Source organism: Candidatus Thiopontia autotrophica (assembly GCA_014384675.1).
Lineage (GTDB): Bacteria > Pseudomonadota > Gammaproteobacteria.
In genome coordinates this window covers 1-56,084 of sequence record JACNFK010000017.1, presented here as the reverse complement: position 1 = coordinate 56,084, position 56,084 = coordinate 1, and the positions used below count along the sequence as shown (strand labels likewise).

General features: G+C 49.3%; 58 protein-coding genes and 2 tRNA genes. 36 read left to right on the top strand and 24 right to left on the bottom strand.

The annotated features are described in order from the left end of the window. Positions 1 to 62: 62 nt before the first annotated feature. Positions 63 to 314 carry a hypothetical protein gene (locus H8D24_02195; GenBank protein MBC8519208.1) on the top strand — a complete coding sequence of 84 codons (252 nt, stop codon included), beginning with the start codon at positions 63 to 65 and terminating at the stop codon, positions 312 to 314. Between the two features lie 81 nt (positions 315 to 395). On the opposite strand, the gene recG is transcribed toward H8D24_02195, so the two are convergent. From recG to H8D24_02165, 6 genes are read right to left on the bottom strand one after another with little or no spacing between them, the layout of a single operon-like run. After that, positions 396 to 2,447 (bottom strand): ATP-dependent DNA helicase RecG, encoded by a 2,052-nt coding sequence (gene recG, locus H8D24_02190; GenBank protein ID MBC8519207.1) that lies wholly within the window; start codon positions 2,445 to 2,447, stop codon positions 396 to 398. Between the two features lie 9 nt (positions 2,448 to 2,456). Then, the gene (locus H8D24_02185; GenBank protein MBC8519206.1) at positions 2,457 to 2,849 is read right to left on the bottom strand and encodes a RidA family protein; all 393 of its coding nucleotides are present in this window, start codon (positions 2,847 to 2,849) and stop codon (positions 2,457 to 2,459) included. Between the two features lie 18 nt (positions 2,850 to 2,867). Then, positions 2,868 to 5,075: a bifunctional (p)ppGpp synthetase/guanosine-3',5'-bis(diphosphate) 3'-pyrophosphohydrolase gene (locus tag H8D24_02180; GenBank protein MBC8519205.1), complete on the bottom strand. Its 2,208-nt coding sequence runs from the start codon at positions 5,073 to 5,075 to the stop codon at positions 2,868 to 2,870. A gap of 21 nt (positions 5,076 to 5,096) precedes the next feature. Next, the gene (rpoZ, locus tag H8D24_02175) at positions 5,097 to 5,417 is read right to left on the bottom strand and encodes a DNA-directed RNA polymerase subunit omega (protein MBC8519204.1); all 321 of its coding nucleotides are present in this window, start codon (positions 5,415 to 5,417) and stop codon (positions 5,097 to 5,099) included. Between the two features lie 54 nt (positions 5,418 to 5,471). Then, entirely contained in the window at positions 5,472 to 6,095 is a 624-nt protein-coding gene (gmk, locus tag H8D24_02170; protein MBC8519203.1) for a guanylate kinase, read from the bottom strand. Beyond that, positions 6,088 to 6,954 (bottom strand): YicC family protein, encoded by an 867-nt coding sequence (locus H8D24_02165; protein ID MBC8519202.1) that lies wholly within the window; start codon positions 6,952 to 6,954, stop codon positions 6,088 to 6,090. Before H8D24_02165 ends, gmk begins: the two co-directional genes overlap by 8 nt. Positions 6,955 to 7,026: 72 nt before the next feature. Between H8D24_02165 and rph the strand changes: the two genes are divergently transcribed. The 4 genes from rph to H8D24_02145 are packed head-to-tail and all read left to right on the top strand — an operon-like array spanning position 7,027 to position 10,627. Further along, positions 7,027 to 7,740, top strand: a complete 714-nt coding sequence (rph, locus tag H8D24_02160; protein ID MBC8519201.1) for a ribonuclease PH — start codon at positions 7,027 to 7,029, stop codon at positions 7,738 to 7,740. Then, a complete protein-coding gene (locus H8D24_02155) occupies positions 7,737 to 8,327 on the top strand; it encodes an XTP/dITP diphosphatase (protein MBC8519200.1) in 591 nt (196 codons plus the stop codon). The genes rph and H8D24_02155 overlap by 4 nt, the downstream gene beginning before the upstream one ends. Then, positions 8,315 to 9,496, top strand: a complete 1,182-nt coding sequence (hemW, locus tag H8D24_02150; protein MBC8519199.1) for a radical SAM family heme chaperone HemW — start codon at positions 8,315 to 8,317, stop codon at positions 9,494 to 9,496. Before H8D24_02155 ends, hemW begins: the two co-directional genes overlap by 13 nt. Before the next feature lie 3 nt (positions 9,497 to 9,499). After that, positions 9,500 to 10,627 carry a hypothetical protein gene (locus H8D24_02145; GenBank protein ID MBC8519198.1) on the top strand — a complete coding sequence of 376 codons (1,128 nt, stop codon included), beginning with the start codon at positions 9,500 to 9,502 and terminating at the stop codon, positions 10,625 to 10,627. 24 nt (positions 10,628 to 10,651) lie between these two features. Here the strand turns inward: H8D24_02145 and nhaD are convergent, their stop codons facing one another. After that, on the bottom strand, positions 10,652 to 12,094 hold the full coding sequence (nhaD, locus tag H8D24_02140) for a sodium:proton antiporter NhaD (protein MBC8519197.1): 1,443 nt from the start codon (positions 12,092 to 12,094) through the stop codon (positions 10,652 to 10,654). 51 nt (positions 12,095 to 12,145) lie between these two features. Next, positions 12,146 to 13,528, bottom strand: a complete 1,383-nt coding sequence (locus H8D24_02135) for an efflux transporter outer membrane subunit (protein MBC8519196.1) — start codon at positions 13,526 to 13,528, stop codon at positions 12,146 to 12,148. Between the two features lie 313 nt (positions 13,529 to 13,841). Here H8D24_02135 and H8D24_02130 point away from each other — a divergent pair, with 313 nt between their 5' ends. Both H8D24_02130 and H8D24_02125 read left to right on the top strand, forming a co-directional pair. Continuing rightward, positions 13,842 to 15,665, top strand: a complete 1,824-nt coding sequence (locus H8D24_02130; protein MBC8519195.1) for a SulP family inorganic anion transporter — start codon at positions 13,842 to 13,844, stop codon at positions 15,663 to 15,665. Beyond that, entirely contained in the window at positions 15,662 to 15,988 is a 327-nt protein-coding gene (locus H8D24_02125) for a thioredoxin fold domain-containing protein (GenBank protein ID MBC8519194.1), read from the top strand. The genes H8D24_02130 and H8D24_02125 overlap by 4 nt, the downstream gene beginning before the upstream one ends. Before the next feature lie 30 nt (positions 15,989 to 16,018). Here H8D24_02125 and H8D24_02120 read toward each other — a convergent pair whose 3' ends face one another. The 5 genes from H8D24_02120 to thiS form a co-directional block, all read right to left on the bottom strand. Next, positions 16,019 to 17,155, bottom strand: a complete 1,137-nt coding sequence (locus tag H8D24_02120) for an FAD-dependent oxidoreductase (GenBank protein ID MBC8519193.1) — start codon at positions 17,153 to 17,155, stop codon at positions 16,019 to 16,021. A gap of 9 nt (positions 17,156 to 17,164) precedes the next feature. After that, positions 17,165 to 17,761, bottom strand: a complete 597-nt coding sequence (locus H8D24_02115; protein MBC8519192.1) for a TlpA family protein disulfide reductase — start codon at positions 17,759 to 17,761, stop codon at positions 17,165 to 17,167. Positions 17,762 to 17,801: 40 nt separating this feature from the next. Next, the gene (gene trmB / locus H8D24_02110) at positions 17,802 to 18,434 is read right to left on the bottom strand and encodes a tRNA (guanosine(46)-N7)-methyltransferase TrmB (GenBank protein MBC8519191.1); all 633 of its coding nucleotides are present in this window, start codon (positions 18,432 to 18,434) and stop codon (positions 17,802 to 17,804) included. A 71-nt stretch (positions 18,435 to 18,505) separates the two neighbouring features. Further along, positions 18,506 to 19,291 (bottom strand): thiazole synthase, encoded by a 786-nt coding sequence (locus tag H8D24_02105; GenBank protein MBC8519190.1) that lies wholly within the window; start codon positions 19,289 to 19,291, stop codon positions 18,506 to 18,508. A 41-nt stretch (positions 19,292 to 19,332) separates the two neighbouring features. Further along, positions 19,333 to 19,533, bottom strand: coding sequence for a sulfur carrier protein ThiS (thiS, locus tag H8D24_02100; GenBank protein ID MBC8519189.1), 201 nt, complete (start codon positions 19,531 to 19,533; stop codon positions 19,333 to 19,335). Positions 19,534 to 19,608: 75 nt separating this feature from the next. On the opposite strand from thiS, the gene H8D24_02095 reads away from it, so the two are divergent. The 4 genes from H8D24_02095 to H8D24_02080 all read left to right on the top strand — a co-directional run bounded on the left by H8D24_02095 (position 19,609) and on the right by H8D24_02080 (position 22,547). Continuing rightward, the gene (locus H8D24_02095) at positions 19,609 to 20,565 is read left to right on the top strand and encodes a diguanylate cyclase (protein ID MBC8519188.1); all 957 of its coding nucleotides are present in this window, start codon (positions 19,609 to 19,611) and stop codon (positions 20,563 to 20,565) included. Between the two features lie 88 nt (positions 20,566 to 20,653). After that, a tRNA-Phe gene (locus tag H8D24_02090) sits at positions 20,654 to 20,729 on the top strand. Between the two features lie 101 nt (positions 20,730 to 20,830). Beyond that, entirely contained in the window at positions 20,831 to 22,222 is a 1,392-nt protein-coding gene (locus H8D24_02085) for a cation:proton antiporter (GenBank protein MBC8519187.1), read from the top strand. Between the two features lie 109 nt (positions 22,223 to 22,331). Further along, a complete protein-coding gene (locus tag H8D24_02080) occupies positions 22,332 to 22,547 on the top strand; it encodes a hypothetical protein (protein MBC8519186.1) in 216 nt (71 codons plus the stop codon). Between the two features lie 81 nt (positions 22,548 to 22,628). Here the strand turns inward: H8D24_02080 and cysQ are convergent, their stop codons facing one another. Beyond that, the gene (cysQ, locus tag H8D24_02075) at positions 22,629 to 23,429 is read right to left on the bottom strand and encodes a 3'(2'),5'-bisphosphate nucleotidase CysQ (protein MBC8519185.1); all 801 of its coding nucleotides are present in this window, start codon (positions 23,427 to 23,429) and stop codon (positions 22,629 to 22,631) included. Beyond that, positions 23,429 to 23,974: an ADP compounds hydrolase NudE gene (gene nudE, locus H8D24_02070; GenBank protein ID MBC8519184.1), complete on the bottom strand. Its 546-nt coding sequence runs from the start codon at positions 23,972 to 23,974 to the stop codon at positions 23,429 to 23,431. Before nudE ends, cysQ begins: the two co-directional genes overlap by 1 nt. Before the next feature lie 20 nt (positions 23,975 to 23,994). On the opposite strand from nudE, the gene yrfG reads away from it, so the two are divergent. After that, positions 23,995 to 24,651, top strand: a complete 657-nt coding sequence (gene yrfG / locus H8D24_02065) for a GMP/IMP nucleotidase (GenBank protein MBC8519183.1) — start codon at positions 23,995 to 23,997, stop codon at positions 24,649 to 24,651. A gap of 5 nt (positions 24,652 to 24,656) precedes the next feature. Here yrfG and rhlB read toward each other — a convergent pair whose 3' ends face one another. Further along, a complete protein-coding gene (gene rhlB, locus H8D24_02060) occupies positions 24,657 to 26,003 on the bottom strand; it encodes an ATP-dependent RNA helicase RhlB (protein ID MBC8519182.1) in 1,347 nt (448 codons plus the stop codon). A gap of 200 nt (positions 26,004 to 26,203) precedes the next feature. Here rhlB and trxA point away from each other — a divergent pair, with 200 nt between their 5' ends. From trxA to H8D24_02025, 7 genes are all read left to right on the top strand, one after another. Further along, complete coding sequence (gene trxA, locus H8D24_02055; GenBank protein ID MBC8519181.1) at positions 26,204 to 26,530, top strand: thioredoxin TrxA; 327 nt, start codon at positions 26,204 to 26,206, stop codon at positions 26,528 to 26,530. A 152-nt stretch (positions 26,531 to 26,682) separates the two neighbouring features. Continuing rightward, positions 26,683 to 27,939, top strand: coding sequence for a transcription termination factor Rho (gene rho, locus H8D24_02050; protein ID MBC8519180.1), 1,257 nt, complete (start codon positions 26,683 to 26,685; stop codon positions 27,937 to 27,939). 92 nt (positions 27,940 to 28,031) lie between these two features. Further along, complete coding sequence (rpmE, locus tag H8D24_02045) at positions 28,032 to 28,238, top strand: 50S ribosomal protein L31 (GenBank protein ID MBC8519179.1); 207 nt, start codon at positions 28,032 to 28,034, stop codon at positions 28,236 to 28,238. Between the two features lie 144 nt (positions 28,239 to 28,382). Beyond that, on the top strand, positions 28,383 to 29,447 hold the full coding sequence (hemE, locus tag H8D24_02040) for a uroporphyrinogen decarboxylase (protein ID MBC8519178.1): 1,065 nt from the start codon (positions 28,383 to 28,385) through the stop codon (positions 29,445 to 29,447). A gap of 147 nt (positions 29,448 to 29,594) precedes the next feature. Then, on the top strand, positions 29,595 to 29,951 hold the full coding sequence (locus H8D24_02035; protein ID MBC8519177.1) for a helix-turn-helix transcriptional regulator: 357 nt from the start codon (positions 29,595 to 29,597) through the stop codon (positions 29,949 to 29,951). Between the two features lie 104 nt (positions 29,952 to 30,055). After that, complete coding sequence (arsJ, locus tag H8D24_02030; protein ID MBC8519176.1) at positions 30,056 to 31,267, top strand: organoarsenical effux MFS transporter ArsJ; 1,212 nt, start codon at positions 30,056 to 30,058, stop codon at positions 31,265 to 31,267. Between the two features lie 4 nt (positions 31,268 to 31,271). Then, a complete protein-coding gene (locus H8D24_02025; GenBank protein MBC8519175.1) occupies positions 31,272 to 31,466 on the top strand; it encodes a hypothetical protein in 195 nt (64 codons plus the stop codon). Between the two features lie 30 nt (positions 31,467 to 31,496). Here the strand turns inward: H8D24_02025 and adk are convergent, their stop codons facing one another. The 4 genes from adk to H8D24_02005 form a co-directional block, all read right to left on the bottom strand. After that, a complete protein-coding gene (adk, locus tag H8D24_02020) occupies positions 31,497 to 32,132 on the bottom strand; it encodes an adenylate kinase (protein ID MBC8519174.1) in 636 nt (211 codons plus the stop codon). Positions 32,133 to 32,306: 174 nt separating this feature from the next. Beyond that, positions 32,307 to 33,200, bottom strand: a complete 894-nt coding sequence (locus H8D24_02015; protein ID MBC8519173.1) for a fructosamine kinase family protein — start codon at positions 33,198 to 33,200, stop codon at positions 32,307 to 32,309. Between the two features lie 221 nt (positions 33,201 to 33,421). Beyond that, complete coding sequence (locus H8D24_02010; GenBank protein ID MBC8519172.1) at positions 33,422 to 34,357, bottom strand: homoserine kinase; 936 nt, start codon at positions 34,355 to 34,357, stop codon at positions 33,422 to 33,424. Then, the gene (locus tag H8D24_02005) at positions 34,357 to 34,701 is read right to left on the bottom strand and encodes a hypothetical protein (GenBank protein MBC8519171.1); all 345 of its coding nucleotides are present in this window, start codon (positions 34,699 to 34,701) and stop codon (positions 34,357 to 34,359) included. The genes H8D24_02010 and H8D24_02005 overlap by 1 nt, the downstream gene beginning before the upstream one ends. Before the next feature lie 132 nt (positions 34,702 to 34,833). On the opposite strand from H8D24_02005, the gene polA reads away from it, so the two are divergent. Beyond that, entirely contained in the window at positions 34,834 to 37,542 is a 2,709-nt protein-coding gene (gene polA / locus H8D24_02000; GenBank protein ID MBC8519170.1) for a DNA polymerase I, read from the top strand. A gap of 23 nt (positions 37,543 to 37,565) precedes the next feature. Here the strand turns inward: polA and H8D24_01995 are convergent, their stop codons facing one another. Continuing rightward, a complete protein-coding gene (locus H8D24_01995; protein ID MBC8519169.1) occupies positions 37,566 to 38,156 on the bottom strand; it encodes a YihA family ribosome biogenesis GTP-binding protein in 591 nt (196 codons plus the stop codon). A gap of 234 nt (positions 38,157 to 38,390) precedes the next feature. Here H8D24_01995 and H8D24_01990 point away from each other — a divergent pair, with 234 nt between their 5' ends. The 5 genes from H8D24_01990 to H8D24_01970 all read left to right on the top strand — a co-directional run bounded on the left by H8D24_01990 (position 38,391) and on the right by H8D24_01970 (position 42,054). Next, positions 38,391 to 39,446 (top strand): c-type cytochrome, encoded by a 1,056-nt coding sequence (locus tag H8D24_01990; GenBank protein ID MBC8519168.1) that lies wholly within the window; start codon positions 38,391 to 38,393, stop codon positions 39,444 to 39,446. A gap of 125 nt (positions 39,447 to 39,571) precedes the next feature. Then, the gene (locus tag H8D24_01985; protein MBC8519167.1) at positions 39,572 to 40,216 is read left to right on the top strand and encodes a thiol:disulfide interchange protein DsbA/DsbL; all 645 of its coding nucleotides are present in this window, start codon (positions 39,572 to 39,574) and stop codon (positions 40,214 to 40,216) included. A 7-nt stretch (positions 40,217 to 40,223) separates the two neighbouring features. Beyond that, positions 40,224 to 41,213, top strand: coding sequence for a bifunctional biotin--[acetyl-CoA-carboxylase] ligase/biotin operon repressor BirA (gene birA, locus H8D24_01980; GenBank protein ID MBC8519166.1), 990 nt, complete (start codon positions 40,224 to 40,226; stop codon positions 41,211 to 41,213). Beyond that, a complete protein-coding gene (locus tag H8D24_01975; protein ID MBC8519165.1) occupies positions 41,210 to 41,965 on the top strand; it encodes a type III pantothenate kinase in 756 nt (251 codons plus the stop codon). Before birA ends, H8D24_01975 begins: the two co-directional genes overlap by 4 nt. Before the next feature lie 13 nt (positions 41,966 to 41,978). Then, positions 41,979 to 42,054 (top strand) — tRNA-Thr (locus H8D24_01970). 89 nt (positions 42,055 to 42,143) lie between these two features. On the opposite strand, the gene H8D24_01965 is transcribed toward H8D24_01970, so the two are convergent. After that, a complete protein-coding gene (locus H8D24_01965) occupies positions 42,144 to 42,800 on the bottom strand; it encodes an alpha/beta fold hydrolase (GenBank protein ID MBC8519164.1) in 657 nt (218 codons plus the stop codon). Positions 42,801 to 42,805: 5 nt separating this feature from the next. Here H8D24_01965 and H8D24_01960 point away from each other — a divergent pair, with 5 nt between their 5' ends. From H8D24_01960 to H8D24_01910, 11 genes are all read left to right on the top strand, one after another. Further along, positions 42,806 to 43,186, top strand: a complete 381-nt coding sequence (locus H8D24_01960; protein MBC8519163.1) for a hypothetical protein — start codon at positions 42,806 to 42,808, stop codon at positions 43,184 to 43,186. Positions 43,187 to 43,194: 8 nt separating this feature from the next. Then, positions 43,195 to 44,451 carry a diaminopimelate decarboxylase gene (lysA, locus tag H8D24_01955; protein ID MBC8519162.1) on the top strand — a complete coding sequence of 419 codons (1,257 nt, stop codon included), beginning with the start codon at positions 43,195 to 43,197 and terminating at the stop codon, positions 44,449 to 44,451. A gap of 12 nt (positions 44,452 to 44,463) precedes the next feature. Further along, positions 44,464 to 45,294 (top strand): diaminopimelate epimerase, encoded by an 831-nt coding sequence (gene dapF / locus H8D24_01950; protein ID MBC8519161.1) that lies wholly within the window; start codon positions 44,464 to 44,466, stop codon positions 45,292 to 45,294. Beyond that, positions 45,291 to 45,962, top strand: a complete 672-nt coding sequence (locus H8D24_01945) for a DUF484 family protein (protein MBC8519160.1) — start codon at positions 45,291 to 45,293, stop codon at positions 45,960 to 45,962. The genes dapF and H8D24_01945 overlap by 4 nt, the downstream gene beginning before the upstream one ends. A gap of 16 nt (positions 45,963 to 45,978) precedes the next feature. Beyond that, positions 45,979 to 46,893, top strand: coding sequence for a tyrosine recombinase XerC (gene xerC, locus H8D24_01940; GenBank protein MBC8519159.1), 915 nt, complete (start codon positions 45,979 to 45,981; stop codon positions 46,891 to 46,893). A 70-nt stretch (positions 46,894 to 46,963) separates the two neighbouring features. Next, entirely contained in the window at positions 46,964 to 47,509 is a 546-nt protein-coding gene (hslV, locus tag H8D24_01935; GenBank protein ID MBC8519158.1) for an ATP-dependent protease subunit HslV, read from the top strand. Positions 47,510 to 47,514: 5 nt separating this feature from the next. Next, on the top strand, positions 47,515 to 48,849 hold the full coding sequence (gene hslU / locus H8D24_01930; protein MBC8519157.1) for an ATP-dependent protease ATPase subunit HslU: 1,335 nt from the start codon (positions 47,515 to 47,517) through the stop codon (positions 48,847 to 48,849). Between the two features lie 85 nt (positions 48,850 to 48,934). After that, positions 48,935 to 49,324 carry a DUF971 domain-containing protein gene (locus tag H8D24_01925; protein ID MBC8519156.1) on the top strand — a complete coding sequence of 130 codons (390 nt, stop codon included), beginning with the start codon at positions 48,935 to 48,937 and terminating at the stop codon, positions 49,322 to 49,324. Between the two features lie 13 nt (positions 49,325 to 49,337). Continuing rightward, the gene (gene ubiE, locus H8D24_01920) at positions 49,338 to 50,084 is read left to right on the top strand and encodes a bifunctional demethylmenaquinone methyltransferase/2-methoxy-6-polyprenyl-1,4-benzoquinol methylase UbiE (GenBank protein MBC8519155.1); all 747 of its coding nucleotides are present in this window, start codon (positions 49,338 to 49,340) and stop codon (positions 50,082 to 50,084) included. A 3-nt stretch (positions 50,085 to 50,087) separates the two neighbouring features. Further along, positions 50,088 to 51,743 (top strand): ubiquinone biosynthesis regulatory protein kinase UbiB, encoded by a 1,656-nt coding sequence (gene ubiB, locus H8D24_01915; GenBank protein ID MBC8519154.1) that lies wholly within the window; start codon positions 50,088 to 50,090, stop codon positions 51,741 to 51,743. After that, positions 51,743 to 52,174: a YcgN family cysteine cluster protein gene (locus H8D24_01910; GenBank protein MBC8519153.1), complete on the top strand. Its 432-nt coding sequence runs from the start codon at positions 51,743 to 51,745 to the stop codon at positions 52,172 to 52,174. Before ubiB ends, H8D24_01910 begins: the two co-directional genes overlap by 1 nt. On the opposite strand, the gene H8D24_01905 is transcribed toward H8D24_01910, so the two are convergent. Both H8D24_01905 and H8D24_01900 read right to left on the bottom strand, forming a co-directional pair. Further along, positions 52,171 to 53,826, bottom strand: a complete 1,656-nt coding sequence (locus H8D24_01905) for a Na/Pi cotransporter family protein (protein ID MBC8519152.1) — start codon at positions 53,824 to 53,826, stop codon at positions 52,171 to 52,173. The genes H8D24_01910 and H8D24_01905 overlap by 4 nt on opposite strands. Before the next feature lie 9 nt (positions 53,827 to 53,835). Then, positions 53,836 to 56,022: a primosomal protein N' gene (locus H8D24_01900; GenBank protein ID MBC8519151.1), complete on the bottom strand. Its 2,187-nt coding sequence runs from the start codon at positions 56,020 to 56,022 to the stop codon at positions 53,836 to 53,838. Positions 56,023 to 56,084 lie beyond the last annotated feature (62 nt).

Genomic DNA, 56,084 nt, shown 5'->3' with positions numbered 1-56,084 from the left:
GTTAGGCAAAGCGAACGTACGATTATAATAGACACAAGATTCACGATAATTGAGGAGAAATCATGATTGACGCAAATAAACACAACTTGCTCTATTTTGAAAGTAATTCTATGAAAGAGTTATACAATACCATGGAGGAATGGCAACAAATGAATAGCAAACGTCTTCTCTCAACCAATATCCAACAAGATAATGGAAAATTCTGCTGTATTGCTTTAAGCAATCCTACAGAAGTTATCATTTGCAGTGGTTCAGGTGGCAGCCAGGCAGATGTCTCTGGAGGAAACTTGAACGTCAGCGATTGGTCGCGATAGCCTAACAAGGCAAATTCACACGGACAGCAAAAAGCGCCGCTCGTTCCTCGCTCTCCCTTTTACCGCCGGTGATTTGCGACGTTAACCAGTCGAGCGATACCGCTCTGCATCAGGAATCCAGCGTTTAATCAGTCTGGTTATCTTGTCCTGAGGGCTGTTTTGTAGCATCTGCCTGGCAATATCTTCTACCATTGGAATCAGGTGTTGATCACGTACCAGGTCAGCCATGCGTAGTTGAGGTGTTCCGGTTTGTCGTCGTCCCAGAAGCTCTCCGGGCCCACGCATCTCCAGGTCTTTGCGCGCGATCTCAAACCCATCACTGCTTTCCCGAATTGTCTGTAGTCGCTCTGTCGCAATTTTACTAAGGGGTGCTCGGTACATTAACAGACAGCTGCTGGCGATGGCCCCACGTCCTACTCTTCCTCTGAGTTGGTGGAGTTGGGATAGGCCTAGCCGTTCAGCATTCTCGATAATCATCAAGCTGGCATTGGGCACATCTACCCCAACCTCGATAACGGTTGTTGCTACCAAAATATGCACATCTCCTTTATGGAAGTTACCCATAACCTTATCTTTTTCAGCTGGCGGCATGCGCCCATGTACCAGCCCAACTGAAAGGTCGGGGAATCGCTGCTGTATCTCTTTGGCGCTTTCCGAAGCTGCCTGGCACTGTAATACCTCTGACTCCTCTATAAGCGGGCACACCCAGTAGGCCTGACGGCCCTGTTTGCAGTTTGCATGTACCCGTTCCAGCACCTCGTCTCGACGGAATTCAGGAATGGTGACAGTTTTAATGGGAGTACGTCCGGGCGGGAGCTCATCAATAACAGTGCTGTCAAGATCCGCGTAGAAGGTCATGGCCAGGGTGCGGGGGATTGGAGTTGCGGTCATGATTAGCTGATGAGGACTGGTGATCTCATCAACACCTTTCTGTTGCAGGGCCTGTCTCTGCCCAACCCCAAAGCGATGCTGCTCATCAATGATGATTAGTGCAAGGTTTCTGAATTGAATAGTTTTCTGGAACAGTGCATGTGTTCCCACAACAATTGAGGTTTTGCCACTAATCACTTTGTCAGTAACCTCAGCTCTATCCTTTGTGTTCATGCTGCCCGAGAGAAATCCTGTAGATATATCCAGTGGCTCTAACAGGCTACAGATGTTGTTGTGGTGTTGTCTTGCCAATAGCTCTGTTGGTGCCATCAGAGCGGTCTGAAATCCGGATTCGGTTACATGCAGTGCGGCACAGATGGCCACAATGGTTTTTCCAGAGCCTACGTCTCCCTGGAGTAGCCGCTGCATGGGATGCGGTTGTTGCAAGTCCAGAAAAATTTCACTGATTGCACGTTGCTGTGCATTTGTCAGAGAGAATGGAAGCTGTTCTATAAAACTATCCACCACTCTTCTCTCTGTTGATAGCGCGAAGGCATGATCTTGTCTGTAATGGCCACGTAGCTGTTGAAGACTTAAGTGGTGGGCAAGAAGCTCTTCAAAGGCAATGCGTTCACGGCATAGCGGCAGTGCCGCAAGAGTCTCTGCGGTGGGCCGATGTAGCGTCTGCAGAGCCACCTGCAGCGATGGCATATGTTGTAGAGGTGAAATATCCGGTAGTAGCTCTACAACCAACGGGAGAGCTCGTACAAGTGCCTGCGTCGTTATGGAGAGCAGGGTACGTTGTCGAACCCCATCGGTTGCCGGGTATATGGGGGTCAGGTTTTTTTCAAGTTCAGGGGCAGGCCTGTCTGGGTGAATAATCCTGTATTCCGGATGAACCATTTCAAGCCCGGATGGGCCCCGGCGTATCTCTCCAAAACAGCGAACAGAAGTACCCTCTTTCAGGGCTATCTGTTGTTGTTTGTTGAAATGGAAAAGACGAATGGTAAGAGTGCTGTTCTGGCCTGCAATTGTGCAGAGCAGGGAGCGGCGTTTGCCAAAACGTACGGCACACCCCTGAATGACCCCCTCAATTAATCTCTCATCACCTGGTTGCAGTGAAGAGATTGGGGCTATTTTGGTTTTGTCCTGATAGCGAAGAGGAAGATGGAACAGTAGATCTGCTACTTCACGTATCTGTAGCTTCTCTAATCTTTTCGAGAGTTGAGGACCAACCCCCTTTAGTGTGGAGACGGCAGGCAATGTAGGTTGCTAGCTCAGCACCATTACTCCGTCCATCTCTACCCCGGCAGCTTTTGGAAGCGCCGCAACCCCAACAGCTGCACGTGCAGGGTAGGGAGTATTGAAGTAGCGTGCCATTACCTCGTTAACTAGTGGGAAATGGCTCAGGTCGGTGAGAAAGATATTAAGTTTAACGATATCGGCTAGTGAGCCTCCAGCAGCCTCTGCAACAGCGGTGAGATTGTCAAATACGCGGACAATTTGTGCCTCCATATCTCCCTCAACCATTGCCATAGTCTCTGGTATCAGTGGAATCTGTCCTGATAGGTAGACGGTCTCTCCTGTACGCACTGCCTGTGAATAGGTGCCGATAGCCTGTGGTGCCTGGTCGGTTTGAATTGTCTGTGGTTTGTTGTTTGTCATGGTCTATTTTCTCGAGTTTTATCCATTGATTCTCTGAATGGTGGTAACCGGCTGCAATTTTTTGATCTTGCGGATAATTGAAGCGAGATGCTTTCTGTCGGTTACACGAATAATAAAGGTGATGGCATTGGTTCGTCCGTCCTGATCATCCAATGTGACATTATCGATATTAGAGCCCATCTCCGAGATGGTTGCCGCAACAGTGGCCAGTACCCCAGGTTTGTTGGTGACATCAACCCTGATTACTGCAGGCAGATCCCGTTCACTTTTCTTGGACCACTCCACGGTTACCCACTGCTCAGGGTGGCTCTGCAGATTGGATACATTTTTACAGTCGTTACGGTGAATAACCAGCCCCTTGCCGGCGCTGATGTGACCAATAATAGGATCACCAGGGATAGGGCGACAACATTTTGCAAAGTGAACCACCATCCCCTCTGTTCCCCGGATCATCAGGGGGCGTTGGTCATCATGGTTTTTGCCTCTTCTTTTGAGAAGAGGGGAGAACCTTGAGAGAGGATTCCACAGCGCAGCCATCCTGCCTTTCTGCTTCGGATGTTTTGTGTCGCTTTGGGGCTCTTTGGTTTTGTACTGCACCAGGTTTCCAGCCACTAGATCAGCCATTCTCTGACCCATGCCAATTTCGTTATAGAGCGCATCCGTGTCTTCGAGCTGCAGCTTCTCCAGTAGAGAGGTGATCTCCATCTTCTTGAAACGCTTCCTGGATATATTGTGTCTGGAGAGTGCCTTGAGTAACAGTTTTTCACCTAGCCTTACAGCCTCATCCTGCTGCAGGTTTTTAAGATAGTGGCGTATGTTGCTGCGCGCTTTGCCAGTAGTTACAAACTGTAGCCAACCAGGATTTGGTCTGGCATCGGGTGATGTAGTGATCTCGACAGTCTGTCCGTTGAAGAGTTGGCTACTAAGAGGCACTGTCTTGTGATTTACTACGGCAGCTATTGCATGGTTTCCAACTTCTGTATGAATTCGGTAGGCGAAATCAAGGGTTGTTGCACCACGAGGAAACGCCATGATCTTTCCCTTGGGGGTAAACACGTAGACCTCATCAGGGAAAAGGTCAATTTTGACGCTCTCAAGAAATTCTATGGAGTCACCGGTATTTTTTTGCAGATCCAAAAGGTCCTGCAGCCACTGCCGGGCCCGTTTCTCGGTGTTAGTGATATTGGATGTATCACTCTCTTTGTACTCCCAGTGGGCAGCAATACCCTCCTCGGATATGGTGTGCATTTCCTGGGTACGAATCTGAATCTCTACCGGGATACCGTGTGGCCCAAACAGTACGGTGTGGAGTGACTGGTAGCCATTAGCCTTTGGAATTGCGATGTAATCCTTGAACTTGCCAGGAACCGGTTTATAAATGCTGTGGACAATGCCAAGCACCTGATAGCACTCCTCTACTGATGAGACAACTATTCTAAATGCGTAGACATCAAAGATTTTACTGAAGGGGAGGCGCTGATCCTTCATCTTTTTATATAGACTGTAGAGATGTTTCTCTCGTCCAGCTATCTCAGCATCCAGATTAGTATCTAGCAGGCGTTGGCGAATTGTGGTCTCGATGGTATCAAGCACCTCCTTGCGATTACCGCGAGCCTGACTTACTGCTTTGTCAAGAACACGCGCCCGCATGGGGTAGAGGTTTGAGAATCCGAGATTCTTTAGTTCGGTAGCAACCTTGTTCATTCCCAGTCTATGAGCGATGGGAACGTGAATCTCCAGAGTCTCCTGGGCAATACGGCGGCGCTTGTATGCTTTCATTCCATCAAGAGTCCGCATATTGTGGAGGCGGTCAGCAAGCTTTATCAGGATAACCCTGATGTCTCTGGTCATCGCCAGCATCATCTTGCGGAAATTTTCTGCCTGCGCATGTTGCGGGCTCTCCATCTGCATGCGGGTCAGTTTACTGACTCCATCCACTAGTGCCGTGATCTCTTCACCAAACTTTTCAGTCAGCTCTTTTCGGGAGTGGTTGGTATCTTCCAGTACATCATGTAGTAGCGCTGCGATGATGGTGGTATGGTCAATTCGCATCTCTGCCAAAATGCGAGCAACCTCAATGGGGTGATATATGTAAGGTTCACCACTTACGCGGTGTTGTCCGTCGTGGGCCTCTGCAGAGAAGAGATAGGCCTCATAGATTTCATTAACCTGCTTCTGATCAAGATAGCTCTCCAGGAGGGAGACAAGATCACTGATCAGAAACATGATAGAAGAGAAGTGTAAGCGTTAAGCCGCCTCGTCTTTGGCAACTGCAACTGTTGCGACATCGGTATCAGCAGAAGCCTCCTCCTCGTCAGCCTCACTCGTCTCTTCTGCGGCAGCCTCATCAGCAGCGACGGCAGCTTCTTTGATCTGGTCAAGGATGTCACGATTAATGAGACCTTCAGCTATTTCCCGCAGGGCAATTACAGTTGGTTTGTCATTATCAACCGGCACCATAGGTTCTCCACCCATAGCGATCTGACGTGCACGCTCTGCGGCAATCAGGGTCATATCAAAGCGGTTGTCAATTTTGTCCAGGCAGTCTTCTACGGTAATGCGTGCCATCAGTAATTACTCCAGTCAGTGTTCAGCTCGAAAAGGGCGGTAATTCTATATAAATCAACTGGATTCTTCCAGCAGACTTTGCAGTAACAGGCCATTTCTCTCTGATTGTGCATCGATTAGTAGCCGTTGTGCAAGAAAAATGGCCTTAAGCTCAACTTTTGCCTGATCAAACTCATCATTGATGATCAAAAAGTCATATTCATCGTAATGAGACATTTCACTGACAGCATCACTCATCCGTCGAGAAATGACCTCTTCACTGTCTTGTCCTCGTCCCTGTAGACGTTCTTGCAGGGCATGTTGCGATGGAGGCAGGATGAAAATGCCGACAGCTTCTTTCATTCTGTCACGTACCTGTCTTGCGCCTTGCCAATCGATCTCCAGGATTACATCCAGCCCTTGTTGTAGTGTGTCACGAACCCAAATTTCAGAGGTGCCGTAGTAGTTGTCAAAAACCTCTGCATGTTCCAGAAAATGCTCTTTCTCTATGCCCATACGGAAATCTTCAACAGATGTGAAGTTGTAGTGAATGCCATTCTCCTCACCAGGACGGGGTGCGCGAGTAGTATGTGATATAGAAAGTAAAACCCCATCGATCTCACTGAGCACCGCCTGTAACAGGCTTGATTTACCGGCTCCAGAGGGGGCTGAGATTATATATAGGGTTCCATTACTCAATGTTCTGTACCTGCTCTCTCATCTGTTCGATCAGCACCTTCATCTCGACAGAGATTCTAGTGGTCTCGATATGGGCTGATTTGGATCCGAGGGTATTGGCCTCTCGGTGGAGCTCCTGCATCAGGAAGTCGAGACGACGACCAACTGCACCGCCTTTTTTCAGGATGCGCTCTACCTCATCCAGATGTGTTGTAAGTCGATCCATCTCTTCATCAATATCAAGTTTTTGTGCCTGAAGAGCCATCTCCTGTTCCAGGCGAGTTTCGTCGGCCTGTTCCAAAAATTCCTCCAGGCGTTCGCGTAGTTTTTGCCGAACACTTTCCATCACCTTTGGCATCTCAACTTTTGCCTGCTCCACCAGGGGGCGCATGGCATCACAACGTTGCTGGATCATATCCTGAAGGCGTTCTCCCTCACGTTGACGTGTCTCTATAAGTTCATTGACAGTTTTCGAGAATAGATCCAGAGCCTGCTGCTGTACAAGTGAAGAGTCAATATCTTCTGACTGTATTACACCGGGCCATGAGAGGATCTCCATAGGATCTATGCGTGCTGCATTATCCATATGGTGTGCTACTCTCTTTGCGGCATCTGCAACCTGTTTGGCAAGCTCCTCATTGACCTCTACGCCACTAGCTGCATGGTTGGCTGGAGCATAACGGAGACCACACTCAACTTTGCCACGCCCCAACTTCTTGCGGCCCAGTTCACGCACCTTGTTTTCAATGGCGCGCAGATCTTCTGGCAGTCTGAGGAAAAGTTCAAGATAACGGTGGTTTACAGCACGAATCTCCCATGCCAGGCTGCCCCATTCAGCCTGAATATCTTTTCGCGCAAAGGCGGTCATGCTCTGAATCATTTTTGAACCCTGCTTCCGATTACCGGATAATGTGTCGTTTCAATAGATGGAAAGTATACAAGGAGTTTACCCATGCGACCCAGTAAAAGAGAGCCTAATCAGATGCGTGAGATCAAGATCACCCGCAATTACACCAAGCATGCCGAGGGCTCGGTGTTGGTGGAGTTTGGTGAGACCAAGGTAATCTGTACCGCCTCGGTTGAGGATAGAGTTCCACGCTGGCTAAAAGGTAAAGGCAAGGGGTGGGTAACTGCGGAGTACGGTATGCTGCCACGCTCGACTGGTAGCCGTATGGGGCGCGAAGCGGCACGGGGCAAGCAGGGTGGCCGCACCATGGAGATTCAGCGCCTGATCGGACGCTCACTGCGAGCAGCAGTTGACCTTAAGATGCTGGGTGAACAGATGATTACGGTTGACTGTGATGTGATCCAGGCTGATGGAGGTACCCGCACAGCATCCATTACAGGTGGTTTTGTGGCGCTCTCTGATGCGATCCAACACCTGATGGAGGTGGGAGCTGTTGAGCAGAACCCCATTACAACACCAATTGCATCAGTATCGGTTGGGGTTTACCAGGGCACACCTGTTCTTGATCTCGATTATGCTGAGGACTCCAACGCTGAAACAGATATGAATGTGGTAATGAACAGTAAAGGGCAGTTCATCGAGGTACAGGGGACGGCAGAGGAGGCCCCCTTCAGCATGGATGAGATGCAGCAGATGTTGGCGCTGGCACAGCAGGGGATTGGTGAGTTGATTGCCCATCAACAAGAGTCTCTGGCGTGAAAAAAATCATATTGGCAACCGGCAACAAGGGAAAGGTGAAAGAGCTGGGTGAGCTGCTTGCCAACTTTGAGATGGAGGTGATACCGCAGACAGAGTTCGGTGTAGTAGAGGCAGAGGAGACCGGCCTTACCTTCGTCGAGAACGCTATTCTCAAGGCGCGCAATGCGGCAGCCCATACCGGATTGCCTGCTATTGCCGATGATTCCGGTCTGGAGGTGGACTATCTCAAGGGGGCACCGGGCATCTACTCTGCCCGTTATGCCGGAACCGACGGCAATGATCCAGCTAACAACCAGAAACTGTTGAGGGCGCTGGATGGGGTGCCGGAGGGGCAGCGTAGTGCACGTTTTCAGTGTCTGATGGTCTACATGGAACATGCAGAGGATCCAACCCCACTAATTGCCCAGGGGAGCTGGGAGGGGCGTATTCTGACTGCCCCTCAGGGCGAGAATGGTTTTGGCTATGACCCGATCTTTTTTGTTCCGGAGCAGGGGTGCAGCTCGGCAGAGCTTCCTGCAGAGGTGAAAAACAGGCTGAGCCACCGTGGGCAGGCGCTGAAGAGGCTGGTCAAGTTATTACAGAGCTAAACTTTACTGCGGTCATTCCGCTCTCGCTCTACATCCACCTGCCGTGGTGTCTACAGAAGTGCCCCTATTGTGATTTCAATTCACATGCGTCTGGAGATGCCCTGCCGTTTGATCACTACGTAGATGCGTTGTTGCTAGATCTGGAGTGGGAGCTTCCCAGGGTTTGGGGGCGACCGGTACGCTCAATTTTTATTGGAGGAGGAACCCCCAGCCTTTTTCCTGCTGAAGAGATAGAGCGTCTGTTGTCTGGAATCCGTGCCCGTCTGCCGTTTGGCCCGGAGCCCGAGGTTACACTGGAGGCTAACCCAGGAGCAGTGGAGCAAGAGCGTTTTGCTGGATATCGGCAGGCAGGGGTAAATCGACTTTCCATTGGGGTCCAGAGTTTTGATGATGGGAGGCTTGAGGCAATTGGTCGAATTCATGATGGAGAGGATGCTGCTACCGCAGTTGAGATGGCAAGGGGGGCTGGATTTGAGAATATCAATCTGGACCTGATGTTTGGGTTGCCGCAACAGAGTAGAGCGGAGGCGATGGGAGATCTGCAGCAGGCTGTGGCGCTGGGCGTGGAGCACCTCTCCTGGTATCAGCTCACCATGGAGCCAAACACCCCATTCGGTCACCAGCCACCACCACTCCCTGATGATGAGGAGCTCTGGGAGATGCAGCTGGAGGGGCAGCAGCTGTTACAGGAGGAGGGGCTTGAACAGTATGAGATCTCGGCCTATGCGAGAGAGCAGAGCGAGTGTCGCCACAACCTCAACTACTGGCGGTTTGGGGACTATCTCGGCATTGGGGCCGGGGCCCATAGCAAGATTACCATGGCCGCAGATGGGGCCATTATTCGCTCATCACGACAGAAGAGCCCACAGCGCTATATGGATGGTGCGGGGTCGGAGCGGCTGTTGTCAGAGCGCCACACTGTGCCCGCACATGATCTTCCGCTGGAGTTTATGATGAACAGACTACGGATAAATGAGCCGTTTACAGTGAGGCAATTTGAGGAGCGTACCGGTTGCAGTTGGAATAGGGTAGAGTCAACAGTTGAAAAGGGGTGCAGAGAGGGGTTACTGTTACGCACCGGAGAGCAGGTTGTTGCAACCGACCACGGAAGAGAGTTTCTCAATGACCTGCTGGCACTATTTATGAATATTAAACAAGATGGAGAATAGAGAATGAGATCGGTGGGAGATTTTCAGCTAGAGCAGCGCATGACGCGCTATAGTCAATTCATTCCCAGGCTCTATAATTTCTGCCTCTCGCTGGGGTTTGAGCCAGGCAGGATTATGCCCTCTCGCGCCTTCTGTTCGGATGAGAACCAAGGCTTCCCCATCATTCTAATCGCCAAACACTTTGGTACCTTTCCATTCAACCATGGGCGAGTTGGGGGCATTGTGGCAACCGACCGCCACGGGCCTCATGCCCACCATGGCCAGGATATGGTAATTATTCAGGCTAGCCACGTTGGCTATGACCCGGATACAGAGCAGTTTGGTAGTTATCGTAGGCTACAGACCAGCCACTGCGAGTCTACCTCCGACTGTGGCAAGATTGCCGGGGTCTCCAGCTGGTATCTTAGCGAGTACCATTTTGCCTGTGAAAACATCCTGGTGAAGCGGCGTAATGGCGAGATTATGGTAACTATAGACAACCAGCTACTTGATGGCCGTCGCCAGGAGGGGTTGGTGCTGTGTCTGGAGAGTATGGTGCAACAGGATGAGCAGGGGGAGTATCTTATCCTGCGCGCACTGAGTACCTCAAAGATGTTTCTTGCAACAGCCGCTTTTGCAGAGCGTTTCTCACTCCTGGAGGAGGGAGAGGCGCAGGTAATTGGTTCGGCATTGAGCGCAGAGCTCTTCTCTTTTGAGAGAAATATTCAGGAGGCAGAGGAGGGGCACGACCATCTGGAGAGAAATCTGCTACCCTATATGCCACAGATTGTAACTACAAACTCCCCGGCACTGATTGCCGCACAGATCAATTCACAGGTTGAATTTGACCGCGCCTTCAGAACCATCACCCAGGATCCTGCCTATCATGGCAAGCGCCTGCTCTTTATCTCCGGGATCAACATCGATATCTCACCACGGGTTGGACAGATCTTCCCGTTGACCAAGTTTGTTCCATGGGCCGCCTATTTTCAGGACAGTGACGGTTCTCGTGTGACCTATGAGCAAGATGAGCTATGGGAGCTACTGAGTGAGCAGTCTACCGACAACCCGGATCAGATTGATCTGGATGGCGCTATTCAGCAGATGGAATATCTGGAAGAGGTGGTGATCGAGTCTCCAGGGGAGCAATAGCTCTATGAATAGGGGGAGGTGGTACTAGCCCCCTGCTGCAATCCCGAGAGCGGGGAGTGCAAAATAGGAGTCATTGACCAGTAGATGGACCCAGATACTGGCAGCATATCCAAGAGCGATCACCGGGGTCCACTTGAGATGGCCAACAAAGGTGTACTTTCCGCGCGCCTGCCCCATCAGCGCAACTCCGGCCGCAGATCCGATGGAGAGCATGCTTCCGCCAACCCCAGCGGTCAGTGTCACCAGTAGCCACTGTCCCATCGACATATCAGGCATCATTGTCAAAACCGCAAACATCACGGGAATGTTGTCAACAATAGCAGAGAGTACCCCAACAGCCACATTGGCATTGGTGGCTCCCCATTGAGCGTACATCACCTCAGAGGCAAGAGAGAGATAACCAATAAATCCGAGGCCACCAACAGCCAGGATTACCCCATAGAAGAAGAGCAGGGTATCCCACTCAGCACGGGCCACCTTGTTGAAAATATCGAAAGGGGCGGGAAGGGCAGGATCCATAAGATCGCCATGCTCTCCACTATCAGGGATATCCTTGTCGAAGGTCTTTTTCAGGTAGTAGCCGAAAAACTGTAGATAAGCCAGGCCGGTCATCATTCCCAGAACTGGCGGCAAGTGCAGGAAGTTGTGGAAGCTAACCGCTGTCGAGATAGTCAACAAAAACAGCAGGATAATGCGTCGGGCACCACGCTTCATTGTTGTTACCTCATCGCTTGCCTCAGGATGCATGTCAGGTATAGCGAAATGCATGATTGCGGCAGGGATCACAAAGTTAACAACAGATGGAATGAACAGTGCGAAGAAGGTTCCAAAATCGACAATTCCCTTTTGCCAGACCATCAGGGTGGTGATATCACCAAAGGGGCTGAAGGCGCCTCCTGCATTGGCTGCCACCACGATATTGATACAGGCAAGGAGGATAAACTTTCTGTTGTCACCACCCACAGCCAGCACCACTGCACACATCAACAGTGCTGTGGTCAGATTGTCAGCAATTGGGGAGATGAAGAAGGCAAGGATGCCGGTTAGCCAGAACAGCTGGCGGAATCCGAAACCTTTGCGAACCAGCCAGGATCGTAGTGCCTCGAAGACACGACGCTCCTCCAACGCATTTATATAAGTCATGGCAACCAGCAGGAACATCATCAACTCGGAAAATTCCAGGAAGTTGTGGCGTACGGCTACTTCAGCAGCATGGGGCATACCGTGGGATGCGTAGACCGTGGCGATCATCGCCCAGATAATGCCAGCTGCAAGCAGTACCGGTTTGGACTTTCTCAGGTGGGTAAACTCCTCAGCCATTACCAAGAGATAGGCAAGGGAAAAGATAATTAGGGATAGAATTCCAATAGTCTCTCCAGTCAGATCAAGAGCCTCACCGGTTTGTCCAGATGCCAGGCTTGATACCGGAAAGATAAGTATTAAAAGAGAGGTGAAGAGGGTTTTCATAATTATTAATTCCTTGAGGTGTCTCTCTATTTTATAGCTAGTGGATGTTTATTAAAAGGATCCGCCCAGCGCCAGGTGAAGAGTGATTCTGTTGTTAATATGGTCGGCAACCGCTCGCAGACGTTTACTTTCGTGAGTATATGCACGTTGTTTCGCATCCAGCAAAGTCAGGATATCGGTGAGCCCGTTCTGATAACGGTATAGTGCCAGAACAGCTGCAGAGTGGGATTCATTGGCTGCGCGGGTCAGTGACTCCACTCTCAGGCGCTGATAGTGGTCGGCATCCAGCGCATCTTCCACCTCCCTGAATGCAGTCCGGATGATTTGCGCATGGTTTATTAGTGCCTCTCGGTGTTCGATTCTCTCCAGCATCTCCTCGGCCTTTAGCCTCTCCTGCTGAAATAGGGGTTGAGTGAGATCACCCAGCAGGCTCCAGATCAGAAAATCCCAGTCAAGCAGGTTTTTTAATTCACTACTGGATGTTCCACCACTGGCGGTCAGGGAGAATGAGGGGAGACGGTTTTTTGCAGCAACCTCTGCATCAAGGCCGGCCGCAACCATACGCTTGTTGCTTGCCGCTATATCAGGGCGGCGCTTCAGCAAGTCAGATGGCAGACCTGCCGGAATAGAGCCGCCTATTTCTGGCATAGGCTCAGAGACTGTAAGTTCTGCTGCAGGGTAGCGACCCAGCAGGGTCTCCAATTCTCGCAATAGAAGGTTCTGTCCCATTCGTTTGCTGGCTAGCCTCTCCTCTGATGCGGTTAACTCAATTTTTATGAGATGTAGATCAAGCGCATCAACCAGTCCATTTTGAAAGCGATCCTCAACCACCTTCAACGCCTGTTGGTCTGCATTAAGCTGATATTCAGCAAGTTCTGTCTGCTGTTTTGACTCCACAGAATCAAACCAGTTTTGGGCTACCTCGGCGGCAAGAGAGAGGCGCGCCGCTCTGAGATCAGCCGCCACAGCCTCTGTCAGGGTTATAGCAGAACGCTCCTGATTTGATAACCTATTCCAGAGATCAACCTCCCAGACAGCCGAGACATCAAGAGTGTGGCGGTTACTGATTGATGCACGATCTGTAGATGAGATTGAACGAGATCGTTTGGAACTGATGCCTCCCTCAATAGTGGGGAGAAGATTGGATGATGCTATGGAGGCGGTCTCATTGGCGCTATACCAATTAAGTGCGGCAATCTTCAGGTCATGATTATGGGCAATGGCTTCTGCAACAAGTTGCTCAAGCTGCGGAGAGTTGAAATCTTTTAGCCATTCATCTGTAATCGATCCTGGCCTAACCGCATTTTCAGCCGTAACAGCACTCCAGCTAACAGGAGGGATGAGGACGGCTGTTGTGGTGTCTGGCGGCAACTGGTTGCTGCTGGCACAGCCTCCCAGGATGCCGCCCAGAAGAATCAGTAATGGTAGCTTCATATCCGTATGATCCCCCGGTTCGACTACTCTTGTCTACTGTGTAGGTGGCCGGTCTTGATATGTTTTGAATTTTATCCATACACATTATTCAGGTTTGGATGCTATACAGGCTGACTTTGAGAGAGGTTGGGGAGGATCGTGCAAAATAAGGAATCCGCTATGCTCTTATATTCCCTTGAATCACAAGGGATTGATTGGTATCATCTGCCGCCACTCCAGCAAGCTCGTCTGCTCCATATCGTCTCTATGTCGTCTGATATGTGTTTTTGTTGTTATATGAGTGCCTTGTAACCCTTTGAACGGTAATAGTTTTATGGAAATGATCCAGCGTTTTCTCCCCTTTCTGAAATGGTTCCCAATGAATGGAGAGACCATTCGTGCTGATCTCATAGCGGGTATTACGGTTGCCCTGGTACTTATACCTCAGTCCATGGCTTACGCTCAGCTTGCAGGGCTTCCTGCCTACTTTGGACTATATGCATCGTTTCTGCCGGTGATGGTGGCCGCGCTCTGGGGATCTTCCAAACAGTTAGGGACTGGGCCGGTTGCGGTGGTCTCGCTGTTAACCGCTGTTGCTGTGGGAACTGCACTGCAATCCAACCTGCCTGAAGGTGTGAGCAGTATTGATGCAATGAATCAGGAGCAGTTGGTTCAGTTTTATGTGCCACTGGCCGTTCTGCTGGCTCTTCTAGTCGGGCTATTTCAGTTAACGCTTGGCGTGTTGAAATTGGGAGTGGTGGTCAACTTTCTTTCACATCCGGTGATTGTTGGTTTTACCAATGCAGCAGCGATGGTTATTGGCCTCTCTCAGCTAAACAAGATTTTTGGAGTAACCAAGGATCGTAGTGACTTTTTTATTGGTGATATCTGGGGAGTATTGCAGCAGTTGGGTGATACTCATATGATGACCCTCTTTATGGGGGTTTTGGCCTTTGCCATCATGATGGGAGCCAAGAAGTTTATGCCCAAACTGCCAGGAGTTCTGTTGGCTGTGGTAATTACTACTGTATTGAGCTACATGATCGGTTTCCAGGGTATGGGGGGTGCAGTTGTTGGAGAGATTCCTGAAGGCCTTCCGGAGATGAAGGTTCCAACCATCAACCTTGAGGTGCTTGGTATTCTCTTTACCAGTGCAATTGTTATCTCCATGGTTGGTTTTATGGAGGCGATCTCCATCGCCAAGGCGATGGCAGCCAAGACCAAGGATAGGGTTGACCCTAATCAGGAGTTGATTGGACAGGGGTTGGCCAATATTGTGGGCAGTTTCTCCCAAGCCTATCCGGCCAGTGGCTCCTTCTCGCGATCTGCAGTAAACCTCAATGCAGGGGCAAAGACTGGAATGTCTTCGGTCTTTACTGCAGTACTGGTGCTGATAACCCTGCTCTTTCTGACCCCGCTTCTATATCATCTGCCAAAGGCTGTGCTGGCAGCGGTAATCATGATGGCAGTAATCGGCCTGATTAATTTCAAGGCATTCAAACATACCTGGATTGCCAATAAACATGATGGTGCAGCATCAATAGTTACATTTGTTGCAACTCTGGGGTTTGCCCCCCATCTCGATCAAGGCATTATGATTGGTGCCCTGTTGGCGCTTGGTCTATACCTCTATACAACAATGAAGCCTCGTGTGGCAATTCTGGGGCGCTATGCTGATGGAACCCTGCGCGATATCAGTGTCCATAATCTTCCACAGGATAAGCGCATTGTAGTTCTTCGTTTTGATGGCTCTCTCTACTTTGCAAATGTCTCCTATTTTGAAGAGGCAATTCTTGAGGCGTTATGTGCACGCCCGGATGTAAAGTATGTCCTGGTGGTTGGTGATGCCATTAATCAGCTTGATGCCTCTGGTGAGGAGATGCTTCATCAGTTGGTTAACCGGCTAAAGGATAATGAGATTACTCTGGTGTTTAGTGGTCTCAAGGCGCAGATCCACAAGGTCATGCAGCGCACAGGCCTGTTTGGACATGTTGGTGCAGAGAATATTCATCCCAATGAGGATATGGCTATCGACTATATCTACCGCCGCCTTGATGGAGAGGATTTCGGCAGTAATTATTGTGCTCTCATCACCCCTGAGGGTGAAGAGGAAGAGGAGAAAAATGCACGCCGGGATTCTCTGGAGGAGGCCTTCTGATTCAGGTTGATGTCGATAATTTCGATCAGACAGTCATTGCAGAGTCCTCAAAACATCTGGTAGTGCTGGACATCAGTGCAGAGTGGTGTGGTCCTTGCAAGGTGCTAGAGCCTATTCTTGAGCGCTTGGACCGGGAGTATAGCGGAGAGTTTATCCTTGCCAAGCTTGAGGCAGAGGATGAGAATATGAAGATTGCCGGGCGCTTTGGTGCACGTGGCTTTCCAACAGTAATCGCCTTTATCGATGGGGAAGAGGTGGAGCGATTTCAGGGCGCCAAACCGGAATCTTTTGTGCGGGACTTTATAAACCGTAACCTGCCGTAACTATTCCCGGACAGACTGCCAGGGCGGCTCTTAGCGAACTCCGCGCAGATAGATCCACTCAAACAGAAGTTTGGCCCAGTGAAAGAGACGGGTCTTGAAGATTATTGCGCGCTTCATATCCCTATATACCAGAACTCCAGAGTTGACCGAGTCAACAATACATATCAGCTCAACCTTGAAGTGATGATTCTCAGGGCTTCCTGTCATATCCGAAAGCATATTTTTGACTGCAGCCGCAGCCTGTAGATCTGCCATATGAGCCTGCTTTGGCATCCACTCAGGGCCAGGAAAGCTTCCGCTGTCACCCGCAACATAGACGTTGTTGAAGCCGGGGACGCGACCTCCCTTGTCAGCAACAACAAACCCCCCCGGGGATAGTGGAAGACCACTCTCAGAAAGCCATACGGAACCTGTTAGTCCAGGCATAAACAGGGTGAGGTTACTCTCAATCTCGCCCCCTTCAGTAATTACAGAATTTTCTGTGAAGCCTTTCATTTTGTGCCCGAGGTGAGTCTCTATCCCACGTTTTTTCATCTCACGCAACAGCCCCCCAGCGGCTTTTGGCCCAAGTTTTTTGCCGGGTTCAGGGGCCGGGCTGAAGAAGGTGATTTTGAACCGATCACGTCGCCCCTGTTTGCGTAGCAGGGTATCAATGCCGTAGAGGAACTCGAAAACCGGCCCACCACGCATTCCTGCAGGCTCTTTAGGGTTGCCCCCAAACCCCATTGCGATTGATCCACCATCCATTGCTGCGATGCGGTCACGAATTTGTTCACCAGCATGAATGCCATCACAAGGGATAATTGCATGCTCCTTGATTCCAGGTAGTTTCTTGATGAAGCTGGCGCCACTCGCAATCAGTAGACGGTCATAAGGCAGTGCGCACTGATCAGTATTGACCTGACGGCTCTCTGCATCGAGGCCGGTAACGCTACCCTGAAAGAAACGTACATTAAAACGGGCAAAAAAGTTTTCCAGAGGGATCTCCAGATCCTCACGTGAGCGCAGGCCAGATGGTATCCAGATAGTGCTGGGTAGATAGGAGAATATTGGGCGCGAAGCAACCATGGTGATGGAGCCACTGAAACGTTTTTTGCGCAGTGTCTTGACCGCAGTCAGGGCAGCAAATCCAGCACCTAGAATAACAATTTTTTCATCTGATCCCATAATCAATTTTTACTCTAAAATAATTGGTTTTATCTCACTGTCGAATGAGAGCTTGCTAAGTTGACCGCGGTGAATATAGCGAATACGACCATCTCTATCAATAACCACAGAGTATGGGAGAACCTGATCATTGTTGCCCCAGTCAGCCATGATTGCGCTGCTGGTAGCTAGCAGAACTGGATAGTTGATCTCTAGGGTGCGGGCGAAGTTTTTTATCTTGTTTGGATCATCAATACCGATACCGATAATCTGAAAACCATTCTCGCCATACTGGCTCTGATACTCAATAAACTCAGGAATCTCATATTTGCATGGAGGGCACCAGGTAGCCCAGAAGTTGAGCATTATTACCTTACCCTTCCAGTCACTCAGACTATGAAACTCCCCGTTGGTATCCTCCAGAGAGAAGGCTGGAATATCCCAGGCATTGATTACATTCCCATCAAGCTGAAAGTCGATAGTACGAGGCGGTATCGAGGCTGACTGTTGCTCTGCAGGGCCAGGGTTCTCATCCTGGACCCATAATCCTCCCAATTTGTAGGCAATAACAGCTCCAACAGTAAGTGCAACCAGATAGAGTGCAGTGGTAAAGCGGTTTCTCTCCATGGTTATCATGATCCTCCTTGAAAGTTTTGACGAGTATATCCTACTCTTCAATCTTCTCGAAGAGCAGATCCCAGACCCCGTGACCCAGTCTTATCCCACGTTTTTCGAACTTGGTAACTGGGCGAGATTCAGGTCGTATTGAGAAGTTGCCAGCCCCGGCCACATTTACAAGACCAGGTTCATTGCTAATGATCTCCATCATCCACTCCGAGTACTCTTCCCAGTCAGTTGCCAGGTGGAATACTCCTCCAGGCTTCAGAATGTTATGAATTTTTCTGACAAATTCAGGTTTCACGATACGGCGTTTGTGGTGCCGTTTTTTATGCCACGGATCTGGGAAAAATAGCATAACCGAGTCAAGGGAGCCCTTCGGAATCTGCTCACTAATGGCCTCAATGGCATCATGTTTTAGCAGACGGATGTTTTTGACCCCCTTTTTGTCAATCTCATCCAGCAGCCGTCCAACTCCAGGGCGGTGTACCTCAATTCCAAGATAGTCTGAACCGGGGTTTGCCAGAGCCAGCTCCAGCAGGGCATGACCCATACCAAAGCCGATCTCAAGGTGAAGTGGTGCACTACGTTGAAACAGGGCGGGAGGATCCATAGCGTCACCGGAATCAATACCAAATCTGGGCCATAACTCATCAAGTGCACGCTGTTGACTCCTGGTCATACGCCCCTCACGGCGCACAAAAGAGCGAATGTGGAACAGCTTTTCTGGAGAGACCACGGTTGTGTAGCCTGTTAGATGAAGTGCCCGTCTATTGGAGAAGAGGCGCTAGCATAGGCTTTCTTGGGCATGCGTCCAGCAAGGAATGCTTCACGACCTGCCTCAATTCCCTTTTTCATTGCTGATGCCATCAAGACTGGATCTTTGGCTGCTGCAATTGCAGTATTCATCAATACACCGTCACAGCCCAGCTCCATGGCAATGGCTGCATCCGAGGCTGTTCCAACTCCCGCATCTACCAGAATGGGTACATTGGCATTCTCTACAATAAGTCGAATATTGTGGGGGTTGCGGACTCCTAACCCAGAGCCGATTGGGGCTGCCAGAGGCATAACAGCTACACATCCCATCTCTTCCAGGCGTTTGGCAATTAGTGGGTCATCAGTTGTATATACCATGACCTTGAAGCCATCCTTTATCAGAACTTCTGCTGCCTCAAGTGTGGCGGTAACATCCGGGTACAGGGTTTTCTCATCCCCGAGAACTTCGAGTTTAACCAGATCATGACCGTCCAGTAGTTCACGCGCCAGGCGACAGGTTCGAATTGCGTCATCAGCAGTAAAACAGCCAGCTGTATTGGGCAGAATGGTGTATTTTTCTGGGGGTATGGCATCAAGCAAGTTGGGTTCGTCAGGATTCTGTCCAATATTGGAGCGGCGAATAGCGACAGTCACAATCTCTGCCCCACTGGCCTCTGTGGCTAATCTGGTCTCTTCCAGATCCTTGTATTTTCCTGATCCAACCAGCAGGCGGGAGTTGTATGTTTTTCCAGCAATTACAAAGCCGTCATTTGTATCCATAACATTGTTTTCCTGATGTTTCTGTTGTCTCTGTTTACTCTTTAACCACCACCAATAGCGTGGACGATCTCAACCTTGTCTCCATCATGTAGTAGATGTGTCTCGTAGCCGCTTCTGGAGACAATCTCCAGGTTGATCTCTATTGCAATTCGTCTTCCCGTTAGTTGCAGCTCCTCGATAAGGTCTGCGGCTGTAGATTTGTCTGGAAGGGTGCGGTTTTTACCGTTGAGAAGAATAACCATGGTGGGTCAGAGGTAGTTGTTTGAATCTGTTGTCAGCCGCGGATTGTCGTTCGATCTACCTGTGGTGTCAATGGAATGGTGGTTTTCTTGATTGACGACCTCTATAAAGAGGCAGACAATGCAGACTCGAGCTTCTTCTGGAGGGGCAAGATGAGCAGCATGAATATTGTAGATTCACTGAGAGCCAGCAGTGCACCTGTTATCTATTTCAAGGATATAAAGGGTAGGTTTGTGTGGGTAAACCAGGGGTGGATAAACCTTTTCCGGGTCAATTCAGAAGATATTCTTGAGAAACCCCATTTCGGCGCCTACAGCGAAGAGCTTGCTAGGGGTCATCGAAAAAACGAACAATTGACTGTTGAGCAGAACAGGGAGATGACCTTTGAGGAAGAGATTACTCTGACTGATGGGCGGCATTGCTATCTGACTACAGTTTTTCCCATGTATGACGACAGGGATAAGCTGGTTGGTGTTGGCTCCATTTCGGCAGATATTACAGAGTATCGAGAGGAGCTAGACAATCTTAAGAGCTCCCAGACAGACCTGCAGGAGCTGGTAATTCACGACAATATGACTGGCGCACTAAACCGCCAGGCACTGCAGGATAGAGCAACCCAAGAGATGATGAGATACCGCAGGTACCGTCACCCATTCTCTCTGATAATGTTTGATCTTGATTACTTCAAGGAGGTGAATGATCGGTACGGACATGCGGCTGGAGACAGACTGCTGATTCATTTGGTTGAGGTTGTAAGTAGTCTGTTGCGAGATACAGATAGTTTGTACAGAATGGGAGGGGAAGAGTTTGTAGTGCTGGCACCGGATACGGCAATTGACGGAGGTATGAGGTTGGCAGAGAGAGTTCGTTCAACAGTTGAATATACAGATTTTTCTCCGGTAGATGCCTTGACTATCAGTGCTGGTGTTTCTGCAATGGTTGAGGATGCAGATCTTGATGATCTGCTTAAACGGGCAGATGAGGCGTTATACAGAGCTAAAAATGAGGGCAGGAACAGAGTGATAGCAGAATGAATCCTCCAATCTCTTGACCAGAGCTCCGTGATGCGCTTCAATACGCATCCTTTCGCAGTCTCTGTTATTGAGAGCAGAACATGTTTTTGGCCGGATAGCTCAGTTGGTAGAGCAGAGGATTGAAAATCCTCGTGTCGGTGGTTCGATTCCACCTCCGGCCACCATATAAACAACGACTTATCGGTTATCCGGTAGGTCGTTTTCTTTTTTGGCAATCCAGGGTGTGGTAGCCGCCAAGTCTGATTGACGATATGATTAAAACGATATGGAATCTATCCACACCGATCCTGTAGCTCCAGTTCTTCTTGGGCTAACAGTTATTACGCTGTTGGCTCTGTTGGGGCGACATATTGCAAAACGTCTCAATCAGCCATCTGTGCTGGGTGAGCTTGCCTTTGGGATGTTGATTGGAAATATTGGTTACTGGATTGGAAGTGATCTGATCTCGGTTTTGCGTGAATCAGGCGCGGTATTCAATGCAATAAACCTCTCTCTTGATGCGGGTGTCACGCTTGAACAGGCTCTTAAGATCACCCTTGGAGATGAGCTGGCAGATGAGATGCTACCAATTCTCTCTAGCTCTCAGGGCGGTAAAATTACTGATGTAATCCAGATTATTGATAGTTTTTCCAGAATTGGCCTGCTCTTTCTGCTTTTTGCGGTTGGGCTGAACTCATCCACAATCGAGCTGCAAGCATCGGCAAAATCGGCATTTCGGGTTGCAATGATTGGGGTGATTGCACCGTTTGTTTTTGGTATTGGAGTAATGCAGTTGCTTGCGCCCCAGGCTCACTGGACCACTAATCTACTGGTTGCTATTGCGCTTTGTGCCACCAGCATTGGTATTTCTGCACGGGTTTTTCATGACCTCAACCAAGACAACACTGAGGTTGCACGTGTTGTCTTGAGTGCGGCAGTTATTGATGATGTGTTGGGGCTGGTTCTTATGGCAATTGGTATTGATGCGGTCTCTCGTGGCAGCCTGGATATGACAAGTATTGTCTACTCCATTATTCAGGCAGCAATGTTTTTGGCCTCTATATATCTGCTGGTCCCCAGGATAATTCGTGCTGTGATCAAGCATCTTCACCACCTTGATCTGTGGGAGGCAGAGCTGTTTATTGCGTTCCTGATGCTGACCAGCCTCTCCTGGTTGGCTGATTTTGTGGGCCTCTCTGCAATCGTAGGGGCCTTTGCCGCAGGGTTAATTCTGAGCAACCATGAATTCAATTACTGGATGAAAGAGTGCGATTTAGAGAATAGAGAGTGTAGGCTTGATCATGAGATTCGTGAACAGATACGCCCCTTTGAGGCTGTCTTCGCTCCAATTTTCTTTGTGTTGATGGGGATGCAGGTAAAGCTTGAGGTTTTTCTTGATCAGGAGATTGTTCTGCTTGCTTCGGCTCTGACTATTGTTGCGATTGTTGGCAAGATGATCAGCGGGCTTGGTGCAGAACGTCATCTATCAAGATCAGCTATTGGTGCGGGCATGGTTCCTCGAGGCGAGGTTGCACTTATCATGGCAGCGATAGGAAAAGGGCTTGGTGTTCTTGGCCCATCGCTCTTTTCTGCCGTGGTGATTATGACAGTTGTAACCACACTGGTAGGACCTGCTCTGTTGAAGTGGAGGTTGACGTCAGCTGACGTCAATACGTAGAAAGCCGAGCATCTTGTTGTATGGACGGGTGTTTTTGTTCCAGAATTTATGTAATGATTCGCTTATATTGGGTTTATAAGGGCTGCTTGTCAGCAGGATAAGATTAGTTATGGATCAGAAGAAGGTTGATCGAGCGTTGGAGATCGTTGGTCAGATGGGCTGCGAAAAGACGCGTGAAATCATTCGTCAGCTAGAGGCAGGAGAGGAGGTTCACCCCTGTGAAAATCTGTCGATTGATGAGTGTAAATCGATGCTGGAGGAGCTAAAAGAGGTCATGGCGGTCTACGGCGATGACTGCTGCCCAATCCCTGCTGTTCAGTCTTAGGGCAGCTCACGTCGTGACCCAATCAGATCTCCATCCCATCAAGCTTTTTCAGAGGCTCCTCAGGCTCACGGCCTGGTATCTCTAAAGGTAGCGTGACCAGTTGCGCGTTCCCTTTCCAAAAACAAAGAAGTGCGGGTTCAGCAGAGACTCCTTGGTGTTGTACCGCAGTGGATTCATTGCGGTATCGGTAATCTGTCCACCAGCCTCTTCAACAATGCACTGTGCTGCAGCGGTATCCCACTCTGATGTAGGCCCAAGACGAGGATAGAGGTCAGCTTTGCCTTCGGCAATCAGGCATGATTTGAGCGAGCTGCCCATGGGGAAGATGCGATGTGAGCCAATCTTGTCCAGGAAGTCGGTGATAACCTCGTTGTGATGAGATCGACTGCCTGCAACCACCAGTTGTTCTTCTGATGGAGAGCGAGCATGGATTTGTGATGGCAATTCGTCGGGAAGCTGTTTCCATGATCCTCCGTCACGCCATGCATAGTATAGAATCTTGTTAACAGGCACCTGAATTACTCCAATAATTGGGCGCTGGTTCTCAATAAGGGCTATGTTGACGGTAAACTCACCATTTTGTTTGATGAACTCTCTGGTGCCATCAAGGGGGTCGATCAACCAGTAACGTTGCCACTGTTTTCTCTCCTCAAACGGAATGAGATCTGACTCCTCGGAGAGAACAGGTATCTCGGGTGTAAGCTGTGCCAGCCCTTCGGTGATGATAGTGTGGGCAGCTAGATCGGCCTCGGTAAGTGGGGTGTCGTCCTTCTTGTCAGTGACCGAGAAGCCGGCATCGTAGATTTTCAAGATGCCCTCACCGGCACGCTGAGTCAGTGAGATCAGAGGGGCAATTAGTGGTTGTAGCTCAAGGGTATTCATTATTGCATCTCTCTAACCATAAACAGGGCAGCGATAGTGCGAGCCTCGGTCATCTCTTCTTGTTCGATTAATTTATTCAATTGGCTAAGTTTCCAGGGAATGACCTCTATCTCCTCCGGCTCATCTCCCGGCAGTCTCTTCTCGTATAGCTCTCTACCAACAACTATATGGGTAGTGTGGCCGAGGTAACCGGGCGCAATGGTAAGGGAGTCAATATGCTCCAACTTGTTGGCACCATAACCTACCTCCTCCATCATCTCTCGGTTGGCTGCTTCCAGAATGGATTCACCCACATCTATTTTCCCCTTTGGAAGGGCTAGCTCGTAACGGCCTACCCCAACGGCATACTCTCGAATCATCAGCACGGTATCCTCATCCACCATTGGTACTATAAGAACTGCTCCACGAGACGAGCTCTTCAATCTCTCCCACTGTGCCTCTACTCCGTTGGAGAATCTAAGATCAACCGACTCTATAGTGAAGAGGCGGCTTTTTGCACAGATCTTGGTATTCAGAATCTCTGGAGGGGTTCGATTTTTAGACATATGGAGTATCCTACCCCACTATGGTTGATTGGTCACAAATCGAAACAGTTCTTCTGGATATGGACGGAACCCTGCTGGATCTCCATTTTGATAATTATTTCTGGCTGGAGCATGTTCCCATGCGCTATGGAGAGAAAAAGAATCTTTCACTGCATGAGGCAAAGCAGGAGGTTTACCAGCGCTGTCAGGCGATTGAAGGGACGCTGGAGTGGTACTGCGTAGACCACTGGAGCAGAGAGCTGGACCTTGATATTCTCCAGCTCAAGGAGGAGGTCCACCATCTGATTGCAGAGCATCCACATGTACGTGATTTTCTTGATGCAGTACGTGATTCAGGGCGGCGTGCAGTATTGGTGACCAATGCTCATGGCAAAAGTCTTGATCTGAAGATGCGTAAAACTGAACTCGGTCCATATCTTGATGAGATCATCTGTGCGCATGATCTTGGTCTGCCAAAGGAGCACCCGGAGTTTTGGGAGCGTCTACAGGAGCATGAACAATTTGACCCGCAACAGACGCTATTGATAGATGATAGCCTCAGTGTGTTGCGCTCGGCGCAGCAGTACGGAATTTGCCACCTGTTGGCAGTTTACCAGCCGGACACAAAAAATCCTCCAAAGAGTGTGGAGGATTTTGATGCAATTAACGGGTTTCGTGAGTTAATACCAGTCAGGTAACAACTCTAGCGGTTCCGGGGGCGTCTACGTTGCCCGTTTCTATGTCCTGAGTGAGATTTGCCATGATACCCATTGTTGGAAGAGCGATTCCCCGCTTTTCCCCCTCGATTTCTTGATGGACGTTTGACAGGTGGCTTCAGTTCAGCCAGCATGTTGCTGGTAATTGCTCCGACTGGAATCTTGTGGTCGATATAGTCTTCGATATCAGGCAGTGAAAAGGAGTATTTTTCACAGGCAAAACTGATGGCATCTCCACTGGCACCGGCACGGGCAGTTCTGCCAATACGGTGAACATAGTCCTCACGATCCTGCGACAGATCGTAGTTAAAGACATGACTGACTTCTGGGATATGCAGGCCTCGTGCAGCAACGTCTGTAGCAACCAGTACGGGAACCTCTCCCTTCTGAAATTTCTCTAATAGCTGTTGGCGTTTTTTCTGTGGCACATCGCCAGAGAGTACAGCAGCAGGAAAGTCATTGCCTTCGAGGAAGCTCCATACCTTGTCAGCCTCAAATTTGGTGTTAACGAAGACAATACTACGGTGCGGAGCCATATCCTTCATCAAACCAATCAGCAGGGGTATCTTCTCGTTGTTGGCCGGGTAGTAGACTACCTCGTTCACATTGGAGGCGGTAACCTGTTCAGGCTCTATTTTGATCTGTTCAGGGCTGTTCATATGGTCGTATGCCAGTTCCATGACACGGAATGATAGAGTGGCCGAGAAGAGCATGCTCTGACGTTTTTCCGGTTTAGGGGCGCGGTTCATAAGAAAACGAATGTCCTTGATAAAACCAAGATCAAACATGCGATCAGCCTCGTCCATAACTACAACCTCGGCCGCCTTGAGGTCAAAAACATGCTGCTTGAAGTAGTCGATTATGCGTCCTGGTGTACCAATCAGGATATCTACACCGTTCTCGATAACCTTGCGCTGCTGCTCATAACCCGTGCCGCCATAAGCGAGCCCAAGTTTGAGTTCGGTAAATTTACCGAGCTGTTCCGCATCATTGTGAATCTGGATTGCCAGTTCGCGTGTAGGAGCAAGAATAAGAGCCCGTGGTTGATTTACGTTTTTCCAGTGTGGAGGGTGTTTTCTTAATAGACGATCCATGATTGCCAATAGAAAGGCTGCAGTTTTTCCTGTCCCGGTTTGGGCCTGACCAGCAATATCTTTTCCCTCCAGAGCCAGAGGCAATGTACCTGCCTGAATTGGAGTGCAGTATTCAAAGCCAAGGGCATCCACACCCTTGACAAGCTCGGGAGAGAGCTTTAGAGATGAGAATAGGGTATCTGAAAGATGCGATCTGTTGTCGTCTTTAGGATTATCATTTGTTTTGTTCTGTGAGTTCATGGGTGCGGAGAATAGCAGAAACTGTAATGGAACCCTGAAGAATGTGAAAATTAAGGCTTGCATTGTCTGGGGGATTGAGCTGAAATAGAGGAAATTAAATCTGCTATTAGGTGGCAGAAGATCCAAAACATTCAGTTACAGGGCTCATCGTCCGCGATGCCAGTCCCAAAAAAATCCCTTCTTAAAGGAGCAAGCAAACAATGAGTGACGATATTGTCCATATTACCGACGACAGCTTTGATGATGAGGTGCTGGCTGCAGAGCTTCCAGTGCTGGTAGATTTCTGGGCAGAGTGGTGTGGTCCATGCAAGATGATTGGTCCGGTACTTGAAGAGATTGCGGGTGAGTATGCAGGGCGAGTCAAGGTAACAAAGCTTAATATTGATGAGAACCCAAATACCCCACCAAAGTTCGGTATTCGTGGAATTCCAACTCTGATGCTCTATAAGGGCGGTGCCGTTGAGGCAACCAAGGTAGGGGCAGTTAACAAATCACAACTTTCTGCATTTATTGAGGAAAATATTTAGATATTTTTTGTCACGGCCTGTCTCTTTCAGGCCGTGACCAGTTTTACCATACATAATCCGGCTGTTTTGCCTCGCTTCGAGGTTATCTGGTACAGCCAAACAATCTTAATTCAAACTTTCACAACCAATCCTATATAGGAAAATCAATCATAATGAATTTAGCAGAACTTAAGCTCAAGACTGTTCCAGAGCTTCATGAAATCGCTCAGGCAAGCGAGATCAATGTCCAAAATCGTCAGAGAAAACAGGATCTGGTGTTCACCATCCTGAAGGGGCTGGCGAAGCGCGGGGATAGCATTGAGGCTGGCGGTGTACTTGAGGTTTTGCAGGATGGTTTTGGTTTTCTGCGTTCCAGTGATGGCTCTTATCTGGCGGGACCAGATGATGTGTATGTGTCACCCAATCAGATCCGTCGTTTTGGGATGCGTACGGGAGACACAGTTACAGGTACGGTCAGGGCTCCGAAGAAGGGAGAACGTTATTTTGCGCTCCAGAGAGTAGACAATATCAATGGTGAATCACCTGAAAAGGGCAAAAACAAGACCCTGTTCGAAAATTTGACACCACTGCATGCCAATGACCGTCTTACTATGGAGCGTGGTAACGGTAGTACAGAGGATCTGACAGCAAGATTGATAGATCTAGCCTCCCCAATCGGCAAGGGGCAGCGTGGATTGATTGTATCTCCTCCAAAGGCTGGTAAGACGGTAATTATTCAGAATATTGCCAAGGCGATTGAGTACAACCATCCTGAAGTGCAGCTGATTGTACTTCTAATTGACGAGCGTCCGGAGGAGGTTACCGAGATGCAGCGCTCTGTAAAGGGCGAGGTTGTCTCCAGTACATTTGACGAGCCGGCATCTCGTCATGTACAGGTTGCAGAGATGGTCATCGAAAAAGCAAAACGGATGGTCGAACACAAGAAGGATGTGGTTATTTTGCTTGATTCCATTACCCGTCTGGCCCGTGCCTACAATACAGTTGCCCCCTCGTCAGGAAAGGTGTTGACTGGTGGTGTTGATGCCAATGCGTTGCATCGCCCAAAAAGGTTCTTTGGTGCGGCACGTAATGTGGAGGAGGGCGGAAGTCTGACCATTATTGCAACAGCACTGGTTGAGACTGGGTCTAGAATGGATGATGTTATTTATGAAGAGTTCAAGGGTACCGGCAACATGGAGCTCCATCTGGATCGCCGTATTGCTGAGAAGCGTGTATTCCCGGCTATCAATATCAACCGTTCTGGCACTCGTCGTGAGGAGTTGTTGACCAATCCTGATGAGATACAGAAGATCTGGTTGTTGCGCAAAGTGTTGCATCCAATGGACGAGCTGGCAGCAATGGAATTTGTGCTTGAACGCCTGCGTGCTACCAAGAGCAATGCTGACTTCTTCGATGCAATGAAGCGATAGTTGTTGTCAAAACACCTGTTTTAGGTATAATTCGCGTCCGGATTTGGCCCCTTGAGGCCAATAGAATGAATTTGAATAGTTGAGATAATGTGATGAAGAGCGGAATTCACCCAGAGTACACTGAAGTAGACATAACCTGTAGTTGCGGTCATGCATTTACAACCAAGTCCACCATGGCGGACGATACTTTGCATATCGACGTATGTTCTCAGTGCCACCCTTTCTTTACCGGAAAGCAAAAGATTGTGGATACAGCTGGTCGTGTTGACAAATTCCGTCAGAAATACGGAGAGATGTAACTCGTCTGTCGAAACAGATTTTGAAAAAGGGCATCTCTTCGGGATGCCCTTTTTTTATGTTCTATCTTCATTCAATGTGTGCAAAGTAGAGTAAAATCGCCATCAAAACAGAGGAAGAGAAAAGTAGTAGTTTAAGGAGGATATATGTCAGAACTAAAAAATGATCGTTTTCTTCGTGCATTGATGCATGAGCCTGTAGATGTTACCCCAGTTTGGATGATGCGCCAGGCAGGACGTTATCTGCCTGAGTACAAGGCAACTCGTGCCCAGGCCGGCAGTTTTATGGATCTGTGCAAGAATCCCGAATTGGCCTGTGAGGTTACCATTCAGCCGCTGGAACGTTTCCCTCTGGATGCTGCTATTCTCTTTTCTGATATCCTTACAGTGCCTGATGCAATGGGTCTTGGGCTCTACTTTGCCGAGGGTGAGGGGCCGAATTTTGAGCGTCCTGTTCGTACCGCAGCTGATGTGGACAAACTGTTTATGCCAGACCCTGAGGGTGAACTAAAGTATGTGATGGATGCGGTTCGCACTATTCGCAGAGAGCTGGATGGACGGGTACCTCTGATTGGTTTTGCTGGTAGCCCATGGACTCTGGCAACCTATATGGTGGAGGGAAAGTCTAGCAAGGAGTACGCCATCACCAAGGCGATGATGTACTCCGACCCAGCCATGTTGCACAAAATTCTTGATGTAACTGCCAAGTCAGTGACAGCTTATCTAAATGCCCAGATTGCTGCTGGTGCGCAAGCAGTAATGGTCTTCGATAGCTGGGGTGGCGCACTGTCACACGATGCCTATAAAGAGTTTTCGCTGCAGTATATGCAACAGATTGTAGACGGCCTAACTCGCGAAAACGATGGGCGCAAGGTTCCAGTTATTCTCTTTACCAAGGGTGGCGGGCTCTGGCTTGACTCAATGGCAGATACCGGATGTGATGGATTGGGTCTGGATTGGACAGTCGATATTGGCAATGCTCGTGCCCAGGTTGGTGATCGTGTGGCTCTGCAGGGAAATATGGATCCATCCGTACTCTACGGCACACCAGAACGTATTCGTGAAGAGGTGGCTACGATACTTGGTAGATACGGTAGTGGCTCGGGCCATGTATTTAATCTTGGTCACGGCATTCATCAGCACGTAGATCCTGAAAATGCTGGAGTCTTTGTGGATGCTGTTCATGAGTTGAGCGCGCAATACCACAGCTGATTTTGTCAATTTGACCGCAGAATACGTATTTCTACGTATATAGGTCTGCCCGCTGTTAATGGTACGATACCCTCACCCCACCACTGGAGGAGAGCTTAAAAACTTTGGTGGAGAGGGGTACCAAACAGATGAGGGGGGAGTGTTATTTTGCAAGACGTATCAAATCTTCAGGCACAGCAGAAATGCGATGTGTTTGACAACAAGGACGAGTTAACCCAAACGGCATCTACGCTACAGGCACTGAGTCACCCTATGAGGCTGAAAATTCTATGTCTTCTTGGGGATGAGGAGATGATTGTCAATGATATTCTGGGACATGTTGGATCAACTCAGAGCAATGTCTCACAACATGTTGAGGTTCTCAGAAAGGCAGGAATTGTGAAATCCAGAAGAGTTCACAACAAGATATATTGCTCAGTCAAAACCGATGAGATGATGCCTCTTATTGCTCAGATCAAGAAGATATTCTGTACAGAGAAAGAGAGCAGTCTGATCTTCACGTAAAGGTTATTTGGGAGAAGGGTGAGCCGGTATCTTGTTAAGTCAGGATGCCGGTTTTTATTTGGGTGTTCCTCATGTGGAGAGGAGCTTATAAATAGTCGCGCATCATGCAACAGTCTATTCGTCATTACCTGGTTGTAACGGGGGGCTACTGGGCCTTCACCGTTACCGACGGCGCCATCCGCATGCTGGTAGTGCTGTATTTCCACCTGCTGGGTTATTCGCCGTTCGAAGTGGCGATGCTGTTTCTCTTCTACGAGTTTTTCGGCATGGTCACCAACCTGGTCGGCGGTTGGCTCGGGGCGCGCATCGGTCTTAACCTGACAATGAACATCGGGATGGGGATGCAGGTGGTAGCGCTGGCGATGCTTACCGTGCCGGATGCCTGGTTATCGGTGGTCTATGTGATGGCGGCACAGGCCTTGTCCGGCATTGCCAAGGACCTGAACAAGATGTCTGCCAAGGCCTCGGTAAAACTTATTGCCGGTGATGGTGGTGAGTCAAAGCTGTTTAAATGGGTGGCCGTTCTGACCGGTTCTAAAAACGCGCTCAAGGGCGGTGGTTTTTTCGTGGGTGCTGCATTGCTTGAATGGATCGGCTTTCGCGGTGCTTTGATTGTGTTGGCATGCATGCTGTTTGTCGTGCTGATCATTACGGCGGTCATGCTGCCTTCGGGTGTTGGCAAGATGACGTCCAAACCGAAGTTTACCCAGGTGTTTTCCAAAGTGCCCGCGATCAATTGGCTGTCGGCAGCGCGTTTTTTCCTGTTTGGTTCACGCGATGTGTGGTTTGTCGTGGCCTTGCCGGTGTTTCTGGTGGAAGTGGCTGGCTGGTCAGTGACCGGCGTGGGTACTTTTATGGCAGCCTGGGTCATCGGTTATGGGTTTGTACAGGCGTCAGCACCAAAACTACTGCGGCGTAGTCATCATGGACAGGGGCCTGGTGGAGGAACTGCAAGATTCTTGGCTTTTGTGCTGGCGGTATTTCCAGCCGGTATTGTCATTGCAATGCAGCGGGGCTGGCCAATTGAAACTGTGCTGGTCACAGGGTTGATTCTGTTCGGTATTGTCTTTGCGATCAATTCGGCGGTGCACTCCTACCTGATTTTGGCCTATTCCGATCATGACCAGGTGTCGATGAACGTCGGATTTTACTACATGGCCAATGCCGGTGGCCGTCTGGCGGGCACGGTCTTATCCGGGTTGATCTACCAGACGTATGGACTGGAGGGCTGTCTGTGGCTGTCATCGGGTTTCGTGTTGGCTGCTGCCATGCTTTCCTTTGCGCTTCCTTCTGTCCAATCTACTGCCGGAGAATAAACCATTGTTTGAGCAACTGGCCAGTTTGCTCGTTTATCAGGGGTTGGCCTTGTCACCAGCAAGCCACTGGGGTGCTGTACTACATTTCTTCGTAATGGACGTCGCCAAGATCTGCGTCCTGTTGCTCGTGATCTATGTCATCGGTTTTGTCAAAGCCGGCATCGCCTGTAATCACATCAACAAAAAAGCCGCTCATTGAGCGGCTTTTTTGTTTTCAGGAAGATGTTGTTTATCCGCCTAGTCCATCAAAGATCTGGTTCTTAATCTCATCAACACTGCCAACACCGTTAACCTTAATGTAGTTGCAGTCTTCGTTGTTGTAGAAGCTGATCAGAGGCTCCGTCTGTTCATGGTAGATGTTGAGACGAGCCTTTACGGTCTCTTCCTGATCATCCTCTCGCTGGATCAGATCCTCACCAGTTACATCATCCTTGCCTTCATCTTTGGGTGGATTGAAAACAACGTGGTAGGTGCGGCCAGAGGCAAGATGGACGCGACGACCTGACATACGCTTGATGATCTCCTCATCAGGAACATCGATCTCAACAACGGCATCAATCGGAACACCAGCCTCTTTCAGGGCTTCAGCCTGTGGGATTGTGCGAGGGAAACCATCAAACAGGTAACCGTTTGCGCAGTCATCATCGGTGATACGCTCTTTTACCATACCCATGATGATGTCATCAGAGACCAGGCCACCCTCGTCCATGATCTTTTTGGCAGCAACACCAAGCTCAGTGCCAGCCTTTACGTGGGCACGAAGCATGTCACCGGTAGAGATCTGTGGAATATTGTATTTGTCTTTGATGTAGTTAGCCTGTGTACCTTTACCGGCACCTGGGCCACCTAGAAGAATAATGCGCATTTTGTTTGACTCCTTGTCAATCCTGGAACCGAACAGGGCATCATTGCAATGATTTGATCTGTTCCGATTCTCAAATAAAAAAACAGGGTCTTGTGATTTTCACAAGAGCTGGTTAATTATCGGATTAATAAGGGGTTGATTGCCAGTTGAGGTTTTCAATGGGCGGATAAGAAATTACTGATATCGGTTTTGTAAAATCCTCTCCATCAGGTTCTCTGCCTGTCGACCATACCCCCCTCCAAACAGGTTGAAGTGGTTGAGTATGTGATAGAGATTGTAGAGATCTTTTCTCGATGTGTACCCTGGGCTTAGAGTCCAGCTCTCATTATAGGCATTGTAGAAGCGGTTGGAGAAGCCACCAAACAGCTCTGTCATTGCCAGGTCGGTTTCGCGATCACCATAGTAGAGTGCAGGGTCATAGATAATTGGATCCCCGATTTTTGTGGTTGACCAGTTTCCTCCCCAGAGGTCTCCATGTAGCAGAGATGGGATGGTATTGTGATCCACAAGAATCGACTCTATCTGTGCAAGTAGCTGTCTACCATTTTCAATAATAGAGGGGGCAGCGCCTTGTTGTGCGGCCCACTGGAGCTGAGGAGCAATACGGTGATCTTTCCAAAATTTCCCCCAGGATGACTCCTGTCGGTTGATCTGTTTTGTTGAGCCTATGGTGTTGTTACGATCCCAGCCAAACTTTGGTTTTGTAACCTTGTGCATCTCCGCCAAGCCATGTCCCAGAACCTCTTCGGATGTTTCTGAGGCTCCCGCCATCTCAATAAAATCCATTACCAGAAAGGCACTGTCTCCAGCACTTCCTGCAAGTATTGGTAATGGGGTTAGTAGTGTATTGCTGCTTTTTATCTCTTCCAGCGCAGCAAACTCTGCCAGAAACATGTCAAGCAGCTCTGCCCTGTTTGCTTTTACAAAAAACTGTTCTGAGGTGGAGGTTTCCAGAATAAATGTCTGGTTGATATCACCTCCAGATATTGATTCGTGAGATCTGTATTCCATTACAGTTCGCAGGTGTTCTGCAAGCTGAGTGGTAACTATCTTCAGTAACTCACTCATTATTCATAGCGTTATTCACAATATCAACAGCTTGGCGAGCCAAGAAAAAACTGATGGCGCCATAAGTTCTATATCTATTAGAAAAGCAGAATAATATGTAATTCATTGTTATCTATCGAATTATTTTTTGTCCGATATATCAGGAAGCTACGACATGCTTTCTCTGTTCAACTACAGGAATTCGTTGAATCTATTCTATACACAAAGTTATCCACAGGCTGTCAGAGTGATAGAGGATTATCTCTATGCCATACCATGATCTGCCGAAATGCGTCTGGATCTTTGGTATGAGTCATCTCTCCTGGGCGCGGAAAGTGCAGGTCTTGTAGCCTGGAGAGCCAGAAACGTAGTGCTGCTGCACGCAACATTGTTGGCCAGAGTTGGTATTCTTCTTCAGTAACAGGGCGTTGTTCGCGATAGTGCGTTAAAAATGAGCTATATCTGGCGCTGTTGATAGATCCATCATGACCTGTACACCAGTCATTAACGGTTATTGCGACATCGTAGAGCAGGGCATCATTACATGCATAATAGAAGTCGATGATGCCTGTTAGTTGTTCACCAACAAAAAGGGCATTATCTCTGAACAGGTCAGCATGGATTATGCCCTGTGGGAGCTCGCCGCGTTTTGAGACTGATTGAAACTGTAGCTCCTCTTCAAGCAGCTGTTTATCATCACTCCCCATTTTTTCTGCAATTATCTGAATCGTCTCCCGACACCAGCGGATGCCGCGAGGGTTCTCTCGGTGTCCACTAAAGTTGTGAGCCATGGAGTGCATTCGCCCCAGGGCCTTGCCAAGTGCAGCACATTGTTCCTGATTCGGATAATCCACGCTACGACCATTAAGACGCTGAACAAGGGCAGCTGGTTTGCCAAGAAACTTGCGAAGATATTCTCCGCTCTTGTCAGCAATTGGGTGTGCGCTAGGCACCTTGTGTTCAGCCAGAAAGGCCATAATGTCGAGAAAATATGGTAGCTCTTCCCACTCCAACTGTTCAAAGATGGTTAGAACAAATTCACCATCTGTAGTGGATACAAAATAGTTGGTGTTCTCGATTCCGGCCTGAATGCCCTCATATGAGATTAGCTCTCCTACACTGTACTGCCCCATTAGTTCGACAAGCTCATCCTGTGAGACAGTTGTATAGACAGACATTAGCGATTGTCCGAGTTATTATCTGTTGATGATTCCCAGCGAAATAGCTCCCATCGTGGGGCCTGGAGAGATGGAGATGTATCATCCTGTTTAAATTCCAGGTAGGCAGCCTCATTTGGGTCGCTTAGAAAGTAAGAGTGTTTGCCCGTTGGTGTTGCGGGTTTAGCATCTCTCTTTAATTCATCTTCCAGCGAGATTGATTTCGGTAAATCAGGCGGGGTGATGGTGATCATGGCGGGAGGGGTAGTAGAGACTGGATTCGGGTCTGCATGGATAAGCGGAAACTGGATAAGCAGAAACAGGCTGAAAAATAGTCGGGCCATGGTTGATCTTTGAATATTCACGTTGTTTATTTCGGTTCATGCTGTTGGCATGAAAAGGGCAGCCCATATGACTTATTCAACGGGCTCTTTATTGGTATGATGATACGACAAATTGACTCAGAGTTCCTGTAGTAACTTATATTTACAACCCTTATGACACAATCTCCGCAACTGATCCTGGTGGACGGATCATCTTATCTATACAGAGCTTTTCATGCACTGCCACCTCTTGCCAACTCCAAAGGCCAGCCAACCGGTGCTGTCTACGGTGTAATCAATATGTTGAGAAGTTTGTTGGATGAATATCGGCCACAACAGGTTGCAGTTGTATTTGATGCCAAAGGGAAGACTTTTCGTAATGATCTCTATCCACAATACAAGGCAAACAGGCCACCTATGCCGGATGATCTTAGCAGCCAGATTGCCCCACTGCATGCAATCATAGAGGCGCTGGGGCTTCCGTTGATAGTGCACGAAGGGGTGGAGGCTGATGATGTTATTGGGACACTGTCACGGCAGGCTGAGGCTGACAATGTCCCAGTACTGATATCGACCGGAGACAAGGATATGGCTCAGTTGGTTGGACCCGATGTCACCCTGATAAACACCATGACTCACACATTGATGGGGTCAGATGGTGTGGTAGAGAAGTTTGGGGTGCGGCCGGATCAGATAATTGATTATCTGACCCTGGTTGGTGATACCTCGGACAACGTACCAGGGGTATCAAAGGTTGGACCCAAGACAGCGGTGAAGTGGCTTGAGCAGTTTGGTTCTCTGGATGAGATTATTGCCAGGGCTGATGAGGTTGGTGGCAAGGCCGGGGAAAATTTACGCGCTGCTCTTGAGCAACTCCCACTCTCACGTGAATTGGTAACAATTCGTTGTGATATTGATCTGGGGGCCACATATTCTGATCTGGTACCACAAGATCCTGATGAGCATCTGCTACATCAGCTCTACAGCGAAATGGAGTTCAAGCGATGGCTTGCGGATCTCTCGGATAGCAGTGAAAGTCTGCAGGGTGAATCGGCAGATCAGAATTCACAAGCAACCACAGATCTTCTGGTTGATACCATTTTTACCGAGCAACAGTTGGAAGAGTGGATGCAGCGGCTAAAACAGTCAGAGCTTTTTGCAATTGATACAGAGACGACAAGCCTCCGTTCCATGGAGGCAGAGCTTGTAGGGGTGTCGTTTGCAGTTGAGCCCGGACATGCCGCTTATCTTCCCCTGGCACACCATGACCTTGAGTCACCACAACAGTTGAATCGGGAGATAGTTCTGGAGCAGTTGCGCCCTCTCCTGGAGGATCCATCACAGCTCAAGGTTGGGCAAAATCTGAAATATGACGCCACCCTGTTTTTCAACCATGGAGTTCAGTTACGTGGAATTGCCTTCGATACCATGCTCGAGTCATATGTAATTGACAGCAGTGCAACACGCCATGATATGGACTCTCTGGCACTAAAATATCTTGGCCACAAGACAATCTCTTATGAGGAGGTGGCAGGGAAAGGCAAAAAACAGCTCCGATTTGATGATGTTCCTGTCGCGCAGGCGGCCCCATATGCAGCAGAGGATGCAGAAGTGACGCTACGTCTCCATCAGGAGCTATGGCCAAGACTGGAGGGTGAGCAGGAGAGGCTTTTCAGAGAGGTTGAGATGCCTCTGCTGGAGGTGTTATCCAGAGTTGAGCGTAATGGTGTGGCCATTGATGTAGCAATGTTGCAGCGGCAGAGTCAGGAGCTGGCAAAAAGCATACTGGAGATTGAGCAGGAAGCCTTTATTGAGTCTGGTGATGAATTTAACCTCTCCTCACCCAAGCAGATTCAGGCGATTCTTTATGAAAAGCAGGGGTTACCAATATTAAAGAAAACCCCAAAGGGACAGCCCTCTACTGCTGAGGCAGTGCTACAGGAGTTGGCGCAGGACTATCGACTGCCCCAGTTGATTCTGCAGCATCGCAGCATGAGCAAGCTGAAATCAACATATACAGACAAGCTGCCGCAACAGATAAACTCAAGAACCGGAAGAGTTCATACCTCATACCATCAGGCGGTAGCTGTGACAGGAAGGCTATCATCATCTGATCCAAATCTGCAGAACATCCCGATCAGAACCAAAGAGGGAAGACGAATTCGTCAAGCCTTTGTTGCAGGTGAGGGCTATGTGCTGGTGGCAGCTGACTACTCTCAGATTGAACTGCGCATTATGGCCCATCTGTCTGGAGACACGGGGTTGTTGGAGGCGTTTCGTGAAGGGAAGGATATTCATCAAGCTACCGCCTCGGAGGTTTTTGCGGTTGATCCACAACAGGTAACAGCAGATCAGCGTCGTAGCGCAAAAGCTATTAATTTTGGATTAATCTACGGCATGTCGGCATTTGGTCTGGCAAGGCAGCTGGGTATTAGTCGTGGTGCAGCACAAAGTTACATCGATCTCTATTTTGATCGTTATCCAGGAGTAAGGCAGTATATGGATGAGACCCAGGAGAAGGCGCGTGACCAGGGTTATGTGGAGACCTTGTTTGGGCGCAGGCTCTATCTTCCTGATATTACCTCTAAAAATGGTCAGCGCAGACAGTATGCAGAGAGAACAGCAATCAATGCCCCAATGCAGGGGACAGCTGCAGACATTATTAAGCGTGCAATGATTGCTGTTGATGGTGCGCTATTAGAGGATAATCCCACTGCACAAATGATTATGCAGGTTCACGATGAGCTGGTATTTGAGGTAGAGAGCGACAAGCGTGATTTGCTAATCTCTATGGTGCGAAAGAAGATGGAGACAGCAGCAGTTCTGGATGTGCCGCTGATAGTTGATATTGGTAGCGGACCAAACTGGGATGATGCACACTAAGTTTTCTCTGATTTTTTGCTCTTTTACTCTGTTAGCCACCCCAGGATAATTCTGCGGGCCTCATCCACCCCCGCCCCCTTGGTAGCAGAAAAGATCTGTGCAGTAACACCGGGAAATTCATGATCGATGATTTTTTGCACCTTCAGTAGAGAGTTCATTGCTGCCCCACGCTTTAGCTTGTCAGCCTTGGTGAGCAGGATATGGAGTGGAAAACCACTCCAGCGACTCCACTCTACCATCTGTCGGTCATTATCAGTCATGGGATGACGAATATCCATAAGGACGATAACTCCACGCAGCGCCTCACGTTCTCGCAGGTATTTCCCTAGATCCTGCTGCCACTGTTGGCGCACCTTGAGAGGAACTTTGGCAAACCCATAGCCAGGTAGATCCACTAGATTGTGATGTTCATCCAGCGAAAAAAAGTTGATTAGCTGGGTGCGTCCCGGGGTTTTACTTGTTCTGGCCAGACCATTGATGCCGGTTAGGCGGTTGAGGGCGCTGGATTTGCCAGCGTTGGAGCGTCCAGCAAATGCAACCTCGGCAATACTCCCTTGTGGACAACGAGAGAGGTTTGGTGCGCTAGTTAGAAAAGTGGCCTGATTAAGGTTCATACTGTGGATTATACCGGCTGAAGCTTCATCGATTCTGATTGATGAAAGGATAGATATTGCGAGAATAGTTTGAAGTTGGCGTGATTGCGAATATAATGGCTAATTCTATGTGGATTTGTGCGGATATTCCGTTGACCATAACATCTATTTTGCATGTTGTGGATTCGGATGCTGGGCAGGTTTGGGTTTGGTAAGTACAGGGTGTACCTGTTGTTAACAAGAAGGAAAGAATCGATGAAGAAGGCCGTTTTGACGCAAACTTTGGTTGCAGCAGCTGTGCTCGCAATATCTGGAACAGTGATGGCTGGTGGTGATGTTGATGCTGGCAAGGCAAAGGCTGCTGTTTGTGGGGCCTGTCATGGGGCTACCGGCCATGGTAATCCAGCCTTTCCTGATCCTATGAACCCAGGTAAAACAAAGGCAGTTCCTGCTCTGGCAGGACAGAACGCTGGCTATCTTGCAAAACAGATGGAGGATTTCAAGTCAGGCGCACGCAAGGATCTATTGATGACAGGCCAGGCGCTTGGCCTGAGTGATGCAGATATCGCAAACCTGGCAGCATATTATGCAACAGCTGCTGGTGCTGATGGCGGCTCTGTAGATGCAGGGCTTGCAGCCAAGGGTAAGAGCCTCTACCAGGGTGGAGATATGGCACGTGGTGTTACCGCATGTATGGCCTGTCATGGACCAGATGCGGCTGGAAATGACTCCGCAGGTTGGCCTGGGTTGACCGGCCAGCTGGCTGACTATACAACGGCACAGCTTAATGCGTTTGGTTCTGGTGCTCGTTATAACGATCCAAATAGAATGATGCAGGATGTCGCGAGTCGTCTTACAGATGGTGACATCTCTGCGGTAACTGCCTATATTCAATCAATGGATGGAGTAGTGGCTTCTGCCCCTGTAGCCGCTACAACTGCACCAGAGGCGCCTGCACCAGAGGCGCCGGTAGTGGCTGAGACAGTAGCTGCCCCGGCCGCTGCTGCTAAAGAAGCAGCACCCGCTCCTGCAGCTGCTCCAGCTTCCGCGGCAACAGGTGGTGCGGCACTATTCCAGGCAGGCTGTTTCGCATGCCACGGCCCAATGGCTCCCGCACTAAATGCACCTCAGATTGGGGTTAAGGATAATTGGGCCCCAAGACTGGAAAAAGCTGGTGGTCGTGATGGACTGGTTGCCAGTGCAATAGCTGGCGTAGCAGGAACAGCAATGGCGCCAAAAGGTGGTACAGCTTTGAGTGATGCGGAAATTGGAGCAGTTATTGACCATATTATTGCGCAGGCTGGTCTATAGCCAATAATTGGTAGTAAATATAAAAAAAGGCCGCAGATTCTGCGGCCTTTTTTTGTGGAGATAGAGTGAACCCGTTATCATCTGTATGGTCTCAGATTTAGACATTAACAACCGAGGGTGAAGCAATGAAAAATAGATGGATTGCATGGACAGCAATGGTGGTTATGGGGTTTGTAACCGTAACCGCAACAGCGGAAGATTATATGGAAGGTGTTGAGTACACCCGAATTAGCAAGCCTATGCGAACTGTTGCCGAACCGGGAACAATCGAGGTGCGAGAGTATTTCTGGTATGGATGCCCTCACTGCAACAATCTGGAGCCTTTTTTACAGAGATGGCTTGATACAAATCCAAAAAATATAAGCCTTAAAGTGCAGCCAACTATATTTAGAGAGAATTGGGCGCCTGCAGCACAGGCATTCTATACTGCAGGAGTGCTGGGAGTGCTGGATAAGACGCATCATGCAATGTTTGATGCCATTCATAATGACAATAGAAAAAATCTGTTGGGGGATGATCTGGCGATGGAGGTCTTCTTTGAAGAGCATGGAGTTGCACCGGCTGATTTTCGTAAAGCATGGGGTTCATTCAGTGTGCAGTCACGTGTAAAGCAGGCTGTTCGCATGACCAGAAAATCTGGAATCAAGGGGGTTCCTGCGGTGGTTGTGAATGGTAAATACGTGACTGACCCAGGGATTGCAGGTGGATATCGTGAGATGTTCAAAGTGATTGAGTACCTAGTTGCCAAGGAGATGGCATCAAACCACTGAGTGCAGAATGACTCCAATTCAGGAGCAGCTTCTTGAAACGCTCTCGGATGGAGAGCTTCATAGCGGCACAACACTAGGAGATAGTCTTGGGGTTAGCCGTGCAGCAATCTGGAAACAGATCCAGGCTCTGCAATCTATCGGTGTGGAGATCTACTCTGAAAATCGTCATGGGTACAGGCTCTCTGCCCCAGTCACTTTTCTTGATGAGCAGGAGATCAGATCCCGGTTGTCTGTTGAGGCGACACAATGCCTGCCGCATATTGATATGGTATGGAGTTGTGACTCAACCAATAGTGAGCTAATGCGTAACCTCCATGACGGTGCCAGCAGTGGCGCGGTCTTGCTTGCCGAACATCAAGTTGCCGGTAGAGGCAGAAGGGGAAAGGAGTGGGTATCCCCATTTGGTGGAAGCCTCTACCTGTCGCTACTCTGGAAATTTTCTGGAGGGCCAATGGTGTTAAGTGGGCTGGGAATCGTTGTTGGAATTGCTATGGCTACTGTCCTGAACAGGAGCTGGCTCTCCGGGGTTCAGCTTAAATGGCCCAACGATCTATATTTTCAGAATCAGAAGCTTGGCGGCATATTGATTGACCTGGAAGGAGAGTCGGAAGGGCCAACCAGTGCAGTCATTGGCATTGGACTGAATGTTAATGTTTCTCAGGCCGCTGGTGGCAGGATTAAGCAGCCATGGACATCTCTTTCCGAGCAGCTAGATAGTGTTCCATCTCGTAATGAGCTGGCTGCAGCTCTGTTGAATGAGGTTGTTGAGGTATTGAACCGTTTTGAGAGTGAGGGGCTGGAGTCGTTGACACCCGAATGGGATCAGCTAGATATGGTTCGTGATCACCATGTGTTGTTGGAGTTGGAAGGAAAAAGAGTTGCAGGCGTGGCGCGAGGAATTGACCAACTTGGAGCGTTGCTGGTGGAGAGTGGTGGTGCAGTTAGCCGCTATTTTAGTGGCGATGTCTCACTACGTATTCAGCAGAATAAGAGATGAGGGAAGAGAGACACTGGTTATTGATTGATGCAGGGAACAGCAGGGTAAAGCTGGGGTGGGCATTAGTAAGTGGTATTTCTCGATTTGATCTGCTGGATAATGAAAACATAGATTCTCTCCTCCCGGTGATCTTGGGTAAACATATTGCGCCATCCATGGTATGGCTAGCAAATAGTGCTGGAGAACAACGAGAGCAACAAATTAAAAAAATTGTAGAGACATTATGGGGGGTTGATGTGCAATCAATTGGTGCCACAGGGAAGTTTGGTGATGTTAGTAATGGTTACTACAAGCCAGAACAGCTAGGGATAGATCGCTGGCTGGGAATGATTGCGGCCTGGGACAAAATTCACGGAGCATTCTGTCTTGTGGACTGTGGAACTGCAGTAACAATTGACCTTGTTGATGGAGAAGGTAACCATCAAGGAGGCATTATTACTCCTGGCATTGGAGCAAGTTCGCGGGAATTAGCAGCAAAAGCCCGACATTTACCGTCTAATCAACTGTATTCTGAGACTTTTCCTCTGGGAAGAAGTACAGAAGAGGGGTTGCGAATGGATAGAGATGGTTCTGTAGATAGTGTGGACAGTGCCATAGCTGATATCTTGTCTCGGAACAAAAATGTGGCATTAATGGTTACCGGAGGGGATGCCTGGCAGATACATGAGAGCTCACGCTTTAGGTTTAAAGATGATCCAAATCTTGTTTTGGATGGGCTATTTTTGGTTGCCAACTCTGCGATCTCCCAGTAAAATGCGCGCTCTTGCCGCTATAGCTCAGCTGGTAGAGCAACGCACTTGTAATGCGTAGGTCCGGAGTTCGAATCCTCGTGGCGGCACCATAAAGATACTGTATACATACCAGCTTACAGTGGACAGATAAAAGGGTTGTCTCGTCATGAGATGACCCTTTTTCTTTGTAGGCAACACCCTACAGGCGGCCCTGAATAAAGTTGCTGATTTCGTTAATCTCCTCAGCACAAACAGCATGCTCCATCACGTATTGATGCCACTTGGCTATGTATCCTTTTTCCTCTAGCCACGATTTTGCAGACTCTCCAGCAGAATACGGGACTACAGGGTCGTTTACCCCATGTGCAAAAAAAATGGTAGCGGGATGTTTATTGTTGGCTGACGGGATTTTTTCAGGGTATGGAAGGTATGTTGAGAGGGCCATCACTCCGGCAAGTTGTTGTGGATGGCGCAGAGCACTATGTAGCGCGATGACGCCTCCCTGAGAGAAACCAGCGAGCAAAATATTTCCGGGCAATATTCCTGACTCCACCTCCTTGTCAATCAACTGGCTAATTGATTCAACGGAAGATTCTATCCCTTCAATATCTCCCCGTTTACCAAAATCAAAACTGGTGATGTCATACCAGCCACGCATAACCATTCCATCATTTACGGTGATTGGGCGCTCTGGAGCATGGGGAAAGATAAAACGAATGGCGTGATCTATGGGCAGCTCCAGCATTGGAAGCACACTCTCAAAATCATGACCATCTGCCCCAAGCCCATGAAGCCATATAACGGTTGAGGATGCTTTTGAGGGGGGTTCAATAGTGATATGAGAGATGGTTTCCATGGGTTATGAAGTTTATACTTATCGCCATGAATATGAAAAAGTTATCTATGGCGTTGTTGTCGATTTGGGTGGTGACCATACTTTCTGGTTGCGGGCAGGCAGGTGATCTTTATCTGCCGGATGATATTCGTGCAGAGAAGTTGGAGCAACAGGCTACAAAGGCATCATCAGTAAAGGCACAACAGTTACGTGACGAGGCTACACGCCTTCGTCAGCGTCATCAGGAGATGGCGGAGTTACGTACCAGACTGAGCAGTCTGGAGCAGGAAGAGAGCTCTCTGCGAGAGAGCAAGAAGATTGAGGCGGCAGACGAGACACTTAAGGAGATCAATAAGATTCGTTACCGCCTTGGAACCCTGATTCTGGAACAGCATCGCGCTCAATAGCAAAAAACATGAACTCATTTTTTGAACAACGTGAGGGTATTCTCTATGCAGAATCACTCTCTATGAAAACTCTTGCGGAAGATTATGGTACCCCACTATTTGTCTACTCCGAGAATGCAATTCGTGCTCAGTGGCAGGCATTTGAGAATGGATTTAATGGTGAAGAGCATCTGGTCTGTTTTGCGGTAAAGGCAAACTCCAACCTTGCGGTATTGGCATTGCTGGCAAGCATGGGTGCAGGTTTCGATATTGTCTCGGTTGGAGAGTTGGAGCGTGTATTAAAGGCTGGTGGGGATGCCGGAAAAGTGGTGTTTTCTGGTGTTGGAAAGCGTGATGATGAGATTAAACGGGCGCTGGAAGCAGGTATTCTCTGCTTTAATATAGAGTCTGAGGCAGAGCTGGAGCGGGTAAATCGAGTTGCTGGTGACATGGGTATGTGTGCCCCAATATCATTGCGGGTCAATCCTGATGTGGATGCTGGTACTCACCCATATATCTCAACAGGGCTCCGGTCCAATAAATTTGGTATAACTATCGATCATGCACGTGAGGTCTATAGGCTTGCTGCAACCCTGTCTAATCTTAAAATTATGGGTATTGATTGCCATATTGGATCACAGCTAACAGAGCTCTCTCCATTTGAGGATGCGCTTGATCGAGTGTTGCTGCTGGTAGATCAGCTTGGTGAGGATGGTATTAACTTGCACCATATCGATGTGGGTGGTGGACTGGGGATTGACTACAATCATGATAATCCACCATCTCCTGAATCCTATGTAAGAGCAGTGACAGAAAAACTGGATGGCAGGGATCTTGAGATCATAATGGAGCCTGGTCGGGCCATGGTCGGAAATAGCGGGGTGATGCTGACCAAAGTGGAATTTATAAAAGAGGGTGAGGAGAAGAATTTCTGTATTGTGGACGGAGCAATGAATGATCTGATTCGGCCAGCCCTCTATAGTGCATGGCAGAATATCGTACCGGTTGAGGAGCGCACCTCTGGTAAAAAGAGTATCTATGATGTTGTGGGCCCGATCTGTGAGACTGGAGACTTTCTGGGGAAGGATCGTGAACTGAATGTGGAGTCAGGTGATCTGCTTGCAGTAATGTCATCCGGGGCTTATGGTTTTGTCATGAGTTCAACCTATAATTCTCGTCCACGTGCTGCAGAGGTGATGGTCTCTGGTGAGAGAGCCGTCGTAGTGAGAGACCGAGAAACCATTGAGTCGCTATATGCTGGTGAGCATATTCCAGATAGTTTCTGAGGAGGGGCTGAGATGAGACTGCGTTTTACAAAAATGCACGGTTTGGGCAATGATTTTGTTGTAATCAATGCGGTCAGCGAGCCTTTTGAGCCAACGTCAGAGCAGGTTCGTTTTCTTGCAGATCGTAATTTTGGGGTCGGATGTGATCAGTTGTTGTTGGTTGAGCCGGCACAGAGTGAGGGGGCTGATTTTCGGTATCGTATCTGGAATGCTGATGGTGGAGAGGTAGAGCAGTGTGGGAATGGTGCTCGCTGTTTTGCCCGTTTTGTTCGTGACCAGGGGCTAACCAATAAAGACGAGATTGTTGTCGAGACGGCCAGTGGCATCATTACACTCAAGCTTCAGGATAATGGATGGGTAACAGTTAATATGGGCCCTCCAATTCTTACACCATCAGATATCCCGTTTGTAGCTGATGAGCAGGCGGACACATATGACATTGAGGTAGATGGTGATGTTCTCAAGGTGGGCGTACTATCCATGGGGAATCCACATGTGGTACTTGCCGTTGATGAGCTGGAGGATGCGACAGTTAATAGGTTGGGGCCGCTACTGGAGTCACATGAACGTTTCCCGCAGCGGGTAAATGTTGGTTTCATGCGGGTAGTTAGCCCTTCAGAGATTCATCTGAGAGTGTATGAGAGGGGCACCGGAGAGACCATGGCTTGTGGTACCGGTGCATGTGCAGCAGTTGTAACTGGTATAGTACAGGGCAAGCTGAGCAGTGAGGTTAAGGTTGGTTTGAGAGGCGGAGAACTCTCTGTAAGATGGATGGGTGGTGATGCTCCAGTTATGATGACGGGGCCGGCAGAAACAGTATTTGAGGGTGTAATTGAGTTATGAGTCAACATGAATCAGTTAGTCATGAAGAGATTCATGCTGTTAGCGGTGACGATGTTGCTGCCTATCTAGAGCAACATAACGACTTTTTTATAGACTATCCAGAGCTATTGAATAAGATTAATGTGCCTCATCAAAGTGGGGCTGCAGTATCTCTGATTGAGCGCCAGGTTGGGCAGTTGAGAAAGGAAAATGGCCGTCTCAATAATGAGATCAACACCCTGATTCATGTTGCGCGCGAAAATGATGCTCTTAGTGAAAACATGCATCGTCTTACTCTTGAGCTGTTGAATTGCGAGAGTCGTGATGGAATTGTGGCCTCGCTGTATGAGAGTCTACGGGACCATTTTGGGATTGAGCAGGTGGTGATTCTGCTTCCACATGCAGAAAATGAGCAGACACATAAACTGTTTGAGTCACTGCTTCAAGACAGTGTCCCATTTTGCGGTCAGTTGGATGAAGAGCAGCGTGAAAGTATCTTTGGAGATGATTTGGAGCATGGCGCATCAGTTGCCTTGCTGCCTCTCGGAGAGTTTGGGGGGCAGGGGTTGATAGCATTGGGGAGTGCTGACCAGCAGTATTATCACGAAAAGATGGGGACTCATTTCCTGGTACAGCTTGCATCGCTGGTTAGTACGGCACTACGTCACTGTGACGGTGAGCAGCAATAACGATCTGGAGAGCTGGATCGAGCGCTTTCTGAATCATCTTCAGAATGAGCGCAGACTTTCACCAAACAGCCTGAAGGCATATAGCAGGGACCTATCCCATTTTCGTAGCCATATTGAGAAGCGTGGCGACAGATTCCTTGAGTTAACATCGCATCACCTGAGGGATTTTGTGGCACAGCGCCACCGTAGTGGAGCTGCCAGTCGAACCATCCAGAGAAATCTTTCAGCAGTTCGAACTTTTTACCGCTACCTGCTGCGTGAACAGGGGATTGATTACAATCCGGCAGCCGGGGTCTCGGCACCCAAGGGTGATCACCCTCTTCCGACAACACTTGATGTTGATCAGATGGATAGTCTATTGGCCTTTAGTGAAGATGATCCACTGTCAATTCGTGACCATGCAATGTTTGAGTTGATCTACTCGTCCGGGCTTCGTCTCTCTGAGCTCGCCGGTGTGGACTGCAGGGATATCAGTCTTGATGATGCAACTATTCGGGTTTTAGGCAAGGGGAGCAAAGAGCGTGTACTGCCAGTTGGAGGGGTTGCACAGCAGGCTATTCAGCAGTGGATGCGGATTCGTCAACAGATGGTTGATAAAGATGAGCAGGCACTTTTCGTCACTCAACGTGGTAAACGTATAGCTGTGCGGACAATTCAGCAACGCCTGGAGAAGCTTGCCAGAAAGAGGGGTATGGATCGCCGGGTACATCCACATATGTTGCGCCACTCATTTGCCAGCCACCTGCTTGAATCCAGCGGAAATCTGCGAGCTGTCCAGGAGATGCTTGGACATGAGAACATCAGTACTACACAAATTTACACCCATCTTGATTTTCAGCACCTGGCAGCGGTTTATGATCAGGCTCACCCAAGAGCCAAACAGAAAAGCAGTGATGGCAGGTTTTCCCCTGCCAAGCGTAAAGATATGTAATCTCAAAAATGCCGATGACAGCAGTTTGCGGTAGAATCCAACTCCTTTTTTGAAAATTCTGGAAAAGATCATGGATCAATACCACGGAACAACTATTCTCTGCGTGCGGCGTGACAATCATGTTGTGCTTGGTGGTGATGGACAGGTGTCTATGGGCAATACGGTGATGAAGGGCAATGCTCGCAAGATTCGTCGTCTCTATCATGACAAGGTTATTGCAGGATTTGCCGGCGGCACTGCGGATGCCTTTACCTTGATTGAGCGTTTTGAAGGAAAATTGGAGAAGTATTCCGGGCATATGATTCGTTCTGCTGTTGAGCTAGCCAAGGATTGGAGAACCGACCGCATGTTACGCAAACTGGAAGCACTGCTGCTGGTTGCAGACGAGAATGAAACCCTGGTGATAACCGGAAATGGTGATGTTATTGAGCCTGAGCATGGTGCAGTTGCCATTGGATCTGGCGGCCACTATGCGCTCTCTGCTGCACGCGCATTGTTGGAAAACAGTGAGATGGGGGCGCAGGAAATTGTTGAAAAGAGTATGGGTATTGCGGCAGATATCTGTGTATTTACCAACCGAAGCTTGGTCACGGAAGAGTTAGGTGATAAGGATTAATAGAGATGAATGAGTTGACTCCAAGAGAGATCGTTTCCGAATTGGATAAACATATTATTGGACAGGATGCAGCCAAGCGTGCAGTAGCTATTGCCTTGCGCAATCGCTGGCGCAGAATGCAGGTTAGTGAGGAGTTGCGTTACGAGATTACCCCAAAAAACATTCTTATGATTGGTCCTACAGGGGTGGGAAAAACTGAGATAGCGCGCCGCCTGGCACGCCTTGCCAACGCTCCATTTATAAAGATTGAGGCAACAAAATTCACCGAAGTTGGTTATGTTGGGCGCGATGTTGAGTCGATTATACGCGATCTTGCAGATATCTCCATTAAAAACGTGCGAGAGAGTGCGGTTGAGTCTGTTCGTTCCAGGGCTGAGGATGCGGCTGAGGAGAGAGTATTGGATGCGCTGCTGCCACCAGTAAAGAGCAGGGGGGCAGCATCTGAACAGGAAGAGGAGGAGTCTCCAACACGCCAGAAGTTTCGCAAAAAGTTAAGAGAGGGTGACCTCGATGACAAGGAGATTGAGATTGAGGTATCTGCTCCTGCAGTAGGGGTAGAGATCATGGGTCCTCCAGGGATGGAGGATATGACTTCACAACTACAGGGCATGTTCCAGAATATGGGCAATAAACCACCAAAAGCCAAGAAGATGCGCGTTGCAGAGGCTCTGAAGATATTGGTGGAGGAAGAGTCACACAAGATGGTCGATGAGGAGGAGATTAAGTCACAGGCTATCAATAGTGTGGAGCAGAATGGCATTGTCTTTCTTGATGAGATTGATAAGGTGGCCAGGCGTAGTGAGGAGCAGAGTGGTGGAGAGGTTTCACGAGAGGGGGTGCAGCGTGACCTGTTGCCGTTAGTGGAAGGAAGTACTGTCAGCACAAAGTATGGGATGATCAAGACCGACCATATTCTATTCATCGCCTCGGGAGCATTCCACCTCTCAAAACCATCTGATCTGATTCCAGAGTTGCAGGGACGTCTGCCGATCAGGGTTGAGCTCTCTGCCTTGAGCGTGGAGGACTTCAAGCTTATTCTCTCTGCGACAGATGCGTCTCTGACCGAACAGTACACAGCATTGATGGAGACAGATGGTGTTGACCTCAGGTTTGAGGATGCTGGGATTCATAGAATTGCAGAGTTCTCATGGCAGGTAAATGAGCGTACAGAAAATATTGGAGCAAGGCGGCTCCATACAGTTATGGAGCGTCTGCTGGAGGAGATCTCCTTTGAGGCGACTGACCATTCAGAAGAGACGGTTGTGGTTGATGCAGATTATGTGGACCACCATTTGTCAGAGCTTGCTGCAGATGAGGACCTGAGTCGTTATATACTGTAGTGGATATGTAATGGCGTAGTGGTCAGGATTAGAGGAGTTTTATAAAGATCAGAGCTTATCTGGTCAATGGAGATAACAAGAGATTATGAGTGAACAGACACATCAGATACCTACAGAGATTCGTTATGACAGGGAGTCTCGAGTATTGACCTTAAGTTATGATGATGGGAAATCATGGGACTACACAGCAGAGTATCTGCGGGTCTACTCCCCTTCTGCAGAGGTGCGCGGACATGCACCAGGCGAGGAGATTTTGCAGGTAGGCAAGGTTGACGTTGCCATCGACAAGATTGATCCTGTTGGCCACTATGCAGTTTCGCTCAAATTTGATGATGGCCATGATACAGGTATCTACTCATGGGACTGGCTATATCAGCTGGGAGAGAAGATGGATGAGTATTGGCAGGACTACCTTGACAGGCTTGAGGCAGAGGGAATTGAGCGCAAGACAACAGCAGAGCGCATGGCCACCTGATTGGGAGAATATCATGAACGAAAAGACTACCCATTTTGGTTACGAGGATGTCGCTGTTGGTGAAAAGGCCAAGCGTGTTCGTGGAGTCTTTGATTCAGTTGTTGATAAATATGACCTGATGAATGACCTGATGTCGATGGGGGTTCATCGTCTCTGGAAAAAATTCACTATCGAGATGAGTGGTGCTCGAGAGGGGCAGGAGATTCTGGATCTGGCCGGAGGTACTGGTGATCTCTCCCTGCAGTTTTCAAAAATTGTCGGCCCCAAGGGAAGAGTTGTGCTCTCTGATATTAACGCAAGCATGCTGGTAAAGGGGCGTGACCGTCTTATCAATGAGGGCGTTCTTGGTAATGTGGAGTATGTACAGATCAATGCTGAAGAGATCCCATTCCCCGAGAACAGTTTTGACTGTATCACCATCTCTTTTGGTCTGCGCAATGTTACCGACAAGAGCAAGGCACTACGCTCGATATACCGGGCTCTGAAGCCGGGCGGTAGATTGCTGGTATTGGAGTTTTCCAAGCCAACAGACGAGAAATTGAAATCAGTCTATGATTTTTATTCATTCAAGATCCTGCCATTTATAGGCAAGGTTGTTGCCAATGATGAGAGTAGTTACAAATATCTGGCAGAGTCAATTCGTATGCACCCTGATCAAGACTCATTGCGAGGCATGATGGACGAGGCAGGGTTTGATCGTACCGAATATTTTAATATGACTGGCGGTATTGTGGCCCTGCATCGCGGGGTCAAGAAATAGCATATGGTTGGGGCTCGCCATCTAGTGCGGCTACTGGTGATTCAGCGTGTTTTGGCACGTCATAGGCTGGATGAGATTATTCTGGCTATTCATCTCTTTCGTCCATTCCGTTTTCTGCTCTACCTCTCCCCATTTTACTGGTTAAGAAGGGATCGTAGCCCCGCAGTTGACGCGGTCAAGGGTGAGAGGATTCGTCGAGCACTTGAGGATCTTGGTCCAGTCTTTGTGAAACTTGGACAGATGTTCTCAACCCGACGAGACCTGTTGCCGGATGATATTGCAGATGAGTTGACCAAACTGCAGGATGCAGTTCCTCCATTCCCAGGATCAGAGGCAAAGGATATTGTTGCAACGGCGCTGGGCGGCCCGCTAGAGAACTTCTTTGAGAGTTTTGATGAGACACCACTGGCCTCTGCTTCCATAGCGCAGGTCCATGCTGCACGCACCCATGATGGCAGAGATGTGGTAGTTAAGGTGGTGCGGCCTGATATTGAGGCTAGAATCAGGCAGGATCTGGGGCTGGCAAAACAGATGGCTTCTCTGGCAGAACGCTACTGGTCTGAAGGACGACGTCTTCACCTCAAACATATTGTTGCAGACTATGAGCAGATCATTCTGGACGAGCTCGACATGATGCGTGAGGCAGCCAATCTCTCGCAAGTGCGACGCAACTTTGCAGATGGAGAGTCGGTACTGACCGTTCCAGAGCCGGATTGGCAGCTGACCCGAGAGAATATTCTGGTGATGGAGCGGGTTCATGGGATTCCGGTCGGCGATCTGGAGGCTCTGCGCCAACATGGGGTAGACCTCAAGCGACTCTCGGAGTTGGGAGTAGAGATCTTCTTTACCCAGGTATTTCGGGATAACTTTTTCCATGCGGACATGCACCCTGGAAATATTATGGTTGATGTCTCTGATCCGGCACAGCCTGGATATGTCGCAGTTGATTTCGGAATCATGGGTAGCCTGACTGAGGATGATCAGCGCTATCTTGCCGAGAATTTTCTCGCCTTCTTCAATCGTGATTATAAAAAGGTTGCACAGCTCCACCTCGATTCAGGATGGGTGCCGGCAACGGCACAGATTGGCGAATTGGAGTCAGCGTTCCGTAGTGTCTGTGAACCGATATTTGAGCGCCCATTCAGTGAGATCTCATTTGCACTGCTGTTGCTGAAACTGTTCCGTACCGGAAGACGATTCGGGATGGAGGTACAGCCTCAACTGGTGCTGTTGCAGAAGACCCTTCTATATATTGAGGGTCTTGGTAAGCAGTTATATCCGGACCTTGATCTGTGGGCAACAGCCATGCCATTTCTGGAGAACTGGATTCGGCAGCGCAAGGGGTTTGAGGGGTTCAAGCAGAAGGTTCAACAACATGGACCCGAGTTGGTGGAGCAGATACCGGAAATCCCCGGAATGATCTATGAGGTGTTGAAACAGGCCCAGGATGGCAAGCTGGCTTTGGAGTGGAAATCCTCCGAGCTGGAGAAAATTCGTAGTGAGCTCCGTACCAACCGTCACGCACTCTACAGCGCAATTGCCGGTGGCAGCATGTTGATTACCAGTGCCCTGTTATTGAATTTCGGCTACCTGACAACAGGAACGGTACTGGCAGCGATAAGTGCCATCGTGTTGCTTAGATCCTGGCCAGAAAAATAGTGCGAGAACGTTTCTGGGAGCACTACCCCCTGGCCGAGTTGACCTCGGATGAGTGGGAGTCTCTCTGCGATGGCTGTGCCCGTTGTTGTCTGCAGAAGCTGGAGGATGAGGAGAGTGGCGAGGTCTTCTATACCAGCATTGCCTGCAATCTACTCGATCTTGAGCGGTGTAGTTGTAGCGACTACCCAAACCGTAATATCAACGTACCAAATTGTGTCCACCTGACTGTGGAGAAGACGGCAGAGTTTCACTGGCTCCCATCAACCTGTAGCTACCGCCTGCTACATGAAGGTAAATCACTGCCCGGATGGCACCCCCTGGTTAGTGGTGACCGGGATAGTATCCATGATACGGGTATCTCTATTCGTAGCTTTGCAATGCTGGAACAGGGTGGCGAGGATCTTGAGGAGTATCTGATAGGGGAGCTTTAGGAATCATCCTGTTGTCCATGGTGCGGAATATGACGTGCTATTCGCCTGGCCGCTGTATGGATCTGTTTAAGATGGTCAATAAGGTTATTCTCCAGGGTATAGGCCGCAACCCGATTGGGCTCACTTGCCTGTAGCCGGCGCATCATATGGTGCACGGTGTGCTCCTGAAACTCCTTGATATAGCTCTTCATCTCGATCACCTGAAGGGCGGAATCCGGATCATGATCATGGAATGCCTGTATCGATCGATGTACAGCATTGAGGATATCATGATGGAATGAGGTTAGAAGTTGTTGGGTTGCCTCACTCACCCTGATCAACTCGTCATGACGCAGCAGACCGCCCTGGGTGATGCCCCTCTCGATAATCTCCCCAATGGTCTCAAGTTCATTGGTAACCACCAGACACTGCATCATCTCTGTGGTCTCATGCTCAGTCAGCTCCTGTTTACTGAGGCGGCGCAGATAATCTGTAATCTCCAGCAGTGATATTTTGACCCGTTGCTGTTCCGCTGCCAGGGTGTGGAGCGAGTAGCTGTCTCCGCTCAACGCCTCTGGCATGCTGCGTCGAAGCATGGAGATAACGTGATCTCCCATGACCTCGATCTCACTCTCGGCTGCAGCCAGGGCAAGCGAAGGTGTGGTGAGCAGATCATGCTCCAGGTAATCGGTAGTGGGTTGTCTCTTGTCAGGAACTAGCACCACCAGCAGTTTGACAATCGGCCCGACAAAGCCGATGAAGATCAACATATTCACCACATTGAATAGAGTGTGGGCGTTGGCAATCTGCCTGGGAACCTCTGCGCTTTGCCGTTCCAGTCCGGAGAGTTCCGTATGGATAGGCGAAAACTGCTCTACCCACGACGCCAGATCATCCACAAACAGAAACCAGATCATCACCCCAATAATATTGAAGAGAATATGAAACAGGGCTGCCCGTACCGCCTCGCGCGGCTTGCCGATAGCGGCAATTCCCGCCGTTATACAGGTGCCGATATTTGCCCCGAAGGAGAGGGCGATACCGATAGGCAAGGTGATCAGCCCCTGGGTCGCGAGGATGATAATGATTCCGGTGGTTGCCGAGGAGGACTGAATAAGGGCGGTAAACCCGGCCGCCACAAAAATGGCAATCAGGGGGTTTTCTGCGCTGGTGATAAGCTCAAGAAACCACGGGTTATCTCTCAGTGGGGCCATAGCATCGGACATGATTCCCATCCCGAAGAAGATCATGCCGAGGCCAAATATCAGGGTGCCATAGTTCTTTATGCGTTCATGTTGGGCAAAGAAGAAGAGGGCGAATCCAAACCAGATCATCACCAGCGCCTGTTTGGTAATGTTGAAGGCGATAATCTGTGCGGTGATGGTGGTGCCTATATTGGCTCCCATAATCACCCCCATAGATTGGGTCAGATTCATCAATCCGGCGGTAATGAAACCAACTGTCAATACGGTGGTGACAGATGATGATTGCACGATTGAGGTGACGATGGTGCCGGATAGAACACCGGTAAAACGGTTTGTGGTGAGCTGAGAGAGCAGCAGTTTCATCCGCTCTCCGGCCACAACCTTGAGTGCTGTTGTCAGCTGCTCCAGCCCGAAGAGAAAAATTGCCAGCCCACCAAGAAGATGGGTAGTGATCTGCCATGTCTCCATTGTCACATCTTAAAACATATCGATCGGGTCCACATCCACAGACCAGCGAACTTTTCGCCCCTCTTTGGTTGATTCAATTGCCGGGATCAGTGGGGCCAGCAGTTGATGCAGTGGTTTACGATACGATGATTGCAACAGCAACTGTGCTCGATAGCGCCCGGCCCGTTTCTCCATTGGGGATGGAACAGGCCCGAGGATCTCGACCTGAGAAATGGCATGACCGACAGCCATCTCCCTGACCTGTTGCAGAAAGTGGATGGCAGCCTGCGGCTTTGATGATTCTGCACGAATCAGAGTGAGATGGCTGTATGGGGGAAGTGCAGCCAGTTTGCGTTCAGCCAGGGCCTGTTTTGCAAAATCCGGATACCCTCTCTGTAACAGGGTAAGAAGCAGTGGGTGGTCCGGGTTGTGGGTCTGAATTGCAACCTCACCTCTCATTGATTCTCGCCCCGCACGGCCTGCAACCTGGGTAATCAACTGCCCCATCTGCTCGGTTGCACGAAAATCTGAGCCAAACAGACCGCTATCGGCATCCAGAATGGCAACCAGAGTTACCTTTGGAAAGTGGTGTCCCTTGGCCAGCATCTGTGTACCCAATAGAATCTGGTGATCCCCGGCATGGATCTGTTGCAGCTTCTCATCCATCGATCCTCGCCTACGGGTGGTGTCACGATCAATTCTGGCAACAGAGTGTTCCGGGAATATTTTCTGTAGCGCCTCCTCAATCCTCTCTGTACCTGCGCCAATATCGGTTAATTCATGGCTGCCACATTCAGGGCAGTGGGGTGGTCGAGGCCGTTCCCCGCCGCAATGGTGGCATACCAGCCGATTTTTTTTCTGATGAAATGTGTAGTGAATTTCACAGCGTGGACAGGCCGAGCTCCAGCCACACCCTCTGCAGAAGAGAGTTGGGGCATATCCCCTGCGGTTGAGAAAAATAAGGATCTGTCCATCCTGTTCAAGATGCTCTCTCATCTTTTCAATGAGTGGAGCGGATAGCAGGTGTTCCATCTTTCTCGAGCGCACATCAATCAGGGATATTTCCGGGGGCTTGGCGCCACCGGCACGGCTAGAGAGAAGCAGCTTCCGGTATTTTCCGGACTCGGCGTTATGCAGGCTCTCGAATGATGGAGTGGCACTGCCCAGCAGTACAGGTATACCCTCCTGCTTTCCGCGCAAAATAGCAAGATCCCTGGCAGAGTAGCGAAAGCCCTCGTGCTGCTTGAAGGAGCCGTCATGCTCCTCATCCACAATAATGATCCCCGGAGATTGTAGTGGAACAAAGACCGCAGAGCGGGTACCGATAACGATTTTTGCCTCCCCCGCCCTTGCCGCCAGCCAGTCACCCAGGCGCTCACTGCTGTTGCGCCCGGAGTGGAGCAGTGCAATCGGCAGATCAAAACGCTGTCTGAATCTCTGTACAGTCTGTGGGGTAAGAGAGATCTCCGGCACCAGAACCAGAGCCTGTCTGCCGTCATCAATCACCCTCTGGATGATCTGTAGATAGACCTCAGTCTTGCCGCTACCGGTCACCCCCTCCAGCAGAACCGGCCGGATCGGGTCGTTGCCTGCGCCGTCCATCTGTTTGTGAACCACATCAACCGCCTGCTGCTGCTCACCATTGAGCTGATGCGGGGCATCGGACTCAACTTTTGGTGGTTGGTTATAACCTGCCCTGCTCTCTCTGACTACCAACCCCTTCTTGATCAACTCTCGCATAAAGGTGCTGGAACCAGAGAGCTCTCTCTCCTGTTGCAACCGCTCCAGCAGTTGACGTTGACGAGGGGCACGGCTTAGTGAGTCCAGATCTGTCTGAATTCCCCTCTCAGTAATACGGTAGATAACCTGTTCAGGCTGTTTGGCATACCTCCCCTGTCGCAACGGAACAGGCAGTGCCGTCTCATAGACCTCCCCAATTGCATGGTGATAGTAACTGGCCGACCTCAACAGCAGAGAGTGGAGTGACTCCGGCAGCAGGGGAGCGGAGTCAATAATCTCTGTGACAGGCTTTAGCCTCTCTTCCGGAATATCGGACTTCGCAGTAGTCTCCAGCAGAATACCGATACGCTGTTGTTTCCCGAACGGAACCTTGACACGAATACCTGGACGATACCCACCCACTGAACCACCTGCCGGAGGAAGATAGTCAAATGCTCTTCTGAGAGGAACAGAGAGGATCGCAATACGGAGGATCATAGATTATCAAGTGGGCTCTGAACCCCCTTTCCACCCTGATTCAGCACATGGGTATAGATCAT

Coding starts and splice junctions, on each gene's coding strand:
- H8D24_02165 (MBC8519202.1), bottom strand. CDS start 6,954: ATGATTCAGAGCATGACCGCCTTTGCGCGAAAAGATATTCAGGCTGAA.
- polA (MBC8519170.1), top strand. CDS start 34,834: ATGACACAATCTCCGCAACTGATCCTGGTGGACGGATCATCTTATCTA.
- rpoZ (MBC8519204.1), bottom strand. CDS start 5,417: ATGGCACGCATTACCGTAGAAGACTGCCTGGACAAAATTGACAACCGC.
- arsJ (MBC8519176.1), top strand. CDS start 30,056: ATGCAACAGTCTATTCGTCATTACCTGGTTGTAACGGGGGGCTACTGG.
- H8D24_02105 (MBC8519190.1), bottom strand. CDS start 19,291: ATGGATACAAATGACGGCTTTGTAATTGCTGGAAAAACATACAACTCC.
- rhlB (MBC8519182.1), bottom strand. CDS start 26,003: ATGAACTCACAGAACAAAACAAATGATAATCCTAAAGACGACAACAGA.
- dapF (MBC8519161.1), top strand. CDS start 44,464: ATGAGACTGCGTTTTACAAAAATGCACGGTTTGGGCAATGATTTTGTT.
- nudE (MBC8519184.1), bottom strand. CDS start 23,974: ATGTCTAAAAATCGAACCCCTCCAGAGATTCTGAATACCAAGATCTGT.
- H8D24_02080 (MBC8519186.1), top strand. CDS start 22,332: ATGGATCAGAAGAAGGTTGATCGAGCGTTGGAGATCGTTGGTCAGATG.
- adk (MBC8519174.1), bottom strand. CDS start 32,132: ATGCGCATTATTCTTCTAGGTGGCCCAGGTGCCGGTAAAGGTACACAG.
- lysA (MBC8519162.1), top strand. CDS start 43,195: ATGAACTCATTTTTTGAACAACGTGAGGGTATTCTCTATGCAGAATCA.
- cysQ (MBC8519185.1), bottom strand. CDS start 23,429: ATGAATACCCTTGAGCTACAACCACTAATTGCCCCTCTGATCTCACTG.
- rpmE (MBC8519179.1), top strand. CDS start 28,032: ATGAAGAGCGGAATTCACCCAGAGTACACTGAAGTAGACATAACCTGT.
- H8D24_02085 (MBC8519187.1), top strand. CDS start 20,831: ATGGAATCTATCCACACCGATCCTGTAGCTCCAGTTCTTCTTGGGCTA.
- H8D24_01945 (MBC8519160.1), top strand. CDS start 45,291: ATGAGTCAACATGAATCAGTTAGTCATGAAGAGATTCATGCTGTTAGC.
- birA (MBC8519166.1), top strand. CDS start 40,224: ATGACTCCAATTCAGGAGCAGCTTCTTGAAACGCTCTCGGATGGAGAG.
- H8D24_01965 (MBC8519164.1), bottom strand. CDS start 42,800: ATGGAAACCATCTCTCATATCACTATTGAACCCCCCTCAAAAGCATCC.
- H8D24_02185 (MBC8519206.1), bottom strand. CDS start 2,849: ATGACAAACAACAAACCACAGACAATTCAAACCGACCAGGCACCACAG.
- H8D24_01995 (MBC8519169.1), bottom strand. CDS start 38,156: ATGAACCTTAATCAGGCCACTTTTCTAACTAGCGCACCAAACCTCTCT.
- H8D24_01975 (MBC8519165.1), top strand. CDS start 41,210: ATGAGGGAAGAGAGACACTGGTTATTGATTGATGCAGGGAACAGCAGG.
- trmB (MBC8519191.1), bottom strand. CDS start 18,434: ATGACCAGGAGTCAACAGCGTGCACTTGATGAGTTATGGCCCAGATTT.
- nhaD (MBC8519197.1), bottom strand. CDS start 12,094: ATGAAAACCCTCTTCACCTCTCTTTTAATACTTATCTTTCCGGTATCA.
- H8D24_02010 (MBC8519172.1), bottom strand. CDS start 34,357: ATGTCTGTCTATACAACTGTCTCACAGGATGAGCTTGTCGAACTAATG.
- hslV (MBC8519158.1), top strand. CDS start 46,964: ATGGATCAATACCACGGAACAACTATTCTCTGCGTGCGGCGTGACAAT.
- H8D24_02120 (MBC8519193.1), bottom strand. CDS start 17,155: ATGGGATCAGATGAAAAAATTGTTATTCTAGGTGCTGGATTTGCTGCC.
- H8D24_02130 (MBC8519195.1), top strand. CDS start 13,842: ATGGAAATGATCCAGCGTTTTCTCCCCTTTCTGAAATGGTTCCCAATG.
- H8D24_02095 (MBC8519188.1), top strand. CDS start 19,609: ATGGTGGTTTTCTTGATTGACGACCTCTATAAAGAGGCAGACAATGCA.
- H8D24_02195 (MBC8519208.1), top strand. CDS start 63: ATGATTGACGCAAATAAACACAACTTGCTCTATTTTGAAAGTAATTCT.
- H8D24_01905 (MBC8519152.1), bottom strand. CDS start 53,826: ATGGAGACATGGCAGATCACTACCCATCTTCTTGGTGGGCTGGCAATT.
- H8D24_02135 (MBC8519196.1), bottom strand. CDS start 13,528: ATGAAGCTACCATTACTGATTCTTCTGGGCGGCATCCTGGGAGGCTGT.
- thiS (MBC8519189.1), bottom strand. CDS start 19,533: ATGGTTATTCTTCTCAACGGTAAAAACCGCACCCTTCCAGACAAATCT.
- ubiE (MBC8519155.1), top strand. CDS start 49,338: ATGAACGAAAAGACTACCCATTTTGGTTACGAGGATGTCGCTGTTGGT.
- H8D24_02115 (MBC8519192.1), bottom strand. CDS start 17,761: ATGGAGAGAAACCGCTTTACCACTGCACTCTATCTGGTTGCACTTACT.
- H8D24_01990 (MBC8519168.1), top strand. CDS start 38,391: ATGAAGAAGGCCGTTTTGACGCAAACTTTGGTTGCAGCAGCTGTGCTC.
- H8D24_02015 (MBC8519173.1), bottom strand. CDS start 33,200: ATGAGTGAGTTACTGAAGATAGTTACCACTCAGCTTGCAGAACACCTG.
- hslU (MBC8519157.1), top strand. CDS start 47,515: ATGAATGAGTTGACTCCAAGAGAGATCGTTTCCGAATTGGATAAACAT.
- hemE (MBC8519178.1), top strand. CDS start 28,383: ATGTCAGAACTAAAAAATGATCGTTTTCTTCGTGCATTGATGCATGAG.
- H8D24_01985 (MBC8519167.1), top strand. CDS start 39,572: ATGAAAAATAGATGGATTGCATGGACAGCAATGGTGGTTATGGGGTTT.
- H8D24_02145 (MBC8519198.1), top strand. CDS start 9,500: ATGAGATCGGTGGGAGATTTTCAGCTAGAGCAGCGCATGACGCGCTAT.
- yrfG (MBC8519183.1), top strand. CDS start 23,995: ATGGTTGATTGGTCACAAATCGAAACAGTTCTTCTGGATATGGACGGA.
- H8D24_01900 (MBC8519151.1), bottom strand. CDS start 56,022: ATGATCCTCCGTATTGCGATCCTCTCTGTTCCTCTCAGAAGAGCATTT.
- rph (MBC8519201.1), top strand. CDS start 7,027: ATGCGACCCAGTAAAAGAGAGCCTAATCAGATGCGTGAGATCAAGATC.
- H8D24_01925 (MBC8519156.1), top strand. CDS start 48,935: ATGAGTGAACAGACACATCAGATACCTACAGAGATTCGTTATGACAGG.
- ubiB (MBC8519154.1), top strand. CDS start 50,088: ATGGTTGGGGCTCGCCATCTAGTGCGGCTACTGGTGATTCAGCGTGTT.
- rho (MBC8519180.1), top strand. CDS start 26,683: ATGAATTTAGCAGAACTTAAGCTCAAGACTGTTCCAGAGCTTCATGAA.
- trxA (MBC8519181.1), top strand. CDS start 26,204: ATGAGTGACGATATTGTCCATATTACCGACGACAGCTTTGATGATGAG.
- H8D24_01960 (MBC8519163.1), top strand. CDS start 42,806: ATGAAGTTTATACTTATCGCCATGAATATGAAAAAGTTATCTATGGCG.
- H8D24_02180 (MBC8519205.1), bottom strand. CDS start 5,075: ATGTTTCTGATCAGTGATCTTGTCTCCCTCCTGGAGAGCTATCTTGAT.